The organism is Bacillus sp. ISL-7, from assembly GCF_018613065.1.
Map to the genome: position 1 here is coordinate 1 of NZ_JAGGQW010000057.1, position 57,671 is coordinate 57,671.

A 57,671-nucleotide genomic window follows, 5' to 3' on the forward strand; every position below is an offset into this window, starting at 1 on the left:
GATTTTAGTTTAGCGTTTACAAATGTATTATTTTACCCAAAAAGTGGCTGGCAGTTCAGCGAATGTTGAACTATTAATACCGAACGGTGCAGAACCACATGATTGGGAGCCAACAGCAAAGGATATGGCTAAAATTCAAGATGCAGATCTGTTTATCTACAATAGTCGATACTTTGAAAGCTGGACTGAAAAAGTATTAAAGAGTATTAATGATTCCAGTTTAACTGTTGTAGAAGCTTCAAAGGGGATTAAATTGATGAATGCATTAGAATCAGAGGAGGAACATCATTCTGATCATGCAGCTTCAAAAGACCCACATGTCTGGCTTTCTCCCGTGTTAGCCCGGCAGGAGGTCGACACTATTGCTAAGGCTATAGAAAAGCTAGATCCAAATAATAAAAATCAGTATGAAAAGAATGCAGAGAATTTTAAATCCCAACTTGCTAATTTAGATCACTTGTACAAGGAGACAATTGATCAGGCGAAGAAAAAAGAATTTGTAACACAACATGCCGCATTTGGATATTTAGCAAAACAATACGGGTTAACTCAAATTCCGATAGCTGGATTATCCCCAGATGTAGAACCACCCCTAGGAAAATTGAAAGAATTAGCAGAAGTAACGAAGAAGAAAAATGTAAAGGTTATTTATTTTGAGGGACTTACTTCTTCTAAAGTGGCTCAGACGTTAGCTAATGAAATAGGTGCTAAAACTGAAGTTTTAAATCCATTAGAAGGATTAACTAAAGAAGAGCAAGAAAAAGGTTTAGACTTTATAGATGTTATGAAAAACAATCTTGAGGCACTAAAACTATCATTTTAAAAATATAAATAATAAATGACCTATTCATCTGTGGAATAGGTCATTTTTCGTTAATAAATTAATATCCCCTAAAAACATACTCTTCTTTAGGAGCAGAAGTAGTCGACCAATCTTCTACCTTTAAATAGGGAATGTTGGTTTTAAAGGGCTGATAATAGATTGTTGATATTTTTCCTTTTACAGTTACCCATTCATCGTTTTTAAATTTCTTGCCATCAGGCATTTCAACTAACATTCCAAAGACACCTGAATCTGCAATACAATGGATTACACCAAAGCGGAACACAAATATCTGGTTCTTATTTATGGTTTCTGAATCATTGAAAACAAAACCTTTAAACTCGATTTCTTTTCCAAGAAAATCACCAGGGAAGTTATAAATAGTTTCCATACCCTTTAAATAATTCTTATCATTCAAAACAATCGTTTCTTTATTTACATACTTTTTCTTTTCCTTTTTCATTAACACATCATAATCATCTTTGCCATAATACACACTCGTATCTGGACGTAAAAATTGCTGTTCCATAAAGGAATCGCCTTTTCCTTCATCGTAAATGGGAAAATGAAATCCTTTTGCTTTTACAATATTTGAATCAAGTGTGGCAATTGGAAAAAATAATCCTGAAATAATTGGAAAGGCGAAAATTGGATATATGAAAACTTTTTTATACCATTTATTCTCTTTTGAATGATTATGCCCACAATGATCATGATCACAGCCAGCATCTTTTGACTCGCCTTTACTGAGCATAAAGATTTGGACAATCGTTAATACAAGTAATGCATAACCAGCAGTTGCAGAAAGATAAGAATATTTCATGTTAATATATTTATTAATATCCCCTGTAAGATGCATTTGAAAGATTAAATAAGTAAAACCAATTAATATTAAGCTTCTTATCATAGTTCCCACTCCTTAAAACAACAAAGAGTATACAAATACAACAGCGAAAACGGTAGAAACAATCATAAAAACTAGCCGCTTTTTAAACGTTGCAAGCATCATCATTAAATTTTTTATATCCACCATTGGCCCAAACACAAGAAACGCTAATAATGAACCAGTTGAAAATGTCGTTCTAAAAGATGAAGCGATAAATGCATCTGCTTCGGAGCAAAGAGAAAGAATAAAAGAGAGAGTCATCATCACGATGGAAGATGATGCCTGTCCCTGACCAATCGAAACAAGAGTCGATGTCTTAATATATGTTTGAACGGCTGCGGCAATTAGTGACCCGATAATTAAATATTTACCCATTGAGAAAAATTCTTCAACTGCATGTTCCAAGGTCTGCCAGATCTTTTTGAAAAATGGGGTCGATTTTCCATTAGAATGGTGAATATGGAAATGCTCTTTAAAAGGGCTCCCTTTATATCGAAAAGCGATCAAAATTCCTACTACAATAGCTACAATGATTGCTCCCAACGCACGGTATAACGGCATCTTCCAGTCACTGCCGAATGCAATAAAAGTTGCAAACAAGACAACAGGATTGATGATCGGTGCTGTCAGCATAAAGGCGATTCCCGCAGAGATTGGCACTCCTTTTGAGACTAGCCTACTGACGATTGGAACAATCCCACATTCACAAGAAGGAAATAAAATACCTAAGAAACTTGCAAAGATTACAGCCAATACTTTATTTTTTGGCATGATTTTTGCAATCATTTCTTCGGTAACAAATATTTGAATGATCCCTGAAATAAGTACGCCTAAAGTTACGAATGGCAGGGCTTCAATTAAGATCGAAATAAAAATGGTATTCATCTGTAAAAAAGATTGCGGTAAGGATATACCAAACATCGTAGTCCTCCTATAGTCAAGACTCATGGAAACTACTATACTCTCATCCTATTTATTAGTCCAACGAAAAATCTGGAATAAGTTATATTTATTACCCATGCATTATTTAAGTACTAAAAAAAGCCAACCATAAATATCTGGCTGACACCATGAAAGGCCTGGGTACGTTTCTTCCAAATATAATTATTACAAATAACCTGATGTACGAAAAAAATTTATTGCTACTTCATTAAATTTCCTTCGATGAAACAGGTAAAAAAAGCTTAATCCCTCGTTTATTGAATGGTAAGATTTTGAAATCTGCAATCAAATGACTTATGTATCCAGCAAGGCAGGTGTAGAAAACGCCGTCAATTCCTAGGGATCTTTCTAATTTGGAAGCAATAATTCCGAAGAAAACAACCCCTAATATGGAATGGGTATAGCTTCGGTGTGAAACTAGAGACGCGATTAAAATATAAATCCCAAGCATTATTAACCAAATTTCTGTAAAGGAGAATCCGCCTGCAATTACACCGATTCCTGTGATCGTTAACATGTGCTTTTGCTTGATCAATGAGGCTGCAATCATCAACCCTATTCCGATCCCTAAACCAATCCACTTCTCTCTAGTAGTTCCTTCATAAAAACTATAAAAGACCATCAGTATTCCAATTAACTGTGCCACTATCCGAATCACCTTATGAGATAAGGTGATTTTACCCCGAAGCTTCCCGTCTATGTCGAGATCGGGGATTAAGCCTGAAATACCACCTAATCCGATTAGAAAGAGTGTGGTTGAAGGGGAGGTATGGAAAGTGTTCGCAACTATAAAACCTGTTGCTGCTCCTATTGCTGCATGTGCCGTTCCGTTCACTTTTATTTCACCTCTATATGTTATTTATGGTATTTTACAAAACACCACAACATATTTAATATACTATAAAACATTTGTTCTGTTTAGAGGGAAGTTAAATTTGTTTTAAGCAAAATATATTATGATTAGAGTTTTTTTATAAATCAGATACAAATCGAATCATGTTGTAGTTTGTTTTGTCATTCCGTATAACATTTACATAGGGTAAAATAGAAATAAAAAGGGGGACTTGTCATGGACCTATTTTCAAGAATGGCAGAAGATAAAATAAAAGAAGCGATAAAAAATAAGGAGTTTGAAAATCTACCTGGAATGGGAAAACCATTGGATTTAAGTGATGAACTACCAGGGATGAGCGCTGAAATGAAAATGAGCTACCGCATGCTTAAGAATGCTGGGTACATTTCAGATCAAGTTGATTTAAGAAAAGAATTGATCACCTTAAATGATTTAATCTCTGTTGCAACCGATGACGAAGAAATCGCTAGGTTGCAAGAAAAATTAACGCGCAAACAGCTGCAGTTTGAAAAAGTAATGGAACATAGAAGAAAAAATACAAATGTACGATTTGGCAGTTACGCGGAAAAAATATACGGAAAGATGAAATGAAAAGATTATGACAAAGTTGATAAAAAAATAACTTCAATCTCAAATAACATACCAACTTAACTTCTGAAAAATGAACTTACCCTAATCAAAATGCATCACTTTTATAATTTTTTACCAGTAATGATGTGATGAATCCAAAAGAAAGAATAGTTAGTATTGAATAGAAGAAACTTTGTGATCCGAGCACTTTAAACCCCGATAATAAGACTAAACCATCGACAATCAAGATAATGATTCCGATATTAAAAGAAAAGGATTTCGCTAAGAAATGAGCTAACAATTCAGTACCTCCTGTGCTTGTCTGATAGCGAAGCATTTATCCAACACCAAGTCCGCCTAGTGTTCCACCGAATATTGCACTAATAATAATAGGAAGTGGAAAATGTTTTTGTAAAGGAGCCAGTAAATCAATAAAAAACGAGGAAACCATTAGACCATGAAAGCTACTGTAAAAGTAGTCCCGTTCTCGGAACCATGCATATATACACAGAGGCAAACTAAATAATATTACACATAAGCCCGTTTGAAAATCAAAGTAATAATGGAGAATGAGTGATAAGCCGATGATCCCGCCATCTAGTAAATGATGAGGGATTAAAAATGCATTAACCCCAATACCTATTAATAGGCTCCCAATTAAAATAGCCATTAACTTTTGCAGGATACCTCACCTTGCCTTATTCCATTTGTTTGAGTACTTAACTTTTACTAAACCTATATCCACGGATTTGGAAAAGCGGTAAATCTTCTCAACAATAAAGACCGCTGACATTAGCGGTCTTTATTGTTGAGCATCATCCCAATATTGCAGCGTATCAATTTTTCCAGTAGGCTCACTTTTTAGTACATTTCCATCTTTGTCTTTATAAACCTCATACTCCTGGTATGTTTCTACGATATAGCCATCCACTTTTTCGATTTTCTCTAGTTTTTCCTCCAAAACGGGTACATCGCTTGAAGGCTTAACTTCTACAGGCTGTGCCATCACAGGTTGATCGGCTGAATAAGCATAATCTTTATTAATAAATGAGTAGGGTGAATCAAGATAAGCTGCAAAACCTAAGGTTACCAATAGGAGACAAATACTTATAAAGGTTTTTAATTTCATAAACTAGGCTCCTTTTTACTTACATCCTCGTAACCCATTTTATGCATGTCCTAAAAACATATTCCAATTGATTAGTTTTGAATCTTTGTTATTTTCACGGTAGCGATCTGTGGGCGAAAAAGGAGAAATAGGATAAATGCAGCAATTGAAATAATCGCACCTGAGATATAAGGGAGGCCCATTGCCATCGAAAACAGCCATCCACCGAGTGGCGGCCCAATAATCCTGCCAAGAGAATCAAAGGATGATAAAAGCCCAGTTGAACTTCCATAACCTGCCGTAGACGTCTTCGTAATTAGTGAAGAAACACTAGGACGAATTACGCCATTTCCTAGTCCAAAAATAGTTAAATAAATGGCTGCAGTTGCAAAACTATTTACTAATAAAATCAAACCAAATCCAAGCGCTGAAACAATGATTCCGCACTGAATTACAACCTTTTCACCGTATTTCTTGGTCAATCTACCGACCAGACCGCCTTGGACGATCGCACTTGCAAACCCCATAATCATAAAAATGTATCCAAGTTGAGTGGAGCCCAAATCTGCCTTTTTAGCAGCAAAGTAGGCAAACGTTGCTTCCAAACCAGAAAGTGATAAGGAAATTAATAATTGCACCAAATATAATACGGTAACAGTACCACTAAACGCCTTCCCAAAAGAGGGTTTTTCTTTGCTAACCGATTCTTTTTTCTGTTTTGATTCTTTTAGCAATATAAAAACAAGAATAAAGGTGATGAACGAAGATCCACAAGCAAGATAAAAGGGCATATTAAGGCTGAATTTCGAAAAGATCCCACCGATTGCCGGACCAAAAACAAAGCCTAAGCCCGTTGCTGCACCAACAATCCCCATTCCTTTGCCGCGATTTTCTTCCGTGGTAATATCTGCAACATATGCCATGGCTGTTGGCATATTTGCAGAGGAAAGAATGCCGCCAATAATTCTTGCTGCAAATAACATCCAAAGCTCCGTAGACAATGCTTGAATTAGAAAAGAGAGACCAAGTCCTGCAATTCCAATCATCATGACTGGTTTCCGCCCAATTCGGTCGGAAACTTGCCCCCACATCGGAGCGAAAATGAGCTGCATGAGCGAATAAACTGCCATTAATAATCCTAATTCGGTTGGATTCGCCCCAATTTCTTCAGCATAGAAAGGTAAAACTGGAATGATAATTCCAAATCCCACCATCACCAAAAACATAACTATAAATAAAATCGGTAAAGCGGACTTAGATTGCAAAGAATTTTCACTCCTTGATGACTATTTAAGTCGGTGATAGTACTAACTTTCTTCCTATTGATAGGATAATGGAAACGGTGGCAAGAAAACAAGTATCTTCATCAATTATTTCCTTTGATGGGAATAGTATGCAGATATGCTTGATAATGTCTGCTAACATGGATTATATCAGATACTTAGGAGTTTGATAGCCATTAGCTAGCAGTGGATATCAAACGGATAACATAGATTAAAACTAAAAGAACACTGTTCCTTTCGAAGGAACAGTGTTCTTTTAATTATGGATACCATTGAATAGTTCTTTGCGCGAGCATCTTATTTAACGGCCTTTCTCGTGCTTTCTGATGCAAAATCAGCAATGACGACGAGAATCATATAACAAAGAAGTAATAGGGTGATTTCAGTATATTGGAAATAACTCATCGCAAGCTTAAACTCCATACCAAGGCCGCCTGCACCGACAAAACCAACAACAATCGTTGTCCTCATAATGACTTCCCAACGATATAAAATATAGGTAAGAAATCTAGGTAAGACACTTGGCAAGATCCCGTAGAAGAAGATCTGGATTTTGGAAGCACCTGCGGATGCTAAATTACGGATCGGTCGAGGGTCCATATCCTCAATTACCTCAGCCCAAAGCTTACCGAGTATCCCAAAGTTATGGAGTGCAAGTGCGATTGCTCCTGGCAATAACCCTGGTTTAAAAATAAAAATAATCAACATTGCCCAAACCAGCTCAGGAACGGCACGTGAAAAGATATAAGTGATCCGTACGAATCCATAAAGAATCCAATTATACCATCTCTTTGATGAAGTTAAACTTCCATTTGCTATATTACTAGCTGCTGGAATAACAGTTAAAAAGGCAGCAACTGTCGCAAATCCGATGGCCATGATACTCATTTCCAGGGTTTCCAGGGTGAGCTTTAATGCGGCAGACCAGCTTTCACCATTTAGGAAAGCAGGATGCTTATCATTTAAACCAATTAGGCTGCCAAAAAACTTCTTCGCATATTCGATATTTTTATCCGACAGTAATTCAAATAACTTAGCATGCTCACCTATAGTAATAAATACCCAAGAACCGATGATTAAAAGCATGGTGAATAGGGTGGACCGCCAGCCAGTACTGAATCCGTTCCGACGTTTTCGTTCCGTCAATCCTTTTCTAACATAATTACTCCATATATCCACGAACAAGACGAGAGCAATCAGGAAAAAAACATATGCCCATACTTGATCATATTTCAAATCAGCGAGCGATAATTGAATTTGATAGCCTAAGCCGCCGAGTCCGATAAAACTCATAATGGCCGAAGAACGAATCGCACATTCAAATCGATACATGGTATAGCTAATCATATCTGCCCAAATCAATGGGAGGTAGCCATAAATAAGGATTTGAAGTCTTGAGGCACCGGTAGATTTTAATGCTGTGATGGGCTCTTCTGGAACATCATTTAACATATCAGCAAAAATACGGCCAAGAATACCCCCATACGGAATAGCGAGGGCAAATATAGCTGCATAAGGGGAAAGGCCTACTGCCGCAACGAAAAGCCATGCCCATATTAACTCATGAATCGAACGAGTAAATCCTAAAACACCCCTAAAAAGCACTTTAGATGTTAAACGGGCAACCCTGCTTGAGGTTAATGTTCCAGAAGCAAGAATCCCTACAATCAATGCATAAACTACAGCAAGGGACATTCCGGCAACAGCATAAGCAAGAGTAATCCAGGCAGATTCGAGCCCTTTGATCAATACTTCTGCTGATAAATCAGGTTGAATTAGGCCTTCAAATATTTGCAGTATCGTCGGAATTCCGCCTGCATGGAAAAGGTCGTTATTCCATTGAATCGAAAATAAGCTCCATACGAAAACTGCCATCAATAGTAATGTAAGGACTAGGCGATTATACCTACCCAATACTGATTTTCGTCTCAACATCTTAACCTTGCTCCTTTAGTCGATAAAGGTTGGTTAACAGATCATCCGTCACTTTTTCAGTTGGCAAATCAAAAAGGATTTCACCATTTTTAAGAGCGATGATTCTGGTGAAATATTTACGAGCATATTCGATGGAATGCAAACTGGCAATTAACGTTTGTTTTTCCTCAGAAACGATATTTATCAGCATAGCTAATACATCTTCGGCTCTTGCTGGGTCTAGGGAGGCAACTGGTTCGTCAGCCAAAATTACTTCAGGTTTTTGGACCATTAATCTCGCCATCGCGACACGCTGCTGTTCGCCTCCAGATAAAGTAGAGGTAATTTCGTACATCTTATCAGTAAGACCCACTCTTTCGAGTGCTTTTAAGGCGATTTCTTTTTCTTGAGGTACAAGCAAAGAGAAGAGGGATTTGAAAAGGCCCCAGTCAGCTAATCGGCCAGCCAGGACATTATGGATAACTGCGATTGAACCAATCAAATCAAATTGTTGACGAATCACACCAACCTTTTTTGCAAATTTATGCCCATTTTTATAGGATGATATCGGTTTGCTATCAATCAATAGCTCGCCATTTTGGATTGGAACAAGGCCGGCTATTGAATTTAATAACGTTGTTTTACCTGCACCGCTCGGTCCAATTAACGCTACCAATTCCCCTTGCTTAATAGAAAAAGAAAGGGAAGATAGGGCTATCTTCCGCATAAAGTGTTTCGATATATTTTTCGCTTCAATCATTGTTTTTAAAGTCATGTCTACGACACCTACTACTTAATAATCTGTAATTCTTTCGCTACTTGTTCAATTTTTTTGTAATTATCGTTATTCGTTTCAACGAAGCTATCTGTTTGGAATAAGTCCGCAATTTCCTTTTGCTCGCTAGTAATCGATAGAAGGGCATCTTTTACTTTTTGCTTAGTACCTTTACCAAAAACATCTTCCACATTGCTATTGATTGTCCAGTTGTAATCATAGTAAGCAGGAGTTGTATAAAATACTTTTACTTTATTTGTATCAACTTTTCCTTCTTTTACAGCTGCTTCCCAAACTGCTTCGTTTAGTGCACCTGCTTTAAAGGCACCGGATTCAATTAATTTGTAGGTTGTATCATGAGAACCGGAGAAATTAGGTTTGCCGTCAAAGTCTGTATTGGCATCAATTCCAGCCTCTGATAAATAGTAACGCGGCATTAAATGACCAGATGTTGAGCTTTCACTGCCAAAAGTGAATGACTTTCCTTTTAGATCTTCAAGCTTTTTGATATTTTCTGATGTTTGGGTGATAAATACGGAATGGAATTCCGCGTCACGTGGTCGTTGTACTATCGATTCTGCCTCAGGGACAAGGTTCCTAGCTTGTACACTTGTTAATCCGCCAAACCAAGCCATATGAATTTCACCACGTTGAAAACCAGTGACTAGTGCAGCATAATCAACAGACGGTACAAATTCAACTTTCATACCAGTCTTTTCGCTTAGGTATTTAGCTACGGCTGTCATACCTTTATCTAAATCGGCGGCATTTTGGTCAGGAATTGCCCCAATTTTAAACACTTCATTTGTTGTCGTTTCTTTCTTACCTTCACTTGTTTTTTCATCACTTTGGCCACATGCAGCTAACGAAAATACAAGTATAGCAAGCATAATGACAGAAATCCATTTTTTCATTATTATTTACACCTCGATAGTATATTTTTAATAACTTAGAATTGCTTAACCTTATATATTGTAAGTGAAGTATATGTAAAAATAAATTCATATTATCTATTTGATCAATGAAAATCCATCGATTATATAGATTTAGAAATTCAGGTTATAAAATATAGAAAAACCCCTGCTATTAGAGCAGGGGAATTTAAACAATATTTCTTTACACTGTCTGTTGTGACCATTCTTCCACATTCCATACTTTTGTTACCCAATCTTCATAAAAGTCTGGTTCGTGGCAGACAAGTACGACAGTTCCTTTGTATTCTTTTAAAGCACGTTTTAGTTCTGCCTTTGCATCAATATCAAGGTGATTGGTCGGCTCGTCGAATAGGATCCAGTTACTTTCATTCATCATCAACTTACAAAGTCGGACCTTGGCTTGTTCTCCACCGCTTAGCTGATTCATAGGACGAGAGATGTGATCATTTTTCAAACCACAGCGGGCAAGAGCGGCACGCACTTGATTTTGATCCATGGATGGGAAGGCATTCCAAACCTCATCAATCGGAGTAATGCCTCCTGCTTTTACTTCCTGTTCAAAATAAGAAGGGAAGAGGAAGTCGCCACGGTCAACCTTGCCATTGATCGGATCGATTTTACCAAGCATCGTTTTTAAAAGGGTGGATTTACCAACCCCATTACAACCGATGATAGCGACCTTTTCGCCACGTTCTATGGTCATACTCATTTTCGGTAATAGTGGTTCTGAATAGCCGATTTCTAAATCCTTAGCTTCAAAAACATAACGGCTGCTGCTTCGAGATTCTTTAAATCCGAAGGTAGGCTTTAACGCTGTTTCTGGACGGTCAATCCGTTCAATCCGGTCCAACTGTTTCTGACGGCTTTTTGCCCGGCCAGTTGTCGAATAGCGTGCTTTGTTTTTAGCAATAAAGTCTTCTTGTTTTTTTATGAATTCCATTTGTTTCTCATAAGCATTAATATGCTGATTCTTATTAATTTCTGCTAACTCGAGGAATTTCTCATAGCTTGCTGTGTAGCGAGTCAGCTTCGAAAATTCTAATTGAAAAATGACATTAGATACTGGATTCATGAATTCTGTATCATGAGAGATTAGAATAAAAGCATATGGGTATTCTTTAAGGTAAGAAGTTAACCAGCGAATATGTTCAACATCCAGGTAGTTGGTCGGCTCATCGAGCAGAAGAACTTTTGGTTGTTCCAAAAGAAGCTTAGCAAGGAGAACCTTTGTTCGCTGTCCGCCGCTAAGTGCTGCGACGTCACGGTCTAAACCAATGGCATCAAGTCCCAAACCGCGTGCTGCTTCCTCAATTTTTATATCTAATGAATAGAATCCGCCAGCGTCAAGGACATCTTGGATTTCACCCATTTTTTCTAAGAGAACCTCTAGCTCTTCAGGTGAAGCATCTGCCATTTGGGAGATTACTTCATTTAGTTCCTTTTCTTTTTCGAAAAGAGGGAGAAAAGCATCGCGAAGAACGTCACGCATCGTTCTTCCTTTTGTCAGCACGGTATGCTGATCCAAATAACCGTAATGAACACCCGGTGTCCATTCTACACGACCGCTATCATGAATCAATTGACCAGTAATAATATTCATTAATGTTGATTTACCGACGCCATTGGCGCCGACAAGTCCCACATGGTCTTCAGCTAATAATCGAAAGGAAACGTCTTTAAATAAAGTACGGTCTCCGAAAGTATGACTTAAATTTTCTACATTTAGTAAACTCATTTTTTGTAATCCTCGCTTCGTCAAGAATTAATACATTAGTACATCATACTAGATTTTTAAGGATTCGACTAGATTTTTGATGAGAAAAACACTGTAATTTTATTGGAAATAGTATAGGATGCCTAACTATTTGGGTAATTTAAATATAAAAAGGAAAAAGATATGATTGGATTATTAATTGCCATTATTACATTTAATTATTTTGCTTTCAAAAAGAATAAAATACTAAGTGCTAACCAAATTGTCCATATTTGGTCATTTACAGTTTCATTTCAGGTCCTCTTCGATGTTTTTATTGAATTCAAATACCACGGTTACTGGTATTTTGACAGGGAAATCGATTGGGCAGGAATACTTCCACATATCTTCCTAGTACCAGCTGTAAATATGATTTTTTTAAATTGGTTTCCACATAAATCAAAGGTCATTAAGCAAATTTTTTTTATTGTCATTTTTGTCATTGCCATTTTGATTTACGAAGGTATCACCTTGCTGCCTCCTCCGTGGGGTTTCTTTCATTATGGATGGTGGAAGCTTTGGCATGCAGCCATACTTGATCCGTTTTTGCTTCTTATCTTATTAGGATATTATAAGTGGATTTGCAAGTTAGAAAAGGATGCATGCAAATCTCCAAAAACAAAGTTATGAAAAACTAATGGGCCTCACACGTGGCTTTTTTTGAAATTAAGAAGCATTAAAAAATAAATAATGAAAATGCTTAAACAACCGAATAATCTTGTCCATATAATAGTATATAAGCGTGGAAGGGGGTGACTGGTTGGCGACCAATCAAGATTGTATTACTATTGGGACCATTTCTGGGGGGATCGTAAACTTTGGTGGAGCAAATAATATTTCTCCAATAACGGTAACTAAAACAAATTCAGGTTCAGGAAGTGATAATACAGGGACTGATATTACGACCAACACTGGTTTAAGTTCTACAACTAAAAGAAACATAACTGAACTCTTAGAAATGATTAAGGCGATGCTTTAGAATGGCATCGCCTTTTTTGAAAATTATTTAGATCCATTTCTAGCCTTTCGTAAGTAAGCGATGCCCAGTAGCATAACTGGAATAAATATTTGAAAAGGCCAGTGTAAATACGGATAACCTATTTCGCCTTCTTTCATATGTTCGAAATAATTAGCAGCAACAGTAACTGATGCGAATAAAACGATTATCCCTATTGGAAAACTGAGTTTTCTCTGTTCTTTAAATTGGAAAATATATGCGGCTCCTGCAACGGCCGCATATAAATAGAGTGTTATTATACATTTCCTGAACGGGAAAAAACAAAGACGATACCATATCAGTTTCGTCTTTTTACTATTTCTTTTTCATTAAGAGGAAATTTGCTAATTTACTGCCTTAATTTGTTTAGTTGGCTTTGTAACATTGAAAACAATGTTTAGAAAAATAGCAGTTAGGCTCCCTGTTACGATCCCGCTGCTGGTAAGGATTTTAACGCCTTCTGGCAGGTGGGAAAACATATTTGGTACGGCAGTGACGCCCATCCCCATACCGACAGAACATGCAATGACCAGAAGATTTTCTTGTGATGCAAAATCTACATTTCCTAGCATTTTTATTCCGTAAGCAATGACCATTCCGAACATTGCCACCATTGCGCCACCAAGGACAGGTGTTGGAATAACGGTCGTGAATGCCCCGATTTTAGGAATAAACCCTAAAAATACTAGCATCCCGCCCAAAATCGAGTCTGACAGTGTGCTAGATAAATTGAAAAGAGATGAAAAAAAGAAGCCCTTTATGAGCCCCCTAGTAGTTAATCCAAATCAATTTTCTTAACTTCTAAGAAGTTTTTAATACCAGTTTCAACAGTGCCTAATTTTCTATCAATATATCTATGAGGTTCTGCTGTTTCTATATTCCCTTCTAACTGTTGTTCAATCACATCACACAGCATACCTGACATTCGGCATAAATGGTCAATTGTATCAAGTAATTGAAGTTCAGTAAGCCCAGCATTTGACCTAGTTTGATAATGGGTTACTTGATAGTAAATATGATTAAGTCTTTGGTCTAATGCCTTCATGTCATCAATCGTAAATTTATCTTTTAAATTTGCCATAGTAACCATACCCCCTAAGAATATTTACAGTTTAAAGGTATCAGATTGGCAAGTTAAATAGAACACAATGGCATGTTTCTTTACATGGAATTAATAATAACTCAACAATGCTTGAAAGGAGTGATGACTTCCAATAAAACAACAAATTTATTAGGTGGATGGGAGGTGGATCAAAATTGAATAAGGAAAAGGACTTTGTTGTATTCAGTCAATGTATGGCAGGATTTCTAATGATAAATGGTTGCGGATTAAAGAAAATTAAAAACGACATAAACATACCAACTAAATTTGTTTATTATTTTCCGAATACGGACCATGTGAAAAATTTTGTTGAGCAATACTTATACAAATCAAATAAACGGAGGGATAAAGTGGATAAATTATACGCAAGTAGGAAAAGACCACTGTTACGCTTCTGTAGAACGTATGGCGAAGGATATAGGTACTTCTGAAAAGACCTTTATCAAATATACAGGAATCCTTGAGACTGCTAAATTTATTAAGGTTGTCAGGCATGACATAAATCTAGACAATCTGGTTGATAAAAAGGGAATGACAATTTATTACTTGATAGATGGAATAATCACTATTACATAAAGCACGATAACATTAAAAAATTTTTAGAAAAAAGTATCTCATTAGTGGGTTGAAATCCCAATAAAACACCTATATGTAAAAATTGCATTTAACGTAGAAAATAATGCAATTAACAAAAAAAATATGCAGTATTACAATTCACAAAACGAGTTTGCGAATTGAGGATAAACTTTTTTGTTTGTTGTGATAGTCGTTATAATTTACCTTGTACATAATTCACGAATATATAAGTTGCATTAATGTTTAAAACAGTTGAGATTAAAGCAATCCAAATTATATGCGAACGTGTTGATGGTGATCCAGGGAATAAATTAGAGGTTTACGGCTCGCTAGGAGCAAATGTAGGAAATTATGATGATGATTTAAATTACGTAGTTAAGCAAGGTAAGTTTTTGTGGCTGAGAGAAGATGATAATTATGTAAATATTTCTCCAGGCAATCCACAGTTATAAATATACTTCTAATGCAAGCACTAAAAGTTGCGTATCACTGAAGGTAACATGAAGTATTAATTCCATATTACCAGCTTCCCTTCACCAAAACTTGAAAAGCTAGGCACACTTTCAAATTGGTTGCTATTGACCAGTGTAGAGAAATGACTAGTACATAGGAACCATTTCTGGTGGGATTGTAAACTTTGGTGGAGCCGGTTGTATTGCTCCCATAACGATAACAACGGAAAACTCAGGTTCGGGAAGTGATAATACAGGACAGAAGTAACTTCGAGTGCTGAATTAAGTTCTAGAACACAAAGAAACTTAACAAATATCTTCGAATTGATTAAGGCGATGAATAATAATAAAAAAAGACGATACCGAGAATAAGGATCGTCTTTTGATTTTATTCTGTCTATAATGTTAAGAGGCCATTTGCTAATTTACTGCCTTAATTTGTTTAGTTGGCTTTGAAACATTGAAAACAATGTTTAGAAAAATAGCAGTTAGGCTCCCTGTTACGATCCCGCTGCTGGTAAGGATTTTAACGCCTTCTGGCAGGTGGGAAAACATATCTGGTACGGCAGTGACACCCATCCCCATACCGACAGAACATGCAATGATCAGAAGATTTTCTTGTGATGCAAAATCTACATTTCCTAGCATTTTTATTCCGTAAGCAATGACCATTCCGAACATTGCCACCATTGCGCCACCAAGGACAGGTGTTGGAATAACGGTCGTGAATGCCCCGATTTTAGGAATAAACCCTAAAAATACTAGCATCCCGCCCATGGTATAAATGACGTTTTTGCTTTTAACACCTGAAAGCTGAACAAGTCCCACGTTTTGAGAGTAGGTTGTGTATGGAAAAGCATTAAATAAAGCACCGATTATACTAGCGAGACCTTCAGCACGATAACCTCTTGATAAATCCTTTTCATTTAATTTTTTTCCTGTGATATCACTTAGAGCGAAATATACACCTGTTGATTCTACCATGCTCACAATTGCTACGAGAGTCATAGTAAGAATCGGGGTCCATTCAAAAGTAGGTGTACCAAAATAAAATGGCTTCACCATATGGAACCATGATGCATCAGCTACCGCTGAGAAATTGACTTTCCCCATAATAGAAGCAGCAAGAGTACCCCCAATTAAGCCTAATAGAATGGAAATGGAGCGAATAAAACCTTTCGTAAAACGATATAGCAAGATGATAAAAAGCAACGTTCCGAAAGCTAAACTGATGTTTGAGAGGCTTCCAAAATCAGGGCTGCCTTGACCTCCAGCGATGTTATTCATTGCCACCGGGATAAGTGTAATCCCGATTATGGTTACAACTGAACCAGTCACAACAGGTGGGAAGAACTTAATTAATTTTCCAAAGAATTGAGAAATAATAATGACGATAAGTCCTGAGATAAGAATCGATCCATAAATAGCGGAAATACCATACTGTCCACCAATGGCAATCATTGGTCCAACCGCAGTAAACGTACAGCCAAGTACAATCGGTAAACCAATTCCGAAAAAGCGATTCTGCCAAACTTGTAAAATGGTTGCAATTCCGCACATTAAGATATCGATCGAGACCAAGTAGGTTAATTGTTCTCCGGTAAATTTAAGTGCTCCTCCGACGATAAGTGGGACGATTACCGCTCCAGCGTACATGGCTAATACATGTTGAATTCCTAATGAGGCTATTTTAAAAGGATGTTGTTTCATTAGATTAATTCCTCCACGTTCTCATTTATAAATGACACTTTTCCATTTGAAAGCGAGGCAATCCGTGCTAAGGATTCAACCCTTAAACCAAGGTCCTTTAATTTTTGTGGACCATGTTGAAAGGACTTCTCGATGACAATGCCAATTCCAACAACTGTTGCACGGCTTTTTTGAACAATATCTACTAAACCAAGTGCAGCTTCCCCATTTGCAAGGAAGTCATCAATGATTAGGACTCTATCATTTTCATTTACATATTTCTTTGAAATGGAAATTTCGTTTGTTTCATTTTTAGTAAATGAATGGACTGAAGCTGTTAATAAATCATCGACAAGCGTCAAAGATTTTCTTTTTCTTGCGAAGATTACAGGAACATTCATATATAAACCAGCCATCACTGCAGGGGCAATTCCTGATGATTCAATAGTTACGATCTTTGTAATACCATCACCTGCAAAAATCCTTGCAAACTCTTTTCCTATTTCAAGCATTAATTGCGGGTCTATTTGGTGGTTCAAAAATGAATCAACCTTTAAAACATTTTCCGAAAGAACCTTTCCGTCGGTGTTGATTTTCTCCTCTAGTAATCTCATGTTAGATTCTCCTTATAAAATAATAAAAAGCCCAAAGGTCATTACCTCACATCAAAAAATTGAGTGAGATAATGATCTTTGGGCTACGTGTCCGAAAGAATATGGAATTAGAGCACTCAAATAGAAGAGCGACTTTCCCATTACTCACTCATAGTCGGATTATTAATGGCAATCCGGTAGAAACTTGCGGGCCATATCCCCGCGATTATATGAGTGAAACCATATGAATTTATTCCCATTATAAAGCACAGGAGAAAAGTAAATCAATCATTTTTAGCAAAAAACGAACATTTTATCAATTTAATTAATAATCGTTCGTGGATGGTAAGCGTTTAAGAGGCAGAAATAAAAGGTTCATACAAAGATTGAATAACCATTCATTTTCAGGTACTATGAAAGTGTATCGTTTATTCTGAAAATTCTAAAATAAAGGGTGAGCAAAATGAAGAAATCAATTCCTGAATCATGGTGGAACCAATTAAAATTACCAGTTATTTCGGCCCCGATGTTTTTGGTGTCAGGCACCGAACTCGTGAAAAACTGTTGTTTGAATGGCGTGATTGGTTCTTTCCCTGCTCCAAATGCAAGACCAATTGAGGTTCTTGATCAGTGGATGGGGCAATTAAATGAAGAGTTAGAAGAGGCTCGTGCGCTCGATCCTAGCCGAAAAATTGCACCTTGGGCGATGAATATGGTCGTACATAGCTCTTACAGCCGCCTGCAGGAAGAACTTGCATTGATTAAAAAGCATCAGCCGCAATTGGTAATTACCTCCTTAGGAAGTCCGAAACAAGTCGTCGATATTGTGCATGAATATGGCGGGCTCGTATTCTCTGATGTGAGTGATTTGAAGTTTGCTCAAAAAGCAGCTGAATCTGGTGTCGATGGACTTATTTTGGTGGCAAGCGGGGCGGGTGGTCACGCGGGTCAAATCAACAGCTTTGCATTCGTGGATATGGTCCGTAATTTCTGGGATGGTATCATTGTCCTTGCTGGTTCCATTTCAACAGGGAAGGGAATTTTAGCTGCACAGGCAGCAGGCGCTGACCTTGCCTATATGGGAACCCGCTTTATTGTTGCGACAGAAAGTATGGCCAATGATGAATACAGGGAAATGCTGGTTGAAGCCACACAAGAGGATATCATTTTAACGGATGCTTTCTCAGGCATCATGTGCAATATGCTGGTACCTAGTATCAAAAAGGCAGGTTTGGACCCAGAAAAACTTGTTAAAAAAGACAAGGTAAACTTTGATAATATGCAAAAGGAGACGAATGCGAAAGCATGGAAGGATATTTGGTCAGCAGGACATGGCGTCGGGGCAATACATAAAATAGAATCGGCTTCTGAAATAATTAGTAGTTTAGAAAAAGAATACAAAGAGGCATTACAAAATATCAATCGAAATGTCGGAAAATTGAGTTCGGTGTCCGTCAAATAAGAAAAGAATACGATTGCGAAAAGAGACTCTCACAGTGAAGCAAACAAATGTCCTTGACAAGGAACATTAAATAGAAGAAAAAAACCGGGCATTGCCCGGTTTTTCTTTTGGAGCAAAAGAACTTATCCCCGAATTTTGCTTACTTTTTGTTTTTCTCCTTTGATACCATATTGACTACTTTATAACCTGGTTTCATTTTAATCTTCTTAATACCACTATTCATTGTGACTTGGTACATGGTAAATTTTCGAGGCTGATGTTCCAGTCTATCAATTTTTTTAATGGTTTCTTTTTGAAAATATTTATGTATTTTCTTCGTTTGCTTTTCAGGTTTTTCACCGTAAAGAAAATCGTAGGCAATAATAAATAGAAAAATAAATACCGCCCCAATTACTAGTGTGTATAAGGTTGAATACAAAAATGACAAGGTTGACATCCTTTCTATGTAGCATAGAGTTGGAGATTGACTCAGTATGATAAAAAACCATTATAACTTAAAACCATGCCATTATAAAATAATTCATTGATAGCAGTTTTGTTATCTAAAGAAATAACATTATTTTTGATTGGGTACACTAAAAGAATATAAAAAATATTTTTGTTTATTTGTCCGCTAGATATGCACAACCATAAAAATTTATGATAAAGTATAGCATAGCAATCCTTTAATACCAGTGTTTAACAAAGGTGTATATGTCCGCCTGAAACGGACGATTGTTTTTCCGTAAACAACAAATCACGTTCAAATGAATAAAGGGGGAATTGAATATGTCCAGTACTATTTTGGAGCAATTTTTAAATGAAAATCTTGATAATTTAAAGGGAAAAGGTTTGTACAATATCATCGATCCACTCGAAAGCCCCAATGGACCAGTTATAACAATTAACGGCAGAGAGCTAGTCAATCTGTCTTCCAACAACTATTTAGGCTTAGCCACGGATGAACGTTTGAAAAAAGCCGCTAATGAGGCGATAGAACAATACGGAGTTGGCGCAGGGGCCGTTCGAACCATCAACGGAACGCTTAAACTCCATGTTGAACTGGAAGAAAAATTAGCTGAATTCAAACATACAGAAGCAGCGATTGCTTACCAATCTGGATTTAATTGTAACATGGCGGCTATTTCCGCAGTAATGGATAAAAATGATGCGATTCTTTCGGATGAATTAAACCATGCGTCGATAATCGACGGCTGCCGGCTTTCCAAAGCAAAAATTATCCGTGTGAACCACTCCGATATGGAAGATTTACGTGCAAAAGCAAAAGCAGCAAAAGAGTCAGGCCTTTACAATAAAATTATGGTGATTACAGACGGCGTGTTCTCGATGGACGGTGATATTGCTTTACTGCCTGAAATTGTCAAGATTGCTGAGGAATTTGATCTGATTACATATGTAGACGATGCTCATGGATCAGGTGTGCTTGGAGATGGGGCAGGGACCGTTAAGCATTTTGGTCTTTCTGATAAAATTGATTTTCAAATCGGTACATTATCTAAAGCAATTGGCGTGGTTGGCGGTTATGTCGCGGGTAAGAAAAATCTCATTGACTGGTTAAAAGTTCGCAGCCGTCCATTCCTATTTTCGACCTCATTAACTCCTGCCGATGTGGCAGCAAGTAAGAAGTCAATTGAAATCTTAATGGAGAGCACGGAACTGAACAAAAAGCTCTGGGAAAATGGAAATTATCTAAAAAAAGGCTTGAAAGGGTTAGGTTTTAATATCGGCAACAGCGAAACTCCGATCACTCCTTGTATTATCGGGGACGAAGCACTTACTCAACAATTCAGTAAACGTTTGAATGATGAAGGGGTTTATGCCAAGGCGATTGTGTTCCCAACCGTTCCACAAGGGACTGGACGGGTGCGTAACATGCCAACAGCTGCACATACAAAAGAAATGCTCGATCAAGCGATTGCTATTTATGAAAAAGTCGGCAAGGAAATGGGCGTTATTTAGGTATCACCCTAACTGATTGAGTAACGTAAAAATAAAGTAAATCACTATTTTTAGTAAGAGTGAAGAGGACGGAGAAACGACGATGAAGCGTATTTTAATCACAGGTGCTTTAGGGCAGATTGGATCAGAATTAACTTTAAAGCTAAGAGACATCTATGGTGCGGATAATGTCATTGCTACAGATATTAAAAAGAATGACAGCGAAGCCGCTCAAAGTGGTCCTTTTGAGACCGTCGATGTAACGAATTTAAACCAAATGGTGGAAGTAGCTAAAAAATACAACGTTGATACTGTTATGCATTTAGCCGCTCTTTTATCAGCTACAGCAGAAGCCAAGCCTGTGTTTGCCTGGAATTTAAATATGGGAGGGCTAATGAATGGATTGGAAACTGCAAAAGAGCTAAAGGCGCAATTTTTCACACCAAGTTCGATTGGTGCTTTTGGTCCATCCACACCTAAGGACCAAACCCCCCAAGATACGATAATGCGTCCAACGACGATGTACGGTGTCAATAAAGTGGCAGGGGAATTATTGTCTGATTACTATTTCCAAAAGTTTGGTGTCGATACCCGCGGCTTGCGTTTTCCAGGGTTAATTTCCTATGTTGCACTTCCTGGCGGAGGGACTACGGATTATGCCGTTGAAATCTATTATGAAGCGCTCAAGAATGGCCAATATACTTCATACATTGATAAAGGTACCTATATGGATATGATGTATATGCCCGATGCCCTAAATGCAATTGTTGACTTAATGGAGGCAGATTCAGCAAAATTAATCCACCGTAATGCTTTCAACGTGACAGCGATGAGCTTTGATCCTGAAGAAATTGCGGCTTCTATCGCTAAATATGTACCTGGATTTGAAATTTCTTATAATGTTGATCCAGATCGTCAAAAAATTGCGGAAAGTTGGCCAAATTCAATTGATGCTAGTGCGGCAAAAGAGGAATGGGGCTTTAAATACGCGTTTGATTTGGATAAAATGACCAAGGATATGGTGGAGAAGCTACGTCAAAAAATATAATAATAATTATAATAATCCTGGACCAACATGGTTCAGGTCTTTTTTTTTGCATAAAAGAAACAGCGAAGCAACTAAGGCTTCGCTGTTATCTTGTTACATAGATATATTTGTCTTTTTTCTCGGTAACTCTACCAATAATCGCAGCATATGCTAGACCATTAGAATGTAGCTTGTCGACATATTGAGCCGCTTCCTGTTCACTAAGTGAAACAAACAGACCCCCAGATGTAATCGCATCACATAGGACCAGCTGCTCCTCCGGAAGAATATCCTCATAAACAACATCATCAGCTATCCATTTATGATTCGACTTAGAACCACCAGGCACCACACCATTTTTCGCTAATTCAAGAGCACCTTCTAAAACAGGGACTTGTGAGAGTGAGAATTCAAAACTGACATTACTACCACGTGCCATTTCACTGCCATGTCCAAGTAATCCGAATCCAGTTACATCAGTTACAGCGTGAGGATGAAATTCGGTTAACACTTCAGCTGCCACTTTATTTAGCGTTGCCATTGTTTCTGTCACTATTCGTTCCTGCTCGGGTGTTACCACACTTCTCTTTATACCGGTTGTGATAATACCCACACCAATCGGCTTAGTTAACACGAGAACATCACCAGGCTTGGCGCCGACATTTTTCCAAACTTTATCGGGATGGACTATACCTGTAACGGAAAGTCCAAATTTAGGTTCCTGATCATCAATTGAATGGCCGCCAACGGTAATCGCACCGGCTTCTTTTACTTTATCTGCCGCTCCTCGAAGAATATCAGCTAGCATTTCGGCACCCAACTTTTTAATCGGAAAGCCGACAATATTCATAACTGTTTTAGGTTCACCCCCCATGGCATAAACATCGCTTAATGCATTTGCAGCCGTGATCTGACCAAACATATATGGATCGTCGACGATTGGGGTAAAGTAGTCAACTGTCTGTATCAAAGCGATGGAGTCGGTTATTTGGTAAACTCCTGCATCATCAGAAGTATCAAGTCCCACTAATAATTCAGGAACAGGTTCTTGTTTCGGTAATTGACGCAACACTTGCGCCAGGTCCTCAGGACCAATTTTACAGCCTCAACCCGCTTTTGTTGACAAAGAAGTTAGGCGAATTTTATCTTGTTCACTCAACATGTCCACCTCCATTTATATAGTATAACTCTTTCAAAAAAAAACCGCACGAATAGACAAAAAAATTGCTGAAGGAAAAGGAATAGGTTAAAATATTAACACTATCCTGATGTAGGAAACACTTTTTTGGAGGGTATTTTTATGAAGAACTATCATGTTATTGTTGAATTTTGCATGCAATGAAATTACGCACCAAAAGCCGCGAGTTTCGCGGAAGAGCTATTTAATCATTTTTTTAGAGATATTCAAAAGTTAGAACTGATTCCAAGTTCAGGCGGCGCTTTCGAAGTGACCGTGAATGGAGAGAAGATCTATTCGAAGCTCGAAACAGGTGTTTTCCCTGATACCGATGAAATGATAGAGATCATTTCTAAAAAATAGGCTATGTTAAAGGTCATTGTTGATTTTTATAGCCTACGTTAATTTGGGCGGAAGGCGCGAATCGACAGACCAGTTTAACAGAGCAAAAAAAACACCCCTCAAATCCGTTTGGAAATGAGGGGTGTTTTTTTACAGATAAAATTATTATGTTAACTTAAGCATAAAAAATGATGCCACAAGTTTTCTTAAGGCAGGGTAATGAATCTATTTTTTCCTACTCCTCTTTCTATTTTAGAAATAAATACCTCTAGAATTCCATTTGTAAATGTAGCAAATACGTTCTGATTAATGACTTGAAACGGAAAATTAATGGAACGGACTCGTTTTTGTTTATTCATGTAAGGGGGGTATTTGGATGCAGAAATCATTAATTTATTTCCTTCTATATATACCTTTATTTCCGAAGCCTCGAATTCCCTTAAAATGGCCTCAACAATCCATTCCTTTTCTGTTTCATAAAGATCGATTGGAAATTGTGTTTCATCATAATAAGTAGTAAGTGGATCAAGAAAATAGTTTTCCAGCCATTTCTCCACTAAGTCAAAATCCAAGGTTTGATTTTTAAGTTGTTTCTTTTTTGACATATCTAATCCCCCTTGCTCGTTTCATTTTATTCAATGTGACTTAAAACGTGAAACTGATGTGATATAATTGGGAAAGTTAGAGCGCCCGATTGTAAATTCCACTCATTCAAACGGGCGGCTACTAGTCAAATGTCAGAGGAAAAGAACATGTGATAAAGGAGTTTTTATGTTGAAAGAATGGCTACGCTCAATTCCACCGGTCCATGAACTTCAAAATCATGAGAGGTTTTTAACTCTCCTTCTACAAAGTCAGCTTGATCGTACGCTTCTGACCAAACAGCTTAAAGAGGTCATTGACAACATTAGGGAAGCAATCCTAAACGATAATTGGCCAGGTGGCAGGCCAGGGACCAACCATTTTATTGAAGACCTATTTTTTATTCTCGAAACAAAAATACAGAAACAGTATTCTTATACCTTAGAAAAAGTCATAAATGCGACAGGAACTATTTTACATACAAACCTAGGAAGGGCTAGATTAAGCGAAAATGCAATCAACCATGTGATTGACACTGCAAGAAACTATTCAAATCTTGAATATAAGCTAACGGAAGGTGAAAGAGGTTCAAGACATAGTCATGTTGAAGAATTAATTAAAGATATCACCGGTGCAGAAGCGGCTATGGTGGTTAATAATAATGCTTCTGCTGTCTATCTGGTTTTAAGAGTTCTAGCTGCTAACAAAGAAGTCATTGTTTCAAGGGGACAGCTTGTTGAAATCGGTGGCTCTTTTCGAATCTCATCTATAATGGAAGAAAGTGGTGCAAAGCTTGTAGAAGTTGGCACCACTAATAAAACACATCTTAATGATTACGAAAAAGCTGTCAGTTCAGAAACTTCGATCGTCATGAAGGTACATACGAGCAACTTTAAGGTCATCGGATTTACCAAATCTGTTGAGTCCGAAGATCTTGTTGGGCTTACGAAACGAATAGATGGTGCCATTTTTTATGAAGATCTTGGAAGTGGTGCTCTATATGACTTTAGAAAGCACGGAATTGGTGAAGAACCGGTAGTAAAAGAGGTCATTGAATTAGGGGCAGATGTTGTAACCTTCAGTGGTGACAAGCTTCTTGGCGGTCCACAGGCCGGAATAATTGCTGGAAAAAAAGAAATCATTGGTCGCTTAAAAAAACACCAGTTGGCACGCGTTGTCCGGGTTGATAAGATGACTTTGGCTGCGCTTGAGGGGACGTTAATCGATTATGCCCGTGGAGAAAATGGCGTAGTAAATATTCCAACCGTTCGTGATTTATTAGTTTCCTCTGAAGAATTAGACGAACGATCGCAGTCGTTTGTTACAAATCTATTACAAAATACTGGAAAATATGTTACAAAAATTACAGAAGGAAGAAGTCAAGTGGGTGGGGGGACGATGCCGGATGTTGAGCTTCCAACCATGGTCGTGTCCTTAAAACATCGTGAATTGACGGCAGAACAGTTGGGAAGAAAGCTTCGATCCGAAGTGAAACCAGCAATTGTTGGAAGGATTCAAAAAGATGAATTTATCATTGATTTACGTACCGTGACTCCAGAAGAAGAAGAGGACCTGCTTCGGGCATTAATTAAAGTATAGAAAAGCTTAGTAATCGACTGATGCCCCAGCACTTAAACAAAGTGCTGGGCATTTTTTGACTTGCGCCTATCTTATAAGTTTCTACATATCGTGATGTGTATTATGTTTGGCTCTAGTATGGTTGCGATTCTTGACTTTGTGGGAACCGCTTAATGGTTCAGGCTGCCCCGATTGTTTTGGTGCATTTTTCCGCATGTCTTTGCCATCGTTTTTGTTCATATTGCATCCCTCCTATATGTTAGGATGCAGTGATAAAGTCCTTTTATACCGTATATTTTTTGTTGTTCTGTGCAATTTAACGGTAAACAAAATGAAGGAGTGAATGAAGAAAGATGGATAAATTCCCATACAATAAAGATAAACAACAAGCGTTTCAAGCAGCACAGCAGGGGTATGAGAATGCACAAGGACTATTCGAGACAATTGTAAGTGATAGTGCAAGTTATGGTCATCAACTAAAGCATCTAAAAGACGAAGTCAATGAAGCCTACCAACAAATTGAAAATGCACTAGAAGTAGCATCGGAACATCAACGATCGCAGCTAGAGCGTTTCCAGCAGGATCTGCAAAGCATGGTGACAGAAGTAAACCAGACAGAATAGGAAAAGCAGGCGGGGGAGCCCGCCTGCTTTTTGCTATTATTGATTTTTCTTTCGTTTTTTGTTATTCATTCTTTCTTTTGCAGTTAATTCTGGTTCGCTCGCCATTTCCTCATTAAAACCTGCACCTTTACCTTGCCCCTTGGCTGCATTCATCCCTGGAATTACATGATTAGACTTTCGTTTCACCATTCTAATCACCTCCTACACTTTTACTATTTCCTCCATAGCAAAAAACATGACATTGAAAAAGTTTTTTGAGATAATAAATAATGAAAAAGGCGGTTTTCCCATGACTTAAATCACATAAGCACAAATAGTGTTTTTTGAATTTTCAGAACAAAATACATAAAAAACATAAGTGAAACTTATCAATCGCAATAACTTTCTTGTAATTTACTTATGTAATCGCTTGTATTAAGATTAGAATTGTGAGAAAAGTTAAGCAGGATGGGAAAATTCAAACTTTTCAACTTTTCGTTAATTTTCGATTTATTAATGACGAATTAGGGGGTTTTTTACATGGTAAAAAATGATGTATTTAACGCACGCACTTCCTTTGAAGTGAATGGTAAACGTTACAACTATTACCGTTTAAGTGCACTAGAAGAGGCTGGAATTGGAAAAGTTTCTAATTTGCCTTACTCTGTAAAAGTACTACTTGAATCTGTATTACGCCAATTAGATGGCCGTGCAATTTCAAAAGAGCATGTTGAAAACTTAGCAAAATGGGGCACAAATGAGCTAAAAGAAGTGGACGTACCATTTAAGCCAGCTCGTGTTATCCTTCAAGACTTTACAGGTGTTCCAGCAGTCGTTGACCTTGCTTCTTTAAGAAAAGCAATGGCAGACTTAGGCGGAGATCCTGACAAAATCAACCCTGAAAAAACGGTTGATCTTGTAATCGACCACTCCGTACAGGTTGATGCATATGGAGCAGCTGATTCCTTAAAAATTAACATGGATTATGAATTCGAACGTAATGCTGAGCGCTACCAATTCTTAAGTTGGGCGCAAAAATCATTTAATAACTATCGCGCCGTTCCACCTGCAACAGGTATCGTACACCAAGTAAACCTTGAATACTTGGCTGATGTTGTCCACGTTGCAGAAACAGACGGTGAATTAGAAGCTTATCCAGATACTTTGGTTGGTACGGACTCCCATACAACAATGATCAATGGTCTTGGTGTTCTTGGATGGGGCGTTGGCGGTATTGAAGCTGAAGCAGGAATGCTAGGTCAGCCTTCATACTTCCCTGTACCAGAAGTAGTAGGTGTTAAATTAACAGGTGAGCTTCCAAACGGTGCTACAGCAACTGACCTTGCTTTAAAAGTAACTCAAGTTCTTCGCAGTCATGGGGTTGTAGGGAAATTCGTTGAGTTCTTCGGACCAGGAGTATCAGTACTGCCACTTGCAGACCGTGCAACAATTGCAAACATGGCCCCTGAATACGGTGCTACTTGCGGATTCTTCCCAATTGATGATGAATCACTTGCATACATGCGCTTAACAGGCCGTGAAGAAGAGCATATCAATGTAGTAGAGCAATACTGCAAAGCAAACGGTTTGTTCTTTGATCCAGCGATCGAGCCAGTTTATACAGATGTAGTTGAAATCGACCTTTCAGTCATTGAAGCAAATCTATCTGGTCCAAAGCGTCCTCAAGATTTGATTCCACTTTCTAAAATGAAAGAGGAATTCGTGAAAGCTGTTTCTGCTCCACAAGGAAACCAAGGCTTCGGCTTACAAGCAGATGAGCTTGACAAGTCTGCAACTGTTAATTTCCTAAACGGTGACGAAACTACTATTAAAACTGGTGCCGTCGCAATTGCTTCAATCACAAGCTGTACCAATACATCTAACCCATACGTTCTAGTAGGTGCAGGACTTGTTGCGAAGAAAGCAGTTGAATTAGGAATGGAAGTTCCTAAATTCGTAAAAACTTCCTTAGCACCAGGATCTAAAGTTGTAACTGGATATCTTCGTGATTCGGGGTTACTTCCTTACCTAGAGCAAATCGGCTTCAACCTCGTTGGTTACGGATGTACAACATGTATCGGTAACTCCGGACCATTAAAGGAAGAAATCGAAAAAACAATCGCAGAAAACGATCTTTTAGTTACATCTGTTCTTTCCGGTAACCGAAACTTCGAAGGACGAATTCACCCGCTTGTTAAAGCAAACTACCTTGCTTCACCACCATTAGTTGTTGCTTACGCTCTTGCTGGTACTGTAAATATTGATTTTGCAAACGAAGCAATTGGTAAAGATAAAGATGGAAATGATGTATTCTTCAAGGATATCTGGCCATCAACGGCTGAAGTTAATGATGTTGTTAAACGTACAGTAACTCCTGAACTATTCCGCCGGGAATATGCAAACGTGTTCGGTGACAACGAGCGTTGGAATGATATCAAAACAAGCAATGAGCCTTTATATACTTTTGATGAGGATTCTACTTACATCGCAAATCCGCCGTTCTTTGAAGGCTTATCACCAGAACCAGGTATCGTCGAGCCATTAGCAGGACTACGTGTTGTTGGTAAATTTGGTGATTCAGTTACAACTGACCACATTTCACCTGCAGGAGCAATTGGTAAAAATACTCCAGCTGGTAAATATCTGCTAGAAAAAGGCGTTGCAATCCGCGACTTTAACTCTTACGGATCCCGTCGTGGTAACCACGAAGTAATGATGCGTGGAACGTTCGCAAACATTCGTATTCGTAACCAAATCGCACCAGGAACAGAAGGTGGGGTAACTACTTACTGGCCAACTGGCGAAGTGACATCTATTTACGATGCTTGCATGAAGTATAAAGAAAACGGCACTGGATTAATCGTTCTTGCTGGTAAAGATTACGGAATGGGTTCTTCACGTGACTGGGCTGCTAAAGGTACAAACCTTTTAGGTATTAAAACAGTTCTTGCTGAAAGCTTTGAACGTATTCACCGTTCAAACCTTGTATTAATGGGTGTGCTTCCACTTCAATTTAAAGATGGCGAAAGCGCTGAAACACTTGGCTTGACAGGTAAAGAAACCATTGATGTTCAAGTAGACGAAAATGTAAAACCACGTGACCTTCTAAAAGTAACTGCAATGGACGAAGCTGGTAACAAGAAAGAATTTGAAGTTCTTGTTCGTTTTGACTCTGAAGTTGAAATTGATTACTACCGTCACGGCGGAATTCTTCCAATGGTTCTACGTGAAAAATTACAAGCTTAATATTGAAAAACACCATGCCAGCTGGTATGGTGTTTTTTATGGAAGAAATGTTTGACAAATTTTATGATCGTCTAATAAAATAAAACTAACAAACGAAAAGGAATGATTAAGGTACGATGAAATTATAATCTTATTTTTCAGACATGATTCGAATAACGAAAAATGTTGAACCTGAAGAATAGGATTCGTCTGTCCTTTTTTATGTCCTGATCGTATATGCCAATAAAACCTTTAAAAGGTTTATTTGTTGATTCATATTAACGGAAAATTGGGATCATTTCTAAGACATAATCTCTCTTCAGGTTCAATTGAAGGGAGTTTTTTTATGCAATCAAATCAAAAAACAGTCATTAAAGTAATCGGCTTAGAAAAAAGTTTTCATTTAAGAAAGGTATTCGAAAATATCCAATTCGATATAAAGAACGGGGAAAGGATTGGCCTTGTCGGGTACAATGGTACAGGAAAGACAACACTAGCCAATATCCTTTTTGGAAAAATAACACCCGATAAAGGGATCATCGAAAAATCAAGCGAGTTAACAATAGGCTATTTATCGCAGTCGATTGATTATGAGATAAGTGATTTTCATCAGTCATTATCAGGAAGCACAACGAAAGAATTATTCCAGCATGCTAGTGAGTTAGGTCTTCAAAAGGTCTATGACTGGGAGGAAGACCGATTAAATCATTTAAGCGGAGGGGAAAAATTAAAACTGGCACTCTCGACGGTTTGGGCATCAAAACCTGACTTCTTAATTTTGGATGAACCGACAAATCACTTGGATTTTCATGGGATTGAGTGGCTGATAACCGAACTAGAAAAATTTCAAGGACCTGTCTTAATTATCTCTCATGACCGTCATTTTTTAGATGAAACAGTGCATCGTATTTTCGAAATTGAACATGGCAAACTCCACTTTTACAATGGTAACTATAGTGACTATCGTGTTGAAAAACAACATCGGGCGGAGAATCAGCGCCATCAATTTAGCGCCCAGCAACGGCAAATAGAAATGGTTGAATCACAAATGGAACAATTAAAGTCATGGTCAGAAAAAGCCCATCGTGATTCAACCAAAAAGGGATCAGGACCCAGTAAAAGACAAAATGGTATTAAGGAATATCATCGGGCTAAGGCTAAAAAAACAGACAATCAAGTGAAATCAAAAATGAAACGTCTGCAAAATGAGCTTGAAAAAAATAAAATTGATAAGCCGTTAGATGAAGTTCAAGTAAGGTTCCAGTTTGACACTCAAGGGAAGAGAGGCAAACGGATTGTCGAGGCCAAGCGTCTAAATAAATCGTACGAGGATCGAACACTCTTTCATAGCTCTAACTTCTACATTAATCATGGAGAGCGAATGGGACTCTTAGGGGAAAATGGCTGCGGGAAAACGACATTAATTAAGATGATCCTAGATCAAGAGACGTATACAGATGGTAATATATGGAAGAGTGAATCGATAAACGTTGCTTATTTAAGTCAGGATGTTGATGATTTACCAGACGATAAATCGGTGATGGAGGCTTTAGGTTTCACAGATAGGGAAGATGTGTTAAAAGCACGGACCTTACTCGCCAATTTGGGCTTACAAGACGCGTTCATTACTAAACCAATTAGGACTTTGAGTTTAGGCGAACGAACACGAGTAAAGCTAGTCGATATGTTAATGAAAGAATACGATGTTCTTATCCTAGACGAACCGACGAATCATTTGGATTTGCCGAGCAGGGAGCAGCTGGAAAAGACATTAGCAGAGTTTAAAGGGACGATCATAACGGTTTCCCATGATTATTATTTCTTAAATAAATTATGCGACCGGCTGCTAGTATTTGAAAACCAGCAAATTAAACGGGTAGAAATGACACCAGAGGAATATTTTAATAAAAAAATAAAGAATGAGGATAATCAAGAAGAAGCATTATTAATCATTGAAAACAAGATCGCTGTGATTTTGGGAGAATTATCATTAATCGATCAAAAAGATCCTAAATATCTTGTATTAGACCAAGAATTTAAAGAACTTCTTAAGCAAAAACGGAATTTAAGCAATTAACAACAAAAGAGAGCAGGGATATCTGCTCTCTTTTGTTGTTTTCCCCCGATAATTGATGGTTTATTTGTGAAAAAATCGGATTTATTTAAGAATCCAAAAGTTGATTATTTTTCATCTAATATGGTAAGCAGTTCTTTCTCTTTTTCCGCTCGTATCCCCGATTTCCACTCATATTCCGTCAAATGGCGAGTTTTCTCCCACTCATAAATATCAGCGATACTTTCCTCAAGCTTTCTAAAAGAAAGTCCACTCTGAATGGCTTTATCCACGTTGATGGAGAAAGCACCTTTCCAAGGCTCTTTAGTCTCAGGTGATAAAGGATAGTTCTCTGGTACCCAGAGAGGCATCTCTGTCCAAGGGGCCACTTTTTGATCCAAAAGGAATTTCTCATCTGCCCAAACCACATCTGCATTTGAATCAGTCACTTTGATACATGCGTCGATAAACTCTTTCATCGTTAGAGAATAATCAGGCCCTGTTGCATTATAGGTTCCTGTGGAATCCTGCTCTTCCATATCGAGAATCCAATTCGAAAGGTCTTTATTGTCAATCACCTGCACACGTCGATGAGGGCTCCCGGGCACCATAACCTTGCCGCCTTTTGAAATTCTGTTAATCCAATAGGGAACACGGTCGGTATAATCATTCGGCCCAATTAACTGACCCGCACGAACGTTTAACACTCGTCCAGGCAAATTTTTTTCAGCAATCTGCTCACATAACGCTTTAAAATGTCCATAATATTCATAAACCGGCTCGTCTGAATCCATTGAAAGTTTATTAGCTTCCTCAAGTGACATTTCTAAAACAGAGTAGCTTTCATCTAAATTTTCTGGAACCCAGTCTTGGTAAACGGATATACTCGAGATGAATGTATAATGTTTTACGCGATCCTTCAATAAATTGGTTGTATTTTGGACCGTATATGGAATAAATCCGCTTGTATCCAAAACAGCATCCCAGTGGCGGTTTTGAAGCGCTTTCAAATTACCAAACCGATTCCCAGTAAGGACTTCAACGTTTTTTATTCCTGGATTTTGAATTCCGCGATTAAAAATCGTCACTTCATGATTTCGCCTCAAAGCCTCTTCCACAAATGTTCTCCCCAAAAAGCGACTTCCACCTAAAACAAGAATCTTCAAAAGAATCCCCTCCAGTCTTGTTTTTATTTTAACAAATTTTCGCGCAATTTAGTTAATATTTAAGAATTCCATCTTATAAAAATGAAAGTATTGCATATGTCATGGATATTGTTAAAATTACATAGGTAGAAGTTGAAATTTAATACATAATAGAGGTTATTTAAGCAGAAGGGATGTTTCTCCATGGAAAACACATACTTACAATCCGTTTCTTATGAAAACGGAGTCCTTAAAATACTTGACCAAACCAAAATTCCAAATATAACAGAATTTCTTGAAATGACTAAAATTGAAGACGCCTGGGCTGCAATAAAACAATTAAAAGTCCGTGGTGCCCCAGCGATTGGAATCGCGGCAGCATATGGTTTAGTGCTTGGTATAAAAGATGCACCTAAAAATTCCTTTGAAGATTTTTATGCTCATTTTAAAAAGCAATCCGATTATTTGGCCACTTCACGACCTACCGCAGTTAACCTATTTTGGGCACTAAAACGAATGAATGACAGAGCCTTAAAAGAAAAAGAATTACCGATCCTTCAAATCAAAGAAGCACTAGAAAATGAAGCACATACTATTCGCAATGAAGATGAAGAAGTTTGCCGTACGATCGGGGAGAATGCATTAAACCTTTTAAAGGATGGGATGGGAGTTCTCACACACTGCAATGCGGGCGGCATCGCTACAGCAAGATATGGAACAGCCCTTTCTCCGCTTTATTTAGCAAAAGAAAAAGGCTGGGATATAAAGGTGTTTGCGGATGAAACAAGGCCGCTTTTACAAGGTGCTCGTTTGACAGCTTGGGAACTTATGCAAGCTGGCATTGATGTCACCCTAATCACAGACAATATGGCAGCAATGGTCATGCAAAAAGGCTGGGTTGACGCTGTTATCGTCGGTTGTGATCGCGTAGCGGCAAATGGTGATGTCGCCAACAAGATTGGAACATACGGCGTGGCATTATTAGCGAAGGCCCATAATATTCCGTTTTACGTAGCGGCACCGCTCTCTACCATTGATTTAGAAACTAAGACAGGTGCTGATATCCCAATCGAGGAGAGGGATGCCTCCGAAATAACTGAAGGATTTGGAAAAAGGACAGCCCCTGAAGGTGTAAAAGTATTTAACCCAGCATTTGATGTCACTCCTAATGACTTAGTCACAGCAATAATAACCGAAAAGGGTATAATAAAAGGAAATTATCAGGAAGAGCTAATTAGACTTGTTCAATCCTAAAAAACGGCAATCAGGATGCCCATGATTACGGAAATATTATCGAGTGATCTTAATCCAATTGTTGAAATAGTCACGAAAAATATTTTAGCTGAAATGGGAAACATCTATAAAAACATGTAATCTTTGTGAATTGTCACAGTTTCGGCATATCCAAGTTTTGTTTCACCTAAGTTTATAGTGTAAAATCGAAGTAGCAGAGTATGAAGTAAAGGAGGATTCGGGGATGATTAAAAAAGTAATTGCTGCTGTAATATTAGTTACATTACTTACAGTAGCGATTGTTCAGGCAATGGATAAAAAAACAGAAACTCCCGAAACTACAAGTCAAACAACAGCTGGTAATGAAGGACTCGCTATAGGAGCAAAGGCACCTGATTTTGAACTTAAAACATTAACAGGTGAGACCGTGAAACTCTCCAATTTAAAAGGAAAAAAAGTTATGCTTAACTTTTGGGCAACATGGTGTCCGCCTTGTAAAGCAGAAATGCCAGCTATGGAGCAATTTTCTAAGCAAATGGAAAAGGATATCGTAATTTTAGCGGTTAACATTGATCCACAATTAGATGTCCAAGGATTTGTTGATGAAAATAAAATTACTTTTCCAATCCCTCTTGATGCCGATGATAAAGTAAATGAAAATTATCAAGTACTTTCCATTCCAACTACATATTTTATTGATAGTAAAGGGATGATCCAGAATAAATATGTCGGTGGAATGAAACTTGAAGATATGAAAGATTTTACAAATAAACTAAAATAAACAAAAGACGTTGGATTACTCCAGCGTTTTTTTCTTTTATAATAAATATTTAAAAAACGATATAATTTTCAAAAAGTTGTAATAATTGCAACCGTTTCCGGGCATAATTACTGTTACAATAGGAAATAAGGACGGTGATACCGATGAGAAAACCTAGAAAACGCTCGTTTGCAGAGCTTGTATCTGAAAATAAATCACAACTTTTAAAAGATCGTGCTGCAATTGAAAAAATCGAACAACGCTTGGAAGAAAAACGTCTCGGTAAAGCAGAATAACTAAAAAAGATTACCAATTATGTTTTCCAACCTTATGGAGAAAATGAAAGTAAGGAGGGATCATGACATGGGTAATCCGAAAAAAGATAGCAAACATTTTGTACCTAGCCATACTGGCACACAACCCCGAGGGTTTAATGGGAATAAGGGGAAGAAAATGAATGATACATCAGGGCAGCATGCCCAAGTAATTCAAACAAAAGGTGAATAGGTATAGATTATAAGACTCAATGGGCGAAAGCCCCTGGGTCTTTTTTGTCATTAAAAAATTTTTTTAGTTTAATTTTTGGAGTCAGTAACAAACTATATTTGTACCAATTACACCATAGGAGGAATTATGATGGCCTATAATAACAAACCGAATCCAGATGATCGCAGCGATAACGTTGAAAAGCTTCAAGCAATGATTCAAAATACGGAAAATAATATCGAAGCAGCTGAAGAATCTTTAGCATTAACAGACAGTGAGACCACACGTCAGGAAATTGAAGCAAAGAATGAACGCCGACGTGAAAGCATCGACTCCTTCCGTTCAGAAATTAAGGATGAGGCGCATAATCAAGAAAGCTAAAAAAGTGGGAGACCTGTTCATTATGGACAGGTCTTTTTGTTTAGGTATAGAGCGACTGTTATGGTAAGATAGAAAGGAAATTTTGAAGAAGAAGTGATAACCTTGAGACAACTAGTAAATCAACTTACAGTACATGATAAATTAAAGCAATGGGAACTTGAATTGAACGAAAACGGGTCCATTTCAAATGAAAGTGCACTAATTTCCGCTCTTACGTACGAATCCAATCCCGTTATCCTATCAAAGATATTAACACTTGCCGCTTTGTCACGGATTGGTCGAAATAAAAAGGATAAAATGGCAACGGTATGGCTTGAAAGAGCGCTTAAACTTTACCCTGATAATCAAGCCGCAAAAGAATATATGATGCAATCGGATTGGAAAAAGATGGAGGGGTTACTTTCGCAGCTTACCTTTCCTGCAATGAGAGAAACAGATAATCGAACAGCCAAAAAGAAAACAGCGGAACAATACATAGAAGTGTGTCAGAACTTTTTAACGGATGCCGATGAGATTCACCAGGTTTTAGAAACGAAAAGAGAGCTTTCCTCAACATTAGAAAATAAGGATTTATTCCAAAAACATCAGCTTCTTTCCGGGTTGTTGTCTTCTGCTATAGACGAAACAGGAAACTTATTAAAGGCAGCTGAGGAGTACGATCAATCGATTACAGGTGTTTTCCATACTTCCACCTATTATGATGACTTGAAATTGCACTTATCTAATTTAGAGGAAATTAAAGCTACTTGGCAAAGGGAATTTATTGAAGAAGAAACTGAGAGTCTTCCTGATCGAATCAATGCCTTGGATCAACTGAATGAAATGATTGGGATGGAGTTTGTTAAAAATCGGATCAATGATTTTTACCGATTTTTAAAGTACCAAAAGCAGCGGAAGGAGCTCGGTTTTCAAATAAAGGACGAATTGAGCTTGAACATGATCTTAACCGGTAATCCGGGTACAGGAAAAACAACACTTGCCAGGTTACTTGCGAAAATTTATCACGAATTAGGTGTCTTGCCTCGTGAGGAAGTAATTGAGACGGATCGTTCGCAGCTTGTCGGTTCATTTGTCGGCCAAACAGAAGAAAACGTCCGAACGGTTGTCGAGCGCTCTATTGGCGGGGTGTTATTTATTGATGAGGCCTATAGTCTAAAACGTGAGGGGCAAACAGGCAACGATTATGGTCAAGCGGCGATTGATACACTGGTTTCGCTTATGACAGGAAATGAATATGGCGGGAAATTCGCGGTCATTATGGCAGGCTATCCTGAGGAAATGCGTTCCTTTCTAGATGCTAATCCAGGTTTACGAAGCCGTTTTCCTCAGTCCAATCTCATCCATTTGCCAAATTATTCGAATGAAGAATTAATAAGCATTGCAGAACATGTGGCATCAGATAATGATTACTTCCTTAGCGAAGAAGCAAAAATCGAAATCAATCATCGTCTCGATCGTGAACGGGTGGATGATTCCTTTGGAAATGCAAGAACAGTCCGCAATATTGTCTTAGATGCGATTTTTAAAAAGGGCTCTGACAAGGAAGTAAAGGATGATAACATCTTAGATTATATGTTACTGAATAAAGAGGACTTTCTTTTAGACAAAGAGGAAAGTGTAGAGTCTCCTTATGAACAATTGGATCGACTAATTGGGTTAGACGCCTTAAAGGTTGAGATGCGGTCCCTTTTCAAGTTTGTAAAAATGCAGCAGTACCGGATGAAAAAAGGGCTGCCGCCCGTACCTATTCAACTTCATGCTGTTTTCACAGGAAACCCTGGTACAGGGAAAACAACCGTAGCTAAGATTTATGCGGAGCTTTTAAAGGAATGTGGCATTTTAAAACGAGGTCATCTTATCGTAGCAAGCAGGGCAGATTTTGTAGCCGGATATGTAGGTCAAACGGCAGGGAAAACAAAGAAAAAAATTAGGGAAGCGCTCGGTGGTGTCTTATTTATTGACGAGGCCTATTCCCTTTTCAGTTCGACAACAGGTGATTTTGGTAAAGAGGTCATAGATACACTTGTTGATGAAATGACCAAGCATAATGAAAACCTAGTCGTTGTCTTGGCAGGTTACCCACATGAAATGGACTTGCTCCTAGAAAGCAATCCTGGTCTTCGCTCCCGCTTTAAAAAGTTCTTTTTATTTCCTGATTATTCACCAGAGGAACTGCTTGAAATCATGGCGTTCTATGCTAATAGTTTTCAATACCACCTAACAGGGGAAGCAAAAGTGCTGTTACTACAAAAGATGGATGAAGAATCCTTCAAAGGGAATGGCCGTTTTGCAACAAACATGGTGGATGAAATGATTCAAGCACAGGCCTCAAGATTAATGGATGTTGCAGAAGATGAAGATCTTTTTGAAAAGTCCCTGCTGCTTGAGGTAGCAGATGTAATAAAGGCAATCAATAAAATGTAAAATATGATAACGAAAGGGTCGTGACCCGTGGGAAATTTATTTATTTCGACTAGAGAAATTCAGCTCTATTATGCTGATACAGATATGATGGGTGTTATTTACCATGCTAATTATCTAAAGTTTTTTGAACTTGGCAGAACAGGATTTATTGAAGATATTGGATACAATTATCTTGCCATGGAGGAGTCAGGTTATTTTGCTCCTGTTTATGACGTTCAAGTGACCTACAAAAAACCGTTACGCTATGGTGATAAAGGGTTTGTAAAAACATGGGTAGAATTAAATAATGGCATCAAAACTGTTTATGGATATACGATTGTAAATGGCGATGATGAAATATGTGCAGAAGGAAAAACAACCCATATTATTGTTAAAAAGGATAATTTTAGACCGTCTTCATTCAAAAAGGCATTTCCTGAATGGTATTTAAAATATGAGGAAATTAAGAAAAAGGACTAAAATTCTTACTTTTATCGACGAAATAATTTATACATTGAGGTGTCTTGATTGGCCTTTGGAATTAAAAAACAGCAAATAAGCGAATGGAAAAGAAAAATTGACCACGGAGAAATTGCGTTTTTAACCCATTATTGGCTTGATGATCGCTTTCCAGGTTCAAATACAGTCACTAAGGTGGGCTGCAATGACCTTGTAAAATTAGCTGTTTGGGGCCAAAAACATGGGTTAAGGAAAGAATGGATCCATCATCGGAAGGATGGTTATTCGCATTTTGATTTAATAGGTGAGCGACAAAGAGAAATTTTACAAAAAGAAGGTTTGTTTGAACATATATGGCAAAAAGAAATCCGTCCACTTGAAGAGTAACCACTCTAAAAGTGCGGATTTCTTTTTAGTTTAGGAATTTCGGCAAATTTATACGGGAATCCTACCCCATCCGGATACTATTAATAGGATCGTGATCAAGGTATGAACAATGAAAGCTGGAATGATACTTTTAGATGATAACGTTAATAATCCAAATATTAATCCTAGAAAAATATAAAGAATTGATATTAAGATTGAAAATCCAAACATGGTCGTATGTAAACCAAAAGCAATGCTGGTGACGATCAAACCTAATCGTTGATTGGTTATCGTAATCAGTTTATAAAGAAGTATTCCGCGCCACAAAACCTCTTCTAGCAATGCATTGATGATTGAAAACAATAAAATGAATAGCAAAGGATGCCATTGCACTTCATCTTTTTTTATCAAAAGTATCCCAATAATAGCTAGTATTGAAAGAAGGCAAAGGATAAGAAAAAATTTTCTTAACGAAAAAGCGAAGTTAAAAGGGAATTGAATTTCTCCTGATAGCATAGGGTTTTTTAAAAATGGACTAATTATGAAGAAGTTATCCATATACACTAGCAATAGATTACCTAAAAAAAATGATATGACCATCCAGGCAAATAAGCGTTTCTCTTCCTTAAAAAAGCAACTAATAATAATAAAGCAATCAGAAAAACAAAAAAAGGAGTGTAGTAACCTCTTGCAAAAAAATAGGTCATGGTTAAAAATAACAAACTTAACAAGATACCTTGTCGATTAATACCTTCCATCCGCTTTGTTCCTCCTACCTTTCTTTTATGAGTAAAAAGGCCCCGCTTTACCGGAGCCATTGTTGCATATGTGTTTGAATTTCTTTAAATTTCGCATTAGCATTTCGAAGACCAAATGATCCTGCTTTCTCTAATGGAACCACACGGAAATTATGATTCTTTTTACTTGCGACATAGGTTGGATAAAAAGCCGGGTTAGACAAATCAATGGTGGTTCCTTTTTCTGATACATGTTTTGTAATATCAATGGTGGTTAAACCGCCAATATCTTTATAGTCGCCATGTTGGGCGGAAATAAAATTCCCTAATGAATAAACGACGAATGTTTGTTTCCCTTCCGCTGTTTTTATCCATTCCATTGGCTGCAAGACATGGGGATGAGAGCCAAAGATAATGTCGACTCCTTCATTAGCAAGAAATTTTGCAAGGTCTTTTTGTTCTTTTGTCGGCATTCGCTTGTACTCATTACCCCAATGGATGCTCATGACCACTACATCTGATTGCTTTTTGGCGCGATGAATTTCTTCTTTCATCGATTCGCGATTAATCAGGTTGACGAGAAAATCTTTTCCGTCTGGTACTGGGATTCCGTTCGTTCCGTAGGTATAGGAGAGGAAAGCAAGCTTAATCCCATTTTTATTTAGTATCCTCAAATTTTGGCGGTCCTTTTCATCAAGGAAGCTTCCCACATGTGGCAGTCCAATACTTTCTAAATAAGCGGCTTCCGACTTAATCCCTTTTTCGCCTTTATCTAACGTGTGATTATTCGCTGTTGATACTATATCGACCCCTGTATGGACGAGTGCATCTGCTAGCTCGTATGGGCTATTGAACCTTGGATAACCGGAAAGACCCAGTGCTTGTCCCCCTAACATACTTTCTTGATTGGCCGTTAAAAAGTCTGGCTTTTCTAATAGAGGTTTCACATTTTCAAACATAGGTTCAAAATGATAGGCAGCTCCATTAAAGGCATCTTTATAAACTTTGTCGTGAATCAAAATATCCCCTATGGCACCAAGTGTTACTTTTTCTGTTATCTCGTGATTGATCAATAGTAAAGAACGAGGCTTATGCTCTTTTAAAGGATAAACTTTTTCGTCTTCATCTGAATGTTGACTTTGTTGAATTAAGAGATAAGAAGCTAATCCGACACATGCAACAATAATTAAAACTGAAGGTATAATAGCATTCCGTTTCATAATTACTCCTTAATAGGCGCTTGTTTTTTATGTAATCCATTTTTAGACTGTTAGTTATACTATATTATATACTTCTATAATTTTAAAACTATTTAATAAATTAAAAAGGAACCGCTTTAGGTTCCTTTTCATTATAACCATTTAATTTTCGGTTCCGTTTTATTAATAATTCTTTTAATATTGGCTCGGTGCCGGTATATCACAAACGATGCTAGTAGAAATACTACGATGAGCAATGGGATGTCCCATTCACGAATAATACCAGTAACTATAGCAAACAGAACAGCTGTAATTCCTGCGATCATCGAGGATAAGGAAACATATTTTGATAGGTATAAGCTGATAAAAAAGATAACAAGGACTGTGATAAACATATACGGTGCGTAGAACAATACGACACCACCTGAAGTAGCAACGGCTTTTCCGCCACGAAAACCGGCAAAAATCGGATAGGTATGACCGATAACAGCCAGTACTCCAGCCATTAATGGATTCACATCGACATGAAAAAGATAGGGCAGAGATGCTGCTAGTGTCCCTTTCAGTATATCAGCAAGTGTCACCGCCATGCCCGCCTTAACACCGAGTGTCCGAAACGTATTTGTTCCGCCTAAATTTCCGCTCCCATGCTGGCGAATATCTGTTTTATAAAATACTTTTCCGATAATTAAACCAGAAGGGATTGAACCTAGTAAATACGCAAGAACCAAAACTAAAATAATTTGAACCATTAACAAATTCTCCTTCAACAAAAAGATCCAGTCCTTCTATTTTACCATGTAATATAGAAAAAACACCACGCTTTTCCTTTTCTGTCCAAAGTAAGTACAAATAGAGTCAATTTTATTACGAAAAAAAGGAGAATTTTCAAACCCTTTGTTAATCCAATGAAAGCAAAGTATAGGGACAATATAATTGAGATAAAATCATATAAAACATATAAAAACCGGCCGACGATACAAGTTAAACCGAAACTTTTAACCAGTTAAAGAATATTTTATGCAGCCTCTTCTACCAGGGGTTTTTCTGTTAAGAACTTTTTATTATGTATTTTTTGAAAATATAGGTAAAATAAAGAGAAAAGGGAGTGAGACATATGAGCATTGAAAATCCAAGTCGTAATGAAATTGGGACAATTTTAAAAAAGGCAAAAAGAATTGCAGTTGTTGGTTTGAGTGATAATCCTGAACGAACATCCTATCAAGTTTCAGCTGCTATGCAAAAAGCGGGTTATGACATTATTCCAGTGAATCCTACTGTCGATCAGGTTCTTGGTGTCAAGGCAGTTGCATCTCTGAAAGATATTGAAGGACATGTAGACATTGTTAATGTTTTTCGCAGGTCAGAACAATTGTTCGATGTAGCCAAAGAATTTGATGAGATTGATGCCGATGTATATTGGGCGCAGCTTGGACTAGAAAATGATGAGGCGTATGAGTTTTTAAAAAACAAGGGCTATACGGTTATTATGAACCGCTGCATTAAAGTCGAACATGCGTTAACAAAAGCATAATATTTACCATAAAACTGCTAATTATTAGCAGTTTTTTTCTTTCAATCCCCCAAAAAACGCTAGATAATATAATTACAAAAATATGTTGTTTCAAATTACGTATTTGCCAAATTAAAATAAATCGCTACAATATAGCATAGAAGCCGCAAGATTTATGATAAAATAAGAAGCGGCAAACATTGGTTCTATTTTAAAATATAAAAAGATAATAAAAAGATGACTAATCAATTAGTTCATGAAGCAATTAGAAGGATACTTCTTTTTGTAGGGAATGAAAGGGGTATTTTAGTGGCAAGGAATCAGCAAGTTTTTGATTATAATGATGATGCCATACAGGTACTAGAAGGTCTAGAGGCGGTTCGAAAGCGTCCAGGAATGTACATTGGCAGCACCGATTCACGCGGTCTTCATCACCTCGTTTATGAGATTGTCGACAATTCTGTCGATGAAGCACTTGGAGGATTTGGTGATCAAATCATTGTAAAAATACACAAAGATAATTCAATTAGTGTTAATGACCGAGGACGCGGCATGCCTACAGGTATGCACAAAATGGGGAAACCGACACCAGAGGTTATTTTAACAGTGCTTCATGCCGGCGGAAAGTTCGGCCAAGGCGGATATAAAACAAGCGGCGGTTTGCATGGTGTGGGTGCATCGGTAGTTAATGCATTATCTGAATGGTTAACTGTCACGATTAAAAGGGACGGTTTCGTATATGAACAGCGCTTTGAAAATGGGGGAAAGCCAGCAACCACTCTCGAAAAAATCGGCAAAACCAATCAAACGGGAACAACGATTCATTTTAAGCCAGATCCGACCATTTTTTCGACGACTACTTACAATTTCGAAACATTATGTGAGAGGTTACGAGAGTCAGCCTTCTTGCTAAAAGGATTGAAAATCGATATTATCGATGATCGTAATGATTTCCATGAAGTCTTTCATTATGAGAATGGGATTGAAGCCTTCGTTGCTTATTTAAATGAAGAAAAGGATGTCCTTCATCCGGTTATCAGCTTAGAAGGATCTCAGCATGGAATAGAAGTGGATTTTGCGTTTCAATTTAATGATGGCTATTCCGAAAATGTCCTCTCCTTTGTTAATAATGTCCGCACAAGAGATGGCGGTACCCATGAAGCAGGGGCAAAAACAGCAATGACCAGGGTATTTAACGATTATGCCCGCAAGGTTTCATTCCTAAAAGATAAAGACAAAAACCTTGATGGTGCAGATATCCGCGAAGGTTTATCGGCAATAATCTCCGTTCGAATCCCGGAAGAACTACTTCAGTTCGAAGGACAAACAAAGGGGAAATTAGGAACTAGTGAGGCTAGGTCAGCAGTCGATGCTGTTGTTTCTGAACATCTCTCCTACTTTCTTGAAGAGAACCCTGATATTAGCTCCCTTCTTATCAAAAAATCGATTAAAGCCTATCAAGCTCGAGAAGCTGCTAGAAAAGCGCGTGAGGATGCTAGAAGCGGTAAAAAACGGAAACGTTCGGATGCCGTTTTGTCTGGTAAACTAACACCTGCCCAATCACGTAATCCTCAAAGAAATGAACTATACCTGGTGGAGGGTGATTCCGCGGGAGGTTCCGCAAAACAAGGGCGTGACCGCCGCTTTCAAGCCGTACTTCCACTTAGAGGTAAAGTAATCAATACTGAAAAAGCAAAACTCTCTGACATTTTTAAAAATGAAGAAATCAATACGATCATCCATGCAATTGGCGGTGGGGTCGGTACGGATTTTAATGTAGAAGATATCAACTATGATAAAATTGTCATTATGACGGATGCTGATACCGATGGAGCACATATTCAGGTCTTATTACTTACCTTCTTTTATCGATATATGAAGCCGCTGCTAGAAGCAGGCAAAGTGTTTATTGCCCTCCCGCCGCTTTATAAAGTGAGTAAAGGGACAGGCAAAAAGGAAATTATCGAATATGCATGGAGTGATGATGAGCTCCAGGGTGCCCTGAAAAAAGTGGGCAGAGGCTATATTATTCAGCGTTATAAAGGACTTGGCGAAATGAATGCCGACCAGCTATGGGATACAACAATGGATCCAGAAACACGGACATTGATTCGTGTAAAAATCGATGATGTTGCACGAGCAGAACGCCGCGTTACAACCCTTATGGGCGACAAGGTTGAACCGCGCCGCAAGTGGATCGAAAGTAATGTAGCATTTGGTTTAGAAGAAGATGACACCATTTTAGAAAATGAAAATATTACGGTCTCCGAGGAGGATTCTGAAGGATGAGTACAAATGAAAAATTCCGTGACTTGCCTCTAGAAGATGTAATTGGTGATCGTTTTGGCAGATATAGTAAGTACATCATTCAAGAACGTGCCCTTCCGGATGCACGTGACGGCCTAAAGCCTGTTCAGCGAAGAATTCTTTATGCGATGCATGTGGAAGGAAATACGAACGATAAAGGATTTCGAAAATCAGCAAAAACCGTTGGTAATGTAATCGGTAACTACCACCCACACGGTGATACCTCTGTTTATGAGGCAATGGTGCGGATGAGTCAGGACTGGAAGGTTAGAAACGTCCTCGTTCAAATGCACGGAAACAACGGTAGCGTTGATGGTGATCCGCCGGCAGCTATGCGTTATACTGAAGCAAGGCTTTCAGCGATTGCTGCTGAATTAATGCGTGACATCGAAAAAAATACCGTTGAATTTATTCCAAACTTTGATGATACATCGAAAGAACCAACGGTCTTGCCAGCGATGTTCCCGAACCTTCTTGTCAATGGTTCGACAGGAATTTCAGCAGGTTACGCAACGGATATTCCCCCGCATCACCTTGGAGAAATCATTGACGGAGTAATCAAGAGAATGGATCAACCGGATGTATCTGTAGACGAACTGATGACCATCATTAAAGGGCCAGATTTTCCTACAGGCGGTATCATTCAAGGGATTGATGGGATTAGAAAAGCCTATGAAACTGGTAAAGGGAAAATTATCGTCCGGAGCAAAGCAGAAATAGAAGAGGTTCGTGGCGGTAAGCAGCAAATAGTCATTACCGAAATACCATATGAAGTCAATAAAGCCAATCTTGTTAAAAAAATGGATGAATTCCGTCTCGATCGAAAAGTAGAAGGAATTTCAGAGATCCGCGATGAAACGGACCGAACAGGCTTAAGAATAGTCATTGATTTAAAGAAAGATGCCGATGCAGAAGGTGTCTTGAACTATTTATACAAAAATAGTGATCTTCAAGTAACCTACAATTTTAATATGGTTGCCATCTATAAAAAACGTCCAAAATTAATGGGACTAAGAGAAATGCTGGACGCTTATATCGAACACCAAAAAGAAGTTGTGACAAGAAGGTCGCAATATGACCTTAATAAAGCGAAAGAGCGTCAGCATATCGTTGAAGGATTAATGAAAGCTTTATCCATCCTTGATGAAGTAATTGCCACCATCCGCGCATCCAAGGATAAACGCGATGCGAAAGATAATTTGATGGCAAAGTATGGTTTCACAGAGCTGCAAGCCGAAGCGATCGTTTCCTTACAGCTTTATCGCTTAACAAACACCGATATCACTGCACTGAGGCAGGAAGCGGAAGAATTAGCGAAGAAAATTGACGAGCTTACTAGTATTTTAGCAAGTGAGAAAACTCTTTTCTCTGTCATTAAAAAAGAATTAAAAGATGTGAAGAAACGTTTTGCAGATGCGCGTCGTTCTAAGATTGAAGCTGAAATCGAAGAATTGAAAATCAATCTTGAAGTTACCGTTCCTAGCGAAGACGTGATTGTAACGATCACAAAACAAGGGTATGTAAAACGGACGAGCCCACGTTCATATGCAGCTTCCAATGGCCAGGATTTAGCGATGAAAGATTCAGACCGTTTGTTAGCTCAGCTTGAAATGAATACAAAGGATGTCCTTCTCCTCTTCACGAATAAAGGAAATTATTTATTCTGCCCTGTTCATGAGCTTCCGGATATTCGTTGGAAAGACCTTGGACAGCATGTCGCGAATATTATTCCAATTGAACGTGAGGAAGAGATTATCCAAGCGATTCCGGTTAAAGACTTTGAGGCAAATCTATTCCTTGTCTTTGTCACGAAAAATGGCATGGTCAAGAAAACAGAGCTTAAACAATATAAAGCACAACGATATTCCAAACCGCTTGTTGGCATCAACCTCAAGGATGATGATCAAGTAACTGATGTTCATATAACAGATGGAACGGAAGAATTATTCTTAATCACCCACTTAGGTTACTCCTTATGGTTTCATGAAGAAGAAATCAGTATTGTCGGTGCACGTGCTGCCGGAGTTAAAGGGATGAATTTAAAGGATAACGATTTTGTCATTGGCGGAAAAATCATTCATCCAGATAGTAATGAAACGATCGTTATTACGACGCAGCGTGGAGCTGTGAAGAGGATGAAAATGAAAGAGTTTGAAAAAGCAACTCGAGCCAAGCGCGGAGTTGTCATTTTAAGAGAGCTTAAGTCAAATCCACACCGAATCACCGGATTTGTTATTGCTAATGAGCAGGATATTATTTATCTCCAAACGGAAAAAGGACATATCGAAACACTTCATACAGTAGATATTCACTTCAGTGACCGTTATTCGAATGGATCGTTTATACTTGATGAGGATGATAACGGCAAGGTAACCACTGTTTGGAAAGTAGCAGCACCTGAAAAACCAAATGAATAATTTTTTGTGGACTCTCTAAAAATAAGAGAGTCACTTTTTCATCTTTTTTCCAAAACTGGACATACTAACTAATAACAGAGTTGGGAGGGTTCATGGATGAAAAAAGAGATGCTTCTGGTGATTGCTTCGTTTTTTCTCATGTCACTTACTGCGATTACTGGGGTTTATGCAATTGAGGAAACTACAAAAACGGTCACCATAACAAAAGAACAAGAAGATATTACAGGAGACGAAAAGGAGGAAGAAATCCTTTTAAAGGGTGTTCCTTATCAGAAAGAAGATACATTTTTAGAGAAAATCTATATTGAAATTGCCGCCTCCAATGGAAAGACCTTTTCCTTCCCTTTGGAAAGTGGTGCAAAGGCGTCACTCCTGCTAGTGGACTTAAACCATGATGGAGTGAAGGATTTATTTGCAAGTGTGTTAACCGGAGAAAATGAGCGAATTGTTCATAACTACTCTTTTTCTATGAAGGATTTTGTCCATACGAATTTAGCCCTGCCTGAGCCGCTTGAAATGGATAGCCATTTTTTAAATGGGTATAAAGCTGAAATCAAACTTGCTAAAACAGGAAAATTCTATCGGTTTGATCTAAAGGACCGTCAAAAGTATTATAAAAAGCTCGGCCTTTATTATAAAGGAAAGATAAATGAGCCCACGGAGCTAACCGTAAACCCTTTTAGCAGTCTTCAACCGATACAATTAGAGGGCAATAAAGTGGGATTACTGGGGGAGCAAAGGGTTACTGGAATCGCAAATGCGGACCTTATTGCATTGGTTAAATCTACTTGGTTGTTAGAAAAAGGTCATTGGAAGCTCATCGGCACGGTGGTTAATAAAGAAATCAATAAATGATAGCTAAACACAGGATTCCCTGTGTTTTTTTTTGCAAAAATTTGACGGAATTTCCAGTCGGGAATATACTTATGTTTGCTTAACAAGCCAAATGATCTTTTTTATAAACTTAATAAATATATTTGTTCATACTTAGTTCATAAAAATAGGATAAAGTTACTCGTATGAATTATTGAAAACGGAGTTGAGAGATGTTGATCAAATTAACCAGATTTCTAAAACCATTTCAATTACCCATCTATTTGGTTTTAGGCCTAGTGCTTTTACAGTCATTGTCAGAACTTTATTTGCCAACGTTAATGGCTGACATTGTTGACAAGGGTGTAGTGACTGGTGATACCAACTACATTTGGAAAATCGGTGGTTTCATGCTGCTCGTCGCGGCGGGAGGGATGATTTGTTCCATTGCTGCGAGTTTCTACTCAGCAAAAGCAGCATCAGGGTTTGGAAAGCTATTGCGGAGCAAAATTTTCTCCCATGTAGGAAACTTTTCACTGCACGAGTTTGATAAACTTGGAACTGCTTCATTGATTACAAGAACTACCAACGATATTACTCAAATCCAGCAAGTATTAGTAATGATGTTACGAATGATGGCGATGGCACCGATGATGTGTATTGGCGGTATCATTATGGCCTATTCAAAGGATGCCAAGCTAACGTTAGTTCTTGCTGTCGCTTTGCCAATTCTCGTACTTGCGATCGTCATAATCGCAAGAAAAGGAATTCCACTATTTAAAGCAATGCAGGTAAAATTGGATAATCTCAATCGCGTTTTGCGAGAAAACTTAACTGGTATTCGTGTTATTCGCTCATTTAATCGAGTGGAGCATGAGAAGAAACGTTTTGATGAAGCCAACTGGGATTTAACCCAAACAGCTATTAAGGTAAATAAAATCATGGCTGCAATGATGCCAATTATGATGATTGTTCTTAACCTCTCAACTGTAGCGATTGTCTGGTTTGGCGGGCTTCGGATTAGCAATGGGCATATGCAGGTAGGTGATATGATGGCATTTATCCAATATGCTATGCAAATTATGTTCTCATTCATCATGCTATCCATGATGTTTGTGATGATACCAAGGGCATCGGTATCTGCTGTCCGAATTAACGAAGTGCTGGAGACGGTAGCCGATATTAAGGATCCATCTTCGTCGTTATCAGGGGAAGGCACAAAAGGGCACGTAGAATTTCAGGATGTTACCTTCAGTTATCCTGGAGCAGAAATGCCTGCAATTTCAAATATTTCTTTTTCTATGAAACCTGGTGAAGTAACAGCTATTATTGGGGGAACAGGCTCCGGAAAGTCGACACTGATTAACTTGATTCCGCGCTTTTATGATGTTGAAAGTGGTAAAGTTCTTGTCGACGGAATGGATGTAAGAGATATGACCCAAGAACAGCTTAGAGAAAAGATCGGGTTTGTCCCACAGCAATCAGTGCTATTTACAGGCACAATCACAGAGAACATTCGTTATGGGAAAGAGAATGCATCAACAGAAGAAGTCGAACATGCTGCCGAAATTGCCCAGGCGAAAGAATTCATTTCAAACATGCCAGAAGGTTTTGATGCGGTAATTGCCCAAGGGGGAACAAATGTTTCTGGTGGACAGAAACAGCGGTTATCCATCGCCCGAGCCCTCGTTCGGAAGCCTGAGATTTATATATTTGATGACAGCTTTTCCGCATTGGACTTTAAAACAGATGCCAAGCTGCGCGCTGCACTAAAAGGGGAAACTGGCAATTCAACGGTATTAATCGTGGCACAACGAGTAAGCACAATTATCGACGCCGATCAGATTATTGTGCTAGATAATGGCGAGGTTACTGGTATCGGTAAACATAAAGAATTGATGGAATCGAGTGCGATTTATCGTGAGATTGTGATGTCACAGCTGTCAGAGGAGGAAATCGCATGAGTAAGGAACCCAAAAATCAAGAATCTGGGGCGCGCAAACTTGGCCCTGGTGGTGGATTTGGACCGATGGGAATGGGCATGCCTGTCCAAAAAGCAAAGAATTTTAAAGGAACACTAAACAGATTAATCAGCTATTTGAAGCCCTATAAATTACAGCTTCTTTCCGTATTAATTACTGCCATTATCAGTACGATTTTTGCAATTGTCAGTCCTAAAATCATGGGGAAGGCAACCACAAAATTATTTGAAGGCTTAATGATGAAGCTCAGAGGGGTTCCTGGGGCTAAAATAGATTTTGAGTATATCGGTCAAATTATTATTTTACTAATAGGTCTTTATATATTGAGTGCGATTTTTGCCTATTTACAACAATATATCATGGCTGGCGTCGCACAAAAGACAGTTTATAATCTCCGTAAAGAAGTGGAAGAAAAGCTTAACAGGCTGCCGTTAAAATACTTTGATTCACGTACCCATGGGGAAATTCTAAGCCGAGCGGTCAATGATGTCGATAATATCAGCACAACCTTACAGCAAAGTTTAACCCAGTTGATTACCTCAGTGGTTACAATTATTGGGGTAATCATCATGATGCTATCAATCAGTCCATTGATGACATTGATCGTGATTGTGACACTGCCGCTAAGCGGTGTAGCGATTGCAAAAATCGCCAAAAAATCACAACTGTATTTTAAAGGCCAGCAAAAATCACTAGGCGAGCTAAATGGGCATGTAGAAGAAATGTATACAGGACATAAGGTAGTCAAAGTATTTGGCCATGAGCAGAAATCGATTGACAAATTTGAAGGAATTAATGAAACACTCTACCAATCAGCCTGGAAGGCACAGTTTGTTTCTGGAATGATTATGCCGCTTATGTCTTTTATCAATAATATTGGCTATGTCCTTGTATCAGTCGTTGGTGGAATCCTAGTCACTAAAAAAGCGATTGAAATTGGTGATATTCAGGCCTTTATCCAATATGCGCGGCAATTTTCTCAACCAATTGCACAAACAGCATCGATTGCCAACGTGATTCAATCAACTATCGCAAGTGCCGAACGTGTGTTTGAAATAATAGATGAAACTGAAGAGGTCCCAGAAGCGGTTGCTGAAAAAGTGATTTCTACTCCGAGGGGTGAAGTAACATTTGAACATGTTACTTTTGGCTACGAGGAAAATAAAATCTTAATCGAAGATATGCAAATTGATGTGAAATCTGGCCAGACGGTTGCGATCGTCGGACCAACAGGGGCTGGGAAGACAACACTTATTAATTTGTTAATGCGTTTCTACGAGATTAATTCCGGTCGAATTTTGATTGATGGCATTGACACGAGAGATTTAAAAAGGGAGCACCTAAGGAGTTTATTCGGTATGGTGTTACAGGATACCTGGCTGTTTAACAGTACGATTTTTGATAATATTGCATACGGAAGGGAAGGGGCAACAAAAGAGGAAGTGGTGGCATCGGCGCGAGCAGCCAATGCGGACCATTTTATCCGAACTCTTCCAGACGGTTATGATACGATATTGAACGAGGAAGCATCCAATATTTCTCAGGGCCAAAAGCAGCTGTTAACCATTGCCAGAGCGATACTCGCGAATCCAGCGATTCTCATACTTGATGAAGCAACAAGTAGTGTAGATACCCGGACAGAGGTACAAATTCAAAAAGCGATGAACCATTTAATGAAAGGGCGCACAAGCTTTGTTATAGCACACAGATTGTCGACGATTCGTGATGCAGATTTAATCCTTGTGATGAATAATGGCAGTGTGATTGAAAAAGGAAATCACGTCGAATTGCTTGAAAAAGGCGGCTTTTATGCAGATTTGTATAATAGTCAGTTTACTGGAAGCAATTCGATGAAAAATGTAGGATAAAAAAATGCGTTTGGAGAGCATATGAGCTTTCTGAACGCATTTTTAAATTTGCAGAGTGAAAAATATTAAAAATTTTATTCCGTCTCATTTTCTTAAGTATACTTTGTAATTGAGATTATTTCATTTTTTTGTTACATAATAATATTATGTAAACTGATAAAATAAAAAAATCAACTGCCTTTTTTACAGACAGTCATTATTAATCCAGTTGTTCTTTTGGCATATCCATTTTATCAACAGCAATTTTAAGATCATCATTCTTAATATGTGTGTAAATCATTGTAGTTTGGATCGATGAATGACCTAATTGACGTCTTAATTTTGGTACATCATTGATTTCAGCATGGTATCTGGTCGCAAACGAATGCCGCAGCTTATGTACGGATAATGATGGTTTACCAAATGCGGTGGCATATTTTTCAATTAATTTTTCAACAGATCTTCCCGTTAATCTTCGTGATTTTCCTTTTGGTCCAATGGGTGCAGAAATAAACAACGCCTTATTGGCTTTATCAACCTGGTACTTAGCAGTTCGAATCGACAGATATTCTTTCAAGTCAGCCATTGCAACCTGACTAAAGAAGACAAATTGTTCTTTATTACCTTTTCGAATAACTCGTACACAATATTTACTAAAATCGATATCGTCTAATTCAATTCCAACTAACTCCGAAAGGCGAAGACCGGATCCTAAGATTAATGACACAATCGCTGTATCACGCTCCTTATTTAATTGATAAAAGTTAGAGATTTTTTTGTTATCTTTGTTCATTTCGCCATAATCATTAGCAACAAAGAGGCGAAACTTCTCATATTCATCGCCAAGAAGGATTTTACCTTCCATTTTATTTGCTTTTGTTTCCATGCTGTCTTTTACTTCATTAAATTCAATTTTGGCCATGACATTTCGATTAATGTATGGCTTTAAATCGGGTGTTTCAGCAATGTTTTGCATGTAATTAAATAGTGATTTTAATGCAGATAATTTCCGATTTACGGTGAGTTCTTTGTTATTTAATTGATAATGGAGATAGTTTAAAAAACTTTCAACCTCTAAAACTGTCATTTGCTCCAGACGTTCCAAAGGAATATCTTTGACATTGCCAGACACTAATTGCTCGTTGGTCATCCAATTGAAGAAGATTTTATAATCATGGCAGTAATTATATAAGGAAGCCGTCGAAAGTTTTCTGAGTTTGTGGTTTATGTATTCATCAACATACCACGGTAATTCGTTAAGTATGATTTGCAATTTTTTATAATTTGTTAGTTTATCTTGATTTACCATAAAATCACCTCACTTCTATATTTTACATAATCGAGTTAATTACGTCAAATTTATATTTTACGTAATAATATAAAATGATGTTCAGGCACTTCAATTGTTTCATTCTATTGTTTTCTAGCCATAAGAACTTACCTTTCGATACGATAAATGTCCCTCCTCCTTACAAAAAAAGCTGGCGATCTCATGGATCTCCAACTCTCCTCTGCATCTGCTTGTTTCTCTGCATCAACATCCCACTGAGCTGCTTGATAGTTTGTTCCGGTGGTACTATAGTAAATCTCTAATTTTCATATTCTGGGTCAAGATAAATGAAAAGTCGCTGTATCTTGAAATCCCTTATTTCAAATACATTACAAAAGCGTCCTGCATGGGTCACTTTTGGACCACTACCACTCTCAAAATTTACATATACGAAATTAATATCTACCAATCCTTATCTTCTATTCTTTCTTTGTTCTGTTAAATCAATGGTAAGCTGTTTCATCCGTTACTTCGTCTCTTCTCTTCTATTCTAGTTCCATCAAATTATTCAATTAATAACTAGGTAACTTTATGTAACAGTAATAACTTTTTTAAATTTAGCTGTCAATTTATAAGTGTCAAATTCGTGAACGAAAAAGAACAGATTTTATTCTTTGGTAATTTTGTTCCAGTAAATACTTTATTTTAACAACTGATTTTGTTATTATTAATATATAGTTATTAATAATAACCAAGATACTATTATGAGGTGTTAATAGATGGATGCAGAAAATAAATTATGCAATAAAGTTGAAGAGTGCTACCATATTATGGGGAAGAAATGGATGGGTCTCATTATTCATACATTAATAAAGGAGCCAAAAAGATTCAGTGAAATTCATGCCTTCATTCCTGACTTAAGTAAAAGAGTATTAAATGAAAGGATGAAAGAACTCGAGGAAAATGGAATTGTGTTAAGAAATGTTATTGCTGACCGACCGGTACGGACCGAATATTCTTTAACCAAAAAAGGAACAGAACTCGGACGATCGCTCAAAGCTTTAGAGGAATGGGCAGATAAATGGTTATAAATTAAAAGACCCCTCTAATTTTCAGAGAGGTCTTTCATTGCATTTTAATACCTTTTCGTTATTCACCATAGCTTGAATCTAATTCGTGATATGTGCATAAGCTCTTCCTGCAAGTAATGCTGAAGTAACCATTACTGCTTCTGCAAGCTCTTCATTTGTACATCCAAGCTTCATGGCAGTTTTCGTATGGACATCTATACAATATGGGCATTGTGTAGCATGAGCAACTGCCACAGCAATAATCTCTTTAAACTTCCCACTCAACTTGCCGTCCTTCATCGCTGTTCTACTAAAAGTAGAATAACCTTTAAAGCCTTCAGGTGCAAATTTATTCAATTGACTAAGCTTTTTTAGATTTGAGCGTCTATAAAGTGAATCATCTGCTTCTGAATCCATCGCATTATGTATATGAGTACTATGAGTGACAACCCCACCTGCCTCTACTTCTACTCCTGCTACTACAAAGACCGCTTCTACTAATTCTTCTAGTGATGCACCTTCAGCTTTTGCACGACGTGTATGAGAATCAATTCAATAAGGACATTCCGATTCTTAGTTAAAAATCCACTATTTCTACAGGTAGACCTGTCCGTACGGATTGATAAATAGCTAATATGATTTTTAGTGGTTTTTGTCCCCATTCACAAGCGGTCTCTATCTCCTGAATGGAATTTATCATAGGTAACTCACCAAACATATCTACAATTAATCATTTCATTCATCTGGTCTTGGCCCTGGTTCCATTCCTGAATTTTCCATCGTCATAATTGGGATAATTTCTGTATCTCCATCTACTCGAACTTGACATGATAGTCGTAAATTATCATCAATAATTCCCTTCTTATTAAAAGCTTTTTTTTCAGTAGTTGTTTCGATACAAAATTCACCACTCATTATTTCTACTCTACAAGTTGTACATTTTGCTTTTCCTCCACATTGGTGGAGGATATTTACACCGTTGTCTTCTAATGCTAGTACCAGCTTTCTCCCTTTTTCAACTTCAAAAGTTCCATATCCAAGAACTGTGATTTTAGACACCAAAACCCTAATAATAGAATTTTTCCATTATTAGGGTTTTGGTTGTCAATTATCTAATTCCCCCATAACCCAGTTGGTTCTCGCACCGGTCACGCCAGTGCTTGAGCACTGATCACTTCCTCCGGTTAAGTCAGCCACAATCGTTTTTACAAGGGGTTGATGGACGTGCTGCGGCGCTTCAAAGTTCCATTGCTCTGTTCCACTTGCGGTTGTCAAAACAATTGGCTCATTACCAAAAGTGGAAAAAGTAATTTTCCCTTTACTGCCAACGATTTCATTCACATCTACATCATCATATGCAGAAAAACACCAATTTCCTACGCCATGAATTCCGGATTCAAATTGATAGGTTCCTGTAACAATATCTTCCGGAGCATAATTGGTTTTCAAAATTATTATTAACCCAAACATATTGGCCTACCTGTACTTCATATCTTAACCACTCTAAATAATCAACGAGTATACTTCCGAGGCAGAAACAAACAATTCTTAAGACAAAACACACTGTATTTCAAATAAGAAATCGCAGAGTGTTTTTTTGTTATCATATCAATTATAAAGCTGATGAAGGACAAAACCCCTTAGGAAATCAAGAGAAATGTCCTTCATATAGCCGATGAACTTGTTACTATTTCACCGTATTTTAATACAATCACCATCGTTGTTTGAGTATGGTGCCCGGATTGTTAGAGACCTTCTATTTGTACAGGATGAGCTGTCCGTGCAGATTCATAAATAGCTAAAATAATTTTTGCAAGTGATTTTGCCTTTTCTTCTTTACGGGAGTAAACAGCAACCACTTTTGCTCCTTCAATTGCTGAAATTTGCTCATAATGCGTGCTGCGCCCAGTTCCGACTATTGCAAACCCGAATTCCTATTCTTTTCTACCGCTCTCCCTATAAGTATTTTCCCATTTATTTTAGATTTCTTATTTATTAATATTCTTATTGATTAAAGACGTAATAGTAGTAATTATTTTAAAATAACCTGTCAATTATTCTTTCCTCATAATTTTGCTATTATAAATATATGTATGTAAAGATTACACGGATAAAACCATTACGAATCGGGATGAACTGTTAAAGGAGTTAGTAACGGTCCGTAAGATGGCTTTGCTTTTTCAAGATTAAAGCATATTGAAGGATATGTACTGCAGGGGCTGTTGTAGTAGATCGATTGGGAAATCGGGGTGCAATCTCCATTCCGCTCCCATCTATACGTCTTTATGGGAATGAGGAAAAGCTAGTTACTGCCTTCCTCAAAACATGTCAAAGTATTAATCGACACTTTGAGTGAAAATAAAAAGAAAGGCGCTGGGATATCCAAGCGCCTTTCTTTTTGTTTACTTCACTCTTATACTGCTACAGGTGATAACTTCTTTGCAGCTTCTTTTACTTTCTCTAATCCTTCAGCTATAATCGTTTCAGCTTGAGCTGGCATTGCAGCATGACCTTCAATAATAACTTCGTCTACGATTTCCATACCGAATACGCCGCCAACCACGTTTTTAATATAAGTAGCAGACATTTCCATTGGTGCTGCTTCCGGTGTTGAGTAAACGCCGCCGCGTGCACTTAGGATAATCGCTTTTTTGTGTGTCATTAATTGTACAGCTTGACCATTTTCATCGTACTTGAAAGTGAAACCAGCTTGATATACATAATCAATGAACGTTTGTAATGGTGCTGGGATTGTTAAGTTCCATAATGGGAATGCAAATACAACTAAGTCAGCAGCCGTAAGAGCGTCCATTGCTTTTTGTTTTGCAGCAAGAAGACGTTTTTCTATGTCTGTCATTTCTTCGCCTGATTCAACTTTGCCGAAAGCGTTAAATAAATCTTGGCCAAAATAAGGCATATCTTTAGCGAAAACATCGAAAGTTGTGACATTCACACCTTCTAAGTTCTCCATAAAAGTTTCATACATTTTACTTGATACAGCCTCTGAAGCTGGACGATTGTTTGCTTTAACTACTAAAACATTCATATATATAATTCTCCTTTTTATCCTTGATTTTATTATTTTTAAATCATATATCTCGAATTAATAATATATTAATCTAGTATTCTTGTCAATAAAACACTCATACTAGAAATTTCCGAATTTAGATTCTAACTTTAAATTTGAGTTGATTTCTCGTTTCTTTGGCTAAATATAAGCAGGATCTGCATGAGCGTAAAAGGTCAAAAGAATAAAAAAGCTATCAATATTGAGTAGTATAACAAGGAGAGTTCATCTGTGAGAGGATGGAACTCCCGAATTTTTATAAATAGAATAGATTATTTTCCTATTTTTTATAAAAGTATAAAAAAAACACAAATAAACCTGAAAAATTCCCCTATTCGCTAGAATATTAAGAATTGTACAATTACTATATGAAAGCGTTCTCTTATGCGTTTTTTTGCAGCACTTTAATTGAAAAGGGGGAAGAAAAAAATGGCTTCAATATCTTCAAAAATCAGAAAAAAATCTTCAAAACTAAGAAAAACAGTCTTGACAAGTGCTCTTTCTTTATCGCTGTTGGCTCCAGTCATGGTTCCACAGGTAAACGCAAATGGAAATGAAGACTTAGGGTATGTAGACCCAACTGCGACTAATCCTGGAAACTCAGGGGCAGACACAGTGACTTATCGTGTACAAGCTGACCCGGCTACTGGGCAACCGGAAATCGAAGCAGCAAAGAAAGGTGTCCTTAAAGTCGATGGCAAGCAGTTTAGAGATTTGGATGGGGACAAGGGCTTAGATACATACGAAGACTGGAGATTACCTGTTGATAAGCGGGTAGCCGATCTAGTATCAAAGATGACACTTGCCGAAAAAGCAGGATTAATGTTGATTAACACACACACTCCAATTACAAATCCAGCAGATGGCAGATATGTAAAAGTTGATGATTCGATGATTGTCGGCAAAAACATGCGCTACGTTATCTTCCGTCAAACACCAACTGTAGATGTGATAGCAAAATATACGAATCAACTGCAAG

The 57,671-nt window shown here is 37.8% G+C and carries 58 protein-coding genes, 3 pseudogenes and 1 riboswitch (1 of these 62 running past the window's edge); of the genes and pseudogenes, 31 read left to right on the forward strand and 30 right to left on the reverse strand.

Going from position 1 to position 57,671, the window contains the following annotated elements; all coding sequences use genetic code 11:
• Positions 1-22: 22 nt before the first annotated feature.
• Positions 23-823: a metal ABC transporter substrate-binding protein gene (locus J7E66_RS23250; RefSeq protein WP_251033101.1), complete on the forward strand. Its 801-nt coding sequence runs from the start codon at positions 23-25 to the stop codon at positions 821-823.
• A 58-nt stretch (positions 824-881) separates the two neighbouring features.
• Here J7E66_RS23250 and J7E66_RS23255 read toward each other — a convergent pair whose 3' ends face one another.
• The 3 genes from J7E66_RS23255 to J7E66_RS23265 form a co-directional block, all read right to left on the reverse strand.
• Positions 882-1,730: a TIGR03943 family putative permease subunit gene (locus tag J7E66_RS23255; protein WP_215004213.1), complete on the reverse strand. Its 849-nt coding sequence runs from the start codon at positions 1,728-1,730 to the stop codon at positions 882-884.
• A gap of 12 nt (positions 1,731-1,742) precedes the next feature.
• Positions 1,743-2,630, reverse strand: a complete 888-nt coding sequence (locus J7E66_RS23260) for a permease (RefSeq protein ID WP_215004215.1) — start codon at positions 2,628-2,630, stop codon at positions 1,743-1,745.
• Positions 2,631-2,859: 229 nt separating this feature from the next.
• Positions 2,860-3,486, reverse strand: coding sequence for a metal-dependent hydrolase (locus J7E66_RS23265; RefSeq protein ID WP_215004217.1), 627 nt, complete (start codon positions 3,484-3,486; stop codon positions 2,860-2,862).
• A gap of 234 nt (positions 3,487-3,720) precedes the next feature.
• On the opposite strand from J7E66_RS23265, the gene J7E66_RS23270 reads away from it, so the two are divergent.
• Positions 3,721-4,095: a DnaJ family domain-containing protein gene (locus J7E66_RS23270; protein ID WP_215004219.1), complete on the forward strand. Its 375-nt coding sequence runs from the start codon at positions 3,721-3,723 to the stop codon at positions 4,093-4,095.
• A gap of 85 nt (positions 4,096-4,180) precedes the next feature.
• On the opposite strand, the pseudogene J7E66_RS23275 reads toward J7E66_RS23270, so the two are convergent.
• From J7E66_RS23275 to J7E66_RS23305, 7 genes and pseudogenes are all read right to left on the reverse strand, one after another.
• Positions 4,181-4,744: pseudogene (locus tag J7E66_RS23275) on the reverse strand (YitT family protein).
• Positions 4,745-4,876: 132 nt separating this feature from the next.
• A complete protein-coding gene (locus tag J7E66_RS23280; protein ID WP_215004221.1) occupies positions 4,877-5,203 on the reverse strand; it encodes a hypothetical protein in 327 nt (108 codons plus the stop codon).
• A gap of 71 nt (positions 5,204-5,274) precedes the next feature.
• A complete protein-coding gene (locus J7E66_RS23285) occupies positions 5,275-6,447 on the reverse strand; it encodes an MFS transporter (protein WP_215004223.1) in 1,173 nt (390 codons plus the stop codon).
• Between the two features lie 315 nt (positions 6,448-6,762).
• Positions 6,763-8,400, reverse strand: a complete 1,638-nt coding sequence (locus J7E66_RS23290) for a PhnE/PtxC family ABC transporter permease (RefSeq protein WP_215004225.1) — start codon at positions 8,398-8,400, stop codon at positions 6,763-6,765.
• A gap of 1 nt (position 8,401) precedes the next feature.
• Positions 8,402-9,154, reverse strand: a complete 753-nt coding sequence (locus J7E66_RS23295) for a phosphonate ABC transporter ATP-binding protein (RefSeq protein ID WP_215004227.1) — start codon at positions 9,152-9,154, stop codon at positions 8,402-8,404.
• Between the two features lie 14 nt (positions 9,155-9,168).
• Complete coding sequence (locus J7E66_RS23300) at positions 9,169-10,068, reverse strand: putative selenate ABC transporter substrate-binding protein (protein WP_215004229.1); 900 nt, start codon at positions 10,066-10,068, stop codon at positions 9,169-9,171.
• Positions 10,069-10,270: 202 nt separating this feature from the next.
• A complete protein-coding gene (locus tag J7E66_RS23305; protein ID WP_215004231.1) occupies positions 10,271-11,824 on the reverse strand; it encodes an ABC-F family ATP-binding cassette domain-containing protein in 1,554 nt (517 codons plus the stop codon).
• 162 nt (positions 11,825-11,986) lie between these two features.
• Between J7E66_RS23305 and J7E66_RS23310 the strand changes: the two genes are divergently transcribed.
• A complete protein-coding gene (locus J7E66_RS23310) occupies positions 11,987-12,472 on the forward strand; it encodes a hypothetical protein (RefSeq protein ID WP_215004232.1) in 486 nt (161 codons plus the stop codon).
• Between the two features lie 130 nt (positions 12,473-12,602).
• Positions 12,603-12,821 (forward strand): spore germination protein, encoded by a 219-nt coding sequence (locus J7E66_RS23315; RefSeq protein WP_168244083.1) that lies wholly within the window; start codon positions 12,603-12,605, stop codon positions 12,819-12,821.
• A 362-nt stretch (positions 12,822-13,183) separates the two neighbouring features.
• Here the strand turns inward: J7E66_RS23315 and J7E66_RS23320 are convergent.
• Positions 13,184-13,537, reverse strand: a pseudogene (locus J7E66_RS23320) (solute carrier family 23 protein); the annotation flags it as partial.
• Between the two features lie 77 nt (positions 13,538-13,614).
• On the reverse strand, positions 13,615-13,920 hold the full coding sequence (locus J7E66_RS23325; RefSeq protein WP_215004237.1) for a hypothetical protein: 306 nt from the start codon (positions 13,918-13,920) through the stop codon (positions 13,615-13,617).
• Positions 13,921-14,150: 230 nt separating this feature from the next.
• On the opposite strand from J7E66_RS23325, the pseudogene J7E66_RS32955 reads away from it, so the two are divergent.
• The 3 genes and pseudogenes from J7E66_RS32955 to J7E66_RS23335 all read left to right on the forward strand — a co-directional run.
• Positions 14,151-14,219 (forward strand): annotated as a pseudogene (locus tag J7E66_RS32955) (hypothetical protein); the annotation flags it as partial.
• A gap of 31 nt (positions 14,220-14,250) precedes the next feature.
• Entirely contained in the window at positions 14,251-14,517 is a 267-nt protein-coding gene (locus tag J7E66_RS23330) for a hypothetical protein (protein ID WP_215004239.1), read from the forward strand.
• A gap of 239 nt (positions 14,518-14,756) precedes the next feature.
• Entirely contained in the window at positions 14,757-14,969 is a 213-nt protein-coding gene (locus J7E66_RS23335) for a hypothetical protein (protein WP_215004241.1), read from the forward strand.
• Positions 14,970-15,389: 420 nt separating this feature from the next.
• On the opposite strand, the gene J7E66_RS23340 is transcribed toward J7E66_RS23335, so the two are convergent.
• Positions 15,390-16,679, reverse strand: coding sequence for a nucleobase:cation symporter-2 family protein (locus J7E66_RS23340; protein WP_215004243.1), 1,290 nt, complete (start codon positions 16,677-16,679; stop codon positions 15,390-15,392).
• Positions 16,679-17,272 (reverse strand): xanthine phosphoribosyltransferase, encoded by a 594-nt coding sequence (locus J7E66_RS23345; RefSeq protein WP_215004245.1) that lies wholly within the window; start codon positions 17,270-17,272, stop codon positions 16,679-16,681. The genes J7E66_RS23340 and J7E66_RS23345 overlap by 1 nt, the downstream gene beginning before the upstream one ends.
• A gap of 131 nt (positions 17,273-17,403) precedes the next feature.
• Positions 17,404-17,505: riboswitch (purine riboswitch) on the reverse strand.
• Between the two features lie 209 nt (positions 17,506-17,714).
• Here J7E66_RS23345 and J7E66_RS23350 point away from each other — a divergent pair.
• Positions 17,715-18,713: an NAD(P)H-dependent flavin oxidoreductase gene (locus tag J7E66_RS23350; RefSeq protein ID WP_215004247.1), complete on the forward strand. Its 999-nt coding sequence runs from the start codon at positions 17,715-17,717 to the stop codon at positions 18,711-18,713.
• A 139-nt stretch (positions 18,714-18,852) separates the two neighbouring features.
• Here J7E66_RS23350 and J7E66_RS23355 read toward each other — a convergent pair whose 3' ends face one another.
• Complete coding sequence (locus J7E66_RS23355) at positions 18,853-19,140, reverse strand: hypothetical protein (RefSeq protein WP_215004249.1); 288 nt, start codon at positions 19,138-19,140, stop codon at positions 18,853-18,855.
• A 341-nt stretch (positions 19,141-19,481) separates the two neighbouring features.
• Here J7E66_RS23355 and J7E66_RS23360 point away from each other — a divergent pair, with 341 nt between their 5' ends.
• Positions 19,482-20,672, forward strand: a complete 1,191-nt coding sequence (locus J7E66_RS23360) for a glycine C-acetyltransferase (RefSeq protein ID WP_215004251.1) — start codon at positions 19,482-19,484, stop codon at positions 20,670-20,672.
• Between the two features lie 82 nt (positions 20,673-20,754).
• Complete coding sequence (locus J7E66_RS23365; RefSeq protein WP_215004253.1) at positions 20,755-21,699, forward strand: L-threonine 3-dehydrogenase; 945 nt, start codon at positions 20,755-20,757, stop codon at positions 21,697-21,699.
• 85 nt (positions 21,700-21,784) lie between these two features.
• On the opposite strand, the gene selD is transcribed toward J7E66_RS23365, so the two are convergent.
• Positions 21,785-22,840, reverse strand: a complete 1,056-nt coding sequence (selD, locus tag J7E66_RS23370; RefSeq protein ID WP_374103882.1) for a selenide, water dikinase SelD — start codon at positions 22,838-22,840, stop codon at positions 21,785-21,787.
• A gap of 138 nt (positions 22,841-22,978) precedes the next feature.
• On the opposite strand from selD, the gene J7E66_RS32960 reads away from it, so the two are divergent.
• Positions 22,979-23,218, forward strand: a complete 240-nt coding sequence (locus J7E66_RS32960; protein ID WP_348982605.1) for an Rdx family protein — start codon at positions 22,979-22,981, stop codon at positions 23,216-23,218.
• A 185-nt stretch (positions 23,219-23,403) separates the two neighbouring features.
• Here the strand turns inward: J7E66_RS32960 and J7E66_RS23380 are convergent, their stop codons facing one another.
• Positions 23,404-23,802, reverse strand: coding sequence for an Hsp20/alpha crystallin family protein (locus tag J7E66_RS23380; RefSeq protein WP_215004257.1), 399 nt, complete (start codon positions 23,800-23,802; stop codon positions 23,404-23,406).
• 169 nt (positions 23,803-23,971) lie between these two features.
• Between J7E66_RS23380 and selA the strand changes: the two genes are divergently transcribed.
• A complete protein-coding gene (gene selA / locus J7E66_RS23385; protein WP_215004259.1) occupies positions 23,972-25,378 on the forward strand; it encodes an L-seryl-tRNA(Sec) selenium transferase in 1,407 nt (468 codons plus the stop codon).
• A gap of 81 nt (positions 25,379-25,459) precedes the next feature.
• On the opposite strand, the gene J7E66_RS23390 is transcribed toward selA, so the two are convergent.
• Positions 25,460-25,597 carry a small acid-soluble spore protein P gene (locus J7E66_RS23390; protein WP_088087701.1) on the reverse strand — a complete coding sequence of 46 codons (138 nt, stop codon included), beginning with the start codon at positions 25,595-25,597 and terminating at the stop codon, positions 25,460-25,462.
• Positions 25,598-25,710: 113 nt separating this feature from the next.
• Here J7E66_RS23390 and J7E66_RS23395 point away from each other — a divergent pair, with 113 nt between their 5' ends.
• Positions 25,711-25,980 carry a hypothetical protein gene (locus J7E66_RS23395; protein ID WP_088087700.1) on the forward strand — a complete coding sequence of 90 codons (270 nt, stop codon included), beginning with the start codon at positions 25,711-25,713 and terminating at the stop codon, positions 25,978-25,980.
• A 36-nt stretch (positions 25,981-26,016) separates the two neighbouring features.
• Here J7E66_RS23395 and sspO read toward each other — a convergent pair whose 3' ends face one another.
• Positions 26,017-26,169, reverse strand: coding sequence for a small acid-soluble spore protein O (gene sspO / locus J7E66_RS23400; protein ID WP_026567316.1), 153 nt, complete (start codon positions 26,167-26,169; stop codon positions 26,017-26,019).
• Positions 26,170-26,499: 330 nt separating this feature from the next.
• On the opposite strand from sspO, the gene acnA reads away from it, so the two are divergent.
• Both acnA and abc-f read left to right on the forward strand, forming a co-directional pair.
• On the forward strand, positions 26,500-29,205 hold the full coding sequence (acnA, locus tag J7E66_RS23405; RefSeq protein WP_215004261.1) for an aconitate hydratase AcnA: 2,706 nt from the start codon (positions 26,500-26,502) through the stop codon (positions 29,203-29,205).
• A gap of 325 nt (positions 29,206-29,530) precedes the next feature.
• Positions 29,531-31,261 (forward strand): ribosomal protection-like ABC-F family protein, encoded by a 1,731-nt coding sequence (gene abc-f / locus J7E66_RS23410; RefSeq protein ID WP_215004263.1) that lies wholly within the window; start codon positions 29,531-29,533, stop codon positions 31,259-31,261.
• A gap of 104 nt (positions 31,262-31,365) precedes the next feature.
• Here abc-f and J7E66_RS23415 read toward each other — a convergent pair whose 3' ends face one another.
• Entirely contained in the window at positions 31,366-32,403 is a 1,038-nt protein-coding gene (locus J7E66_RS23415; RefSeq protein ID WP_215004265.1) for an NAD-dependent epimerase/dehydratase family protein, read from the reverse strand.
• Positions 32,404-32,586: 183 nt separating this feature from the next.
• Here J7E66_RS23415 and mtnA point away from each other — a divergent pair, with 183 nt between their 5' ends.
• The 8 genes from mtnA to J7E66_RS23455 all read left to right on the forward strand — a co-directional run bounded on the left by mtnA (position 32,587) and on the right by J7E66_RS23455 (position 38,491).
• Complete coding sequence (mtnA, locus tag J7E66_RS23420; RefSeq protein ID WP_215004267.1) at positions 32,587-33,636, forward strand: S-methyl-5-thioribose-1-phosphate isomerase; 1,050 nt, start codon at positions 32,587-32,589, stop codon at positions 33,634-33,636.
• A 223-nt stretch (positions 33,637-33,859) separates the two neighbouring features.
• Positions 33,860-34,396 (forward strand): redoxin domain-containing protein, encoded by a 537-nt coding sequence (locus J7E66_RS23425; RefSeq protein ID WP_215004269.1) that lies wholly within the window; start codon positions 33,860-33,862, stop codon positions 34,394-34,396.
• Positions 34,397-34,539: 143 nt separating this feature from the next.
• Positions 34,540-34,671 (forward strand): FbpB family small basic protein, encoded by a 132-nt coding sequence (locus tag J7E66_RS23430; protein ID WP_088087694.1) that lies wholly within the window; start codon positions 34,540-34,542, stop codon positions 34,669-34,671.
• A gap of 67 nt (positions 34,672-34,738) precedes the next feature.
• On the forward strand, positions 34,739-34,882 hold the full coding sequence (locus J7E66_RS23435; protein WP_098260605.1) for an acid-soluble spore protein N: 144 nt from the start codon (positions 34,739-34,741) through the stop codon (positions 34,880-34,882).
• Positions 34,883-35,011: 129 nt separating this feature from the next.
• The gene (gene tlp / locus J7E66_RS23440) at positions 35,012-35,242 is read left to right on the forward strand and encodes a small acid-soluble spore protein Tlp (RefSeq protein WP_215004271.1); all 231 of its coding nucleotides are present in this window, start codon (positions 35,012-35,014) and stop codon (positions 35,240-35,242) included.
• Positions 35,243-35,344: 102 nt separating this feature from the next.
• Positions 35,345-37,666: an AAA family ATPase gene (locus J7E66_RS23445; protein ID WP_251033103.1), complete on the forward strand. Its 2,322-nt coding sequence runs from the start codon at positions 35,345-35,347 to the stop codon at positions 37,664-37,666.
• A 27-nt stretch (positions 37,667-37,693) separates the two neighbouring features.
• Positions 37,694-38,125: an acyl-CoA thioesterase gene (locus J7E66_RS23450; RefSeq protein WP_215004275.1), complete on the forward strand. Its 432-nt coding sequence runs from the start codon at positions 37,694-37,696 to the stop codon at positions 38,123-38,125.
• Between the two features lie 48 nt (positions 38,126-38,173).
• Complete coding sequence (locus J7E66_RS23455; RefSeq protein WP_215004277.1) at positions 38,174-38,491, forward strand: hypothetical protein; 318 nt, start codon at positions 38,174-38,176, stop codon at positions 38,489-38,491.
• A 48-nt stretch (positions 38,492-38,539) separates the two neighbouring features.
• Here J7E66_RS23455 and J7E66_RS23460 read toward each other — a convergent pair whose 3' ends face one another.
• The 4 genes from J7E66_RS23460 to plsY all read right to left on the reverse strand — a co-directional run bounded on the left by J7E66_RS23460 (position 38,540) and on the right by plsY (position 41,158).
• A complete protein-coding gene (locus J7E66_RS23460; protein WP_215004279.1) occupies positions 38,540-38,881 on the reverse strand; it encodes a CPBP family intramembrane glutamic endopeptidase in 342 nt (113 codons plus the stop codon).
• A 167-nt stretch (positions 38,882-39,048) separates the two neighbouring features.
• Entirely contained in the window at positions 39,049-39,228 is a 180-nt protein-coding gene (locus J7E66_RS23465) for a hypothetical protein (protein WP_215004281.1), read from the reverse strand.
• Positions 39,229-39,275: 47 nt separating this feature from the next.
• The gene (locus J7E66_RS23470; protein WP_215004283.1) at positions 39,276-40,427 is read right to left on the reverse strand and encodes a CapA family protein; all 1,152 of its coding nucleotides are present in this window, start codon (positions 40,425-40,427) and stop codon (positions 39,276-39,278) included.
• 131 nt (positions 40,428-40,558) lie between these two features.
• Positions 40,559-41,158, reverse strand: a complete 600-nt coding sequence (gene plsY / locus J7E66_RS23475; RefSeq protein ID WP_215004285.1) for a glycerol-3-phosphate 1-O-acyltransferase PlsY — start codon at positions 41,156-41,158, stop codon at positions 40,559-40,561.
• 365 nt (positions 41,159-41,523) lie between these two features.
• On the opposite strand from plsY, the gene J7E66_RS23480 reads away from it, so the two are divergent.
• The 6 genes from J7E66_RS23480 to J7E66_RS23505 all read left to right on the forward strand — a co-directional run bounded on the left by J7E66_RS23480 (position 41,524) and on the right by J7E66_RS23505 (position 51,306).
• Positions 41,524-41,940: a CoA-binding protein gene (locus J7E66_RS23480; protein ID WP_215004287.1), complete on the forward strand. Its 417-nt coding sequence runs from the start codon at positions 41,524-41,526 to the stop codon at positions 41,938-41,940.
• A gap of 288 nt (positions 41,941-42,228) precedes the next feature.
• Positions 42,229-44,208 carry a DNA topoisomerase IV subunit B gene (gene parE / locus J7E66_RS23485; RefSeq protein WP_215004289.1) on the forward strand — a complete coding sequence of 660 codons (1,980 nt, stop codon included), beginning with the start codon at positions 42,229-42,231 and terminating at the stop codon, positions 44,206-44,208.
• On the forward strand, positions 44,205-46,643 hold the full coding sequence (gene parC / locus J7E66_RS23490; RefSeq protein WP_215004291.1) for a DNA topoisomerase IV subunit A: 2,439 nt from the start codon (positions 44,205-44,207) through the stop codon (positions 46,641-46,643). The genes parE and parC overlap by 4 nt, the downstream gene beginning before the upstream one ends.
• A 96-nt stretch (positions 46,644-46,739) precedes the next feature.
• Positions 46,740-47,498: a hypothetical protein gene (locus J7E66_RS23495; protein ID WP_215004292.1), complete on the forward strand. Its 759-nt coding sequence runs from the start codon at positions 46,740-46,742 to the stop codon at positions 47,496-47,498.
• A 194-nt stretch (positions 47,499-47,692) separates the two neighbouring features.
• Positions 47,693-49,420, forward strand: a complete 1,728-nt coding sequence (locus J7E66_RS23500; protein WP_215004444.1) for an ABC transporter ATP-binding protein — start codon at positions 47,693-47,695, stop codon at positions 49,418-49,420.
• Positions 49,417-51,306, forward strand: coding sequence for an ABC transporter ATP-binding protein (locus J7E66_RS23505; RefSeq protein WP_215004294.1), 1,890 nt, complete (start codon positions 49,417-49,419; stop codon positions 51,304-51,306). Before J7E66_RS23500 ends, J7E66_RS23505 begins: the two co-directional genes overlap by 4 nt.
• Positions 51,307-51,505: 199 nt before the next feature.
• Here J7E66_RS23505 and xerS read toward each other — a convergent pair whose 3' ends face one another.
• A complete protein-coding gene (gene xerS / locus J7E66_RS23510) occupies positions 51,506-52,594 on the reverse strand; it encodes a tyrosine recombinase XerS (RefSeq protein ID WP_215004296.1) in 1,089 nt (362 codons plus the stop codon).
• Positions 52,595-53,334: 740 nt separating this feature from the next.
• Here xerS and J7E66_RS23515 point away from each other — a divergent pair.
• On the forward strand, positions 53,335-53,646 hold the full coding sequence (locus J7E66_RS23515) for a winged helix-turn-helix transcriptional regulator (RefSeq protein WP_215004298.1): 312 nt from the start codon (positions 53,335-53,337) through the stop codon (positions 53,644-53,646).
• 78 nt (positions 53,647-53,724) lie between these two features.
• On the opposite strand, the gene J7E66_RS32010 is transcribed toward J7E66_RS23515, so the two are convergent.
• The 5 genes from J7E66_RS32010 to J7E66_RS23535 all read right to left on the reverse strand — a co-directional run bounded on the left by J7E66_RS32010 (position 53,725) and on the right by J7E66_RS23535 (position 56,671).
• The gene (locus J7E66_RS32010) at positions 53,725-53,982 is read right to left on the reverse strand and encodes a carboxymuconolactone decarboxylase family protein (protein WP_251033104.1); all 258 of its coding nucleotides are present in this window, start codon (positions 53,980-53,982) and stop codon (positions 53,725-53,727) included.
• A 220-nt stretch (positions 53,983-54,202) separates the two neighbouring features.
• On the reverse strand, positions 54,203-54,325 hold the full coding sequence (locus J7E66_RS32400) for a hypothetical protein (protein WP_285289251.1): 123 nt from the start codon (positions 54,323-54,325) through the stop codon (positions 54,203-54,205).
• A 35-nt stretch (positions 54,326-54,360) separates the two neighbouring features.
• Complete coding sequence (locus tag J7E66_RS23525) at positions 54,361-54,684, reverse strand: 2Fe-2S iron-sulfur cluster-binding protein (protein ID WP_215004300.1); 324 nt, start codon at positions 54,682-54,684, stop codon at positions 54,361-54,363.
• 45 nt (positions 54,685-54,729) lie between these two features.
• Entirely contained in the window at positions 54,730-55,095 is a 366-nt protein-coding gene (locus tag J7E66_RS23530; RefSeq protein WP_251033105.1) for a hypothetical protein, read from the reverse strand.
• 943 nt (positions 55,096-56,038) lie between these two features.
• A complete protein-coding gene (locus tag J7E66_RS23535) occupies positions 56,039-56,671 on the reverse strand; it encodes an FMN-dependent NADH-azoreductase (protein ID WP_215004303.1) in 633 nt (210 codons plus the stop codon).
• A gap of 450 nt (positions 56,672-57,121) precedes the next feature.
• On the opposite strand from J7E66_RS23535, the gene J7E66_RS23540 reads away from it, so the two are divergent.
• Positions 57,122-57,671: the beginning of a glycoside hydrolase family 3 protein gene (locus J7E66_RS23540; RefSeq protein WP_215004305.1), read on the forward strand. 1,664 nt of this gene lie beyond the right edge of the window; only the first 550 of its 2,214 coding nucleotides appear in the window; it begins with the start codon at positions 57,122-57,124; the stop codon falls past the right edge of the window.

Bases quoted from the DNA above. Each gene is read 5' to 3' on its own strand.
- parC (WP_215004291.1), top strand. From the start codon at position 44,205: ATGAGTACAAATGAAAAATTCCGTGACTTGCCTCTAGAAGATGTAATT.
- J7E66_RS23435 (WP_098260605.1), top strand. From the start codon at position 34,739: ATGGGTAATCCGAAAAAAGATAGCAAACATTTTGTACCTAGCCATACT.
- xerS (WP_215004296.1), bottom strand. From the start codon at position 52,594: ATGGTAAATCAAGATAAACTAACAAATTATAAAAAATTGCAAATCATA.
- J7E66_RS23350 (WP_215004247.1), top strand. From the start codon at position 17,715: ATGAAGAAATCAATTCCTGAATCATGGTGGAACCAATTAAAATTACCA.
- J7E66_RS23425 (WP_215004269.1), top strand. From the start codon at position 33,860: ATGATTAAAAAAGTAATTGCTGCTGTAATATTAGTTACATTACTTACA.
- J7E66_RS23260 (WP_215004215.1), bottom strand. From the start codon at position 2,630: ATGTTTGGTATATCCTTACCGCAATCTTTTTTACAGATGAATACCATT.
- J7E66_RS23270 (WP_215004219.1), top strand. From the start codon at position 3,721: ATGGACCTATTTTCAAGAATGGCAGAAGATAAAATAAAAGAAGCGATA.
- J7E66_RS32400 (WP_285289251.1), bottom strand. From the start codon at position 54,325: ATGATAAATTCCATTCAGGAGATAGAGACCGCTTGTGAATGGGGACAA.
- J7E66_RS23515 (WP_215004298.1), top strand. From the start codon at position 53,335: ATGGATGCAGAAAATAAATTATGCAATAAAGTTGAAGAGTGCTACCAT.
- J7E66_RS23530 (WP_251033105.1), bottom strand. From the start codon at position 55,095: ATGTTTGGGTTAATAATAATTTTGAAAACCAATTATGCTCCGGAAGAT.
- plsY (WP_215004285.1), bottom strand. From the start codon at position 41,158: ATGGTTCAAATTATTTTAGTTTTGGTTCTTGCGTATTTACTAGGTTCA.
- abc-f (WP_215004263.1), top strand. From the start codon at position 29,531: ATGCAATCAAATCAAAAAACAGTCATTAAAGTAATCGGCTTAGAAAAA.
- tlp (WP_215004271.1), top strand. From the start codon at position 35,012: ATGGCCTATAATAACAAACCGAATCCAGATGATCGCAGCGATAACGTT.
- J7E66_RS23290 (WP_215004225.1), bottom strand. From the start codon at position 8,400: ATGTTGAGACGAAAATCAGTATTGGGTAGGTATAATCGCCTAGTCCTT.
- J7E66_RS23340 (WP_215004243.1), bottom strand. From the start codon at position 16,679: ATGAAACAACATCCTTTTAAAATAGCCTCATTAGGAATTCAACATGTA.
- sspO (WP_026567316.1), bottom strand. From the start codon at position 26,169: ATGGTGAAACGAAAGTCTAATCATGTAATTCCAGGGATGAATGCAGCC.
- J7E66_RS23300 (WP_215004229.1), bottom strand. From the start codon at position 10,068: ATGAAAAAATGGATTTCTGTCATTATGCTTGCTATACTTGTATTTTCG.
- J7E66_RS23465 (WP_215004281.1), bottom strand. From the start codon at position 39,228: ATGGAAGGTATTAATCGACAAGGTATCTTGTTAAGTTTGTTATTTTTA.
- mtnA (WP_215004267.1), top strand. From the start codon at position 32,587: ATGGAAAACACATACTTACAATCCGTTTCTTATGAAAACGGAGTCCTT.
- J7E66_RS23365 (WP_215004253.1), top strand. From the start codon at position 20,755: ATGAAGCGTATTTTAATCACAGGTGCTTTAGGGCAGATTGGATCAGAA.
- J7E66_RS23250 (WP_251033101.1), top strand. From the start codon at position 23: ATGTATTATTTTACCCAAAAAGTGGCTGGCAGTTCAGCGAATGTTGAA.
- J7E66_RS23325 (WP_215004237.1), bottom strand. From the start codon at position 13,920: ATGGCAAATTTAAAAGATAAATTTACGATTGATGACATGAAGGCATTA.
- J7E66_RS23495 (WP_215004292.1), top strand. From the start codon at position 46,740: ATGAAAAAAGAGATGCTTCTGGTGATTGCTTCGTTTTTTCTCATGTCA.
- J7E66_RS23345 (WP_215004245.1), bottom strand. From the start codon at position 17,272: ATGAGATTACTAGAGGAGAAAATCAACACCGACGGAAAGGTTCTTTCG.
- J7E66_RS23360 (WP_215004251.1), top strand. From the start codon at position 19,482: ATGTCCAGTACTATTTTGGAGCAATTTTTAAATGAAAATCTTGATAAT.
- acnA (WP_215004261.1), top strand. From the start codon at position 26,500: ATGGTAAAAAATGATGTATTTAACGCACGCACTTCCTTTGAAGTGAAT.
- J7E66_RS23470 (WP_215004283.1), bottom strand. From the start codon at position 40,427: ATGAAACGGAATGCTATTATACCTTCAGTTTTAATTATTGTTGCATGT.
- J7E66_RS23535 (WP_215004303.1), bottom strand. From the start codon at position 56,671: ATGAATGTTTTAGTAGTTAAAGCAAACAATCGTCCAGCTTCAGAGGCT.
- J7E66_RS23380 (WP_215004257.1), bottom strand. From the start codon at position 23,802: ATGTCAAAAAAGAAACAACTTAAAAATCAAACCTTGGATTTTGACTTA.
- J7E66_RS23430 (WP_088087694.1), top strand. From the start codon at position 34,540: ATGAGAAAACCTAGAAAACGCTCGTTTGCAGAGCTTGTATCTGAAAAT.
- J7E66_RS23310 (WP_215004232.1), top strand. From the start codon at position 11,987: ATGATTGGATTATTAATTGCCATTATTACATTTAATTATTTTGCTTTC.
- J7E66_RS23305 (WP_215004231.1), bottom strand. From the start codon at position 11,824: ATGAGTTTACTAAATGTAGAAAATTTAAGTCATACTTTCGGAGACCGT.
- J7E66_RS23505 (WP_215004294.1), top strand. From the start codon at position 49,417: ATGAGTAAGGAACCCAAAAATCAAGAATCTGGGGCGCGCAAACTTGGC.
- J7E66_RS23480 (WP_215004287.1), top strand. From the start codon at position 41,524: ATGAGCATTGAAAATCCAAGTCGTAATGAAATTGGGACAATTTTAAAA.
- J7E66_RS23295 (WP_215004227.1), bottom strand. From the start codon at position 9,154: ATGACTTTAAAAACAATGATTGAAGCGAAAAATATATCGAAACACTTT.
- J7E66_RS23280 (WP_215004221.1), bottom strand. From the start codon at position 5,203: ATGAAATTAAAAACCTTTATAAGTATTTGTCTCCTATTGGTAACCTTA.
- J7E66_RS23255 (WP_215004213.1), bottom strand. From the start codon at position 1,730: ATGATAAGAAGCTTAATATTAATTGGTTTTACTTATTTAATCTTTCAA.
- J7E66_RS23395 (WP_088087700.1), top strand. From the start codon at position 25,711: ATGGATAAATTCCCATACAATAAAGATAAACAACAAGCGTTTCAAGCA.
- J7E66_RS23335 (WP_215004241.1), top strand. From the start codon at position 14,757: ATGTTTAAAACAGTTGAGATTAAAGCAATCCAAATTATATGCGAACGT.
- J7E66_RS23390 (WP_088087701.1), bottom strand. From the start codon at position 25,597: ATGAACAAAAACGATGGCAAAGACATGCGGAAAAATGCACCAAAACAA.